At 62.0% G+C, this 45,277-nt stretch carries 47 protein-coding genes; 23 read left to right on the top strand and 24 right to left on the bottom strand.

Features of this window, described 5'->3' with window-relative positions; translation table 11 throughout:
* Positions 1 to 138: 138 nt before the first annotated feature.
* The 14 genes from GPS82_RS02065 (at position 139) to hisD (ending at position 15,530) form a co-directional block, all read left to right on the top strand.
* Positions 139 to 4,878, top strand: coding sequence for a glutamate synthase-related protein (locus GPS82_RS02065; RefSeq protein ID WP_296490534.1), 4,740 nt, complete (start codon positions 139 to 141; stop codon positions 4,876 to 4,878).
* Between the two features lie 33 nt (positions 4,879 to 4,911).
* Positions 4,912 to 6,378 carry a glutamate synthase subunit beta gene (locus GPS82_RS02070; protein ID WP_296490536.1) on the top strand — a complete coding sequence of 489 codons (1,467 nt, stop codon included), beginning with the start codon at positions 4,912 to 4,914 and terminating at the stop codon, positions 6,376 to 6,378.
* 88 nt (positions 6,379 to 6,466) lie between these two features.
* Entirely contained in the window at positions 6,467 to 7,285 is an 819-nt protein-coding gene (locus GPS82_RS02075) for an ABC transporter ATP-binding protein (protein WP_296490537.1), read from the top strand.
* Positions 7,282 to 8,064, top strand: coding sequence for a lipid asymmetry maintenance ABC transporter permease subunit MlaE (gene mlaE / locus GPS82_RS02080; RefSeq protein WP_296490539.1), 783 nt, complete (start codon positions 7,282 to 7,284; stop codon positions 8,062 to 8,064). Before GPS82_RS02075 ends, mlaE begins: the two co-directional genes overlap by 4 nt.
* Positions 8,065 to 8,079: 15 nt before the next feature.
* Positions 8,080 to 8,568, top strand: a complete 489-nt coding sequence (gene mlaD / locus GPS82_RS02085; RefSeq protein ID WP_296490540.1) for an outer membrane lipid asymmetry maintenance protein MlaD — start codon at positions 8,080 to 8,082, stop codon at positions 8,566 to 8,568.
* Positions 8,565 to 9,338 (top strand): VacJ family lipoprotein, encoded by a 774-nt coding sequence (locus tag GPS82_RS02090; protein WP_296490542.1) that lies wholly within the window; start codon positions 8,565 to 8,567, stop codon positions 9,336 to 9,338. Before mlaD ends, GPS82_RS02090 begins: the two co-directional genes overlap by 4 nt.
* A gap of 81 nt (positions 9,339 to 9,419) precedes the next feature.
* On the top strand, positions 9,420 to 10,025 hold the full coding sequence (locus GPS82_RS02095; RefSeq protein ID WP_296490586.1) for an ABC transporter substrate-binding protein: 606 nt from the start codon (positions 9,420 to 9,422) through the stop codon (positions 10,023 to 10,025).
* Positions 10,026 to 10,027: 2 nt separating this feature from the next.
* Complete coding sequence (locus tag GPS82_RS02100; RefSeq protein WP_296490543.1) at positions 10,028 to 10,300, top strand: STAS domain-containing protein; 273 nt, start codon at positions 10,028 to 10,030, stop codon at positions 10,298 to 10,300.
* Positions 10,301 to 10,323: 23 nt separating this feature from the next.
* Positions 10,324 to 11,265 (top strand): ABC transporter ATP-binding protein, encoded by a 942-nt coding sequence (locus GPS82_RS02105; protein WP_296490544.1) that lies wholly within the window; start codon positions 10,324 to 10,326, stop codon positions 11,263 to 11,265.
* A complete protein-coding gene (locus GPS82_RS02110) occupies positions 11,262 to 12,017 on the top strand; it encodes an ABC transporter permease (protein ID WP_296490545.1) in 756 nt (251 codons plus the stop codon). The genes GPS82_RS02105 and GPS82_RS02110 overlap by 4 nt, the downstream gene beginning before the upstream one ends.
* A gap of 19 nt (positions 12,018 to 12,036) precedes the next feature.
* Positions 12,037 to 12,279 (top strand): BolA family protein, encoded by a 243-nt coding sequence (locus GPS82_RS02115; RefSeq protein WP_296490546.1) that lies wholly within the window; start codon positions 12,037 to 12,039, stop codon positions 12,277 to 12,279.
* A 3-nt stretch (positions 12,280 to 12,282) separates the two neighbouring features.
* Complete coding sequence (murA, locus tag GPS82_RS02120; RefSeq protein ID WP_296490547.1) at positions 12,283 to 13,560, top strand: UDP-N-acetylglucosamine 1-carboxyvinyltransferase; 1,278 nt, start codon at positions 12,283 to 12,285, stop codon at positions 13,558 to 13,560.
* On the top strand, positions 13,557 to 14,195 hold the full coding sequence (gene hisG / locus GPS82_RS02125; RefSeq protein ID WP_296490549.1) for an ATP phosphoribosyltransferase: 639 nt from the start codon (positions 13,557 to 13,559) through the stop codon (positions 14,193 to 14,195). The genes murA and hisG overlap by 4 nt, the downstream gene beginning before the upstream one ends.
* A 15-nt stretch (positions 14,196 to 14,210) precedes the next feature.
* A complete protein-coding gene (gene hisD / locus GPS82_RS02130; protein ID WP_296490551.1) occupies positions 14,211 to 15,530 on the top strand; it encodes a histidinol dehydrogenase in 1,320 nt (439 codons plus the stop codon).
* A 75-nt stretch (positions 15,531 to 15,605) separates the two neighbouring features.
* On the opposite strand, the gene GPS82_RS02135 is transcribed toward hisD, so the two are convergent.
* From GPS82_RS02135 to GPS82_RS02150, 4 genes are read right to left on the bottom strand one after another with little or no spacing between them, the layout of a single operon-like run.
* The gene (locus tag GPS82_RS02135; protein ID WP_296490552.1) at positions 15,606 to 16,535 is read right to left on the bottom strand and encodes a DUF2950 domain-containing protein; all 930 of its coding nucleotides are present in this window, start codon (positions 16,533 to 16,535) and stop codon (positions 15,606 to 15,608) included.
* Positions 16,536 to 16,583: 48 nt separating this feature from the next.
* A complete protein-coding gene (locus tag GPS82_RS02140; protein WP_296490553.1) occupies positions 16,584 to 17,726 on the bottom strand; it encodes a DUF3300 domain-containing protein in 1,143 nt (380 codons plus the stop codon).
* Between the two features lie 47 nt (positions 17,727 to 17,773).
* Complete coding sequence (locus GPS82_RS02145; RefSeq protein WP_296490554.1) at positions 17,774 to 18,301, bottom strand: META domain-containing protein; 528 nt, start codon at positions 18,299 to 18,301, stop codon at positions 17,774 to 17,776.
* Positions 18,302 to 18,335: 34 nt separating this feature from the next.
* The gene (locus GPS82_RS02150) at positions 18,336 to 18,965 is read right to left on the bottom strand and encodes a YSC84-related protein (RefSeq protein WP_296490555.1); all 630 of its coding nucleotides are present in this window, start codon (positions 18,963 to 18,965) and stop codon (positions 18,336 to 18,338) included.
* 218 nt (positions 18,966 to 19,183) lie between these two features.
* Here GPS82_RS02150 and GPS82_RS02155 point away from each other — a divergent pair, with 218 nt between their 5' ends.
* The 4 genes from GPS82_RS02155 (at position 19,184) to GPS82_RS02170 (ending at position 21,171) form a co-directional block, all read left to right on the top strand.
* Positions 19,184 to 19,744, top strand: a complete 561-nt coding sequence (locus tag GPS82_RS02155) for a DUF4136 domain-containing protein (RefSeq protein WP_296490557.1) — start codon at positions 19,184 to 19,186, stop codon at positions 19,742 to 19,744.
* 80 nt (positions 19,745 to 19,824) lie between these two features.
* On the top strand, positions 19,825 to 20,202 hold the full coding sequence (locus GPS82_RS02160) for a DUF1622 domain-containing protein (RefSeq protein ID WP_296490558.1): 378 nt from the start codon (positions 19,825 to 19,827) through the stop codon (positions 20,200 to 20,202).
* Between the two features lie 77 nt (positions 20,203 to 20,279).
* Positions 20,280 to 20,660: a hypothetical protein gene (locus tag GPS82_RS02165; protein ID WP_296490559.1), complete on the top strand. Its 381-nt coding sequence runs from the start codon at positions 20,280 to 20,282 to the stop codon at positions 20,658 to 20,660.
* 16 nt (positions 20,661 to 20,676) lie between these two features.
* Positions 20,677 to 21,171 carry a DUF202 domain-containing protein gene (locus tag GPS82_RS02170; protein WP_296490560.1) on the top strand — a complete coding sequence of 165 codons (495 nt, stop codon included), beginning with the start codon at positions 20,677 to 20,679 and terminating at the stop codon, positions 21,169 to 21,171.
* Between the two features lie 67 nt (positions 21,172 to 21,238).
* On the opposite strand, the gene GPS82_RS02175 is transcribed toward GPS82_RS02170, so the two are convergent.
* From GPS82_RS02175 to puuE, 4 genes are all read right to left on the bottom strand, one after another.
* Positions 21,239 to 23,542 carry an NADP-dependent malic enzyme gene (locus GPS82_RS02175; RefSeq protein WP_296490561.1) on the bottom strand — a complete coding sequence of 768 codons (2,304 nt, stop codon included), beginning with the start codon at positions 23,540 to 23,542 and terminating at the stop codon, positions 21,239 to 21,241.
* A gap of 118 nt (positions 23,543 to 23,660) precedes the next feature.
* A complete protein-coding gene (locus tag GPS82_RS02180) occupies positions 23,661 to 24,887 on the bottom strand; it encodes a M20/M25/M40 family metallo-hydrolase (protein ID WP_296490562.1) in 1,227 nt (408 codons plus the stop codon).
* Positions 24,888 to 24,889: 2 nt separating this feature from the next.
* Positions 24,890 to 26,665 carry a 2-oxo-4-hydroxy-4-carboxy-5-ureidoimidazoline decarboxylase gene (uraD, locus tag GPS82_RS02185; protein ID WP_296490564.1) on the bottom strand — a complete coding sequence of 592 codons (1,776 nt, stop codon included), beginning with the start codon at positions 26,663 to 26,665 and terminating at the stop codon, positions 24,890 to 24,892.
* A 4-nt stretch (positions 26,666 to 26,669) separates the two neighbouring features.
* Positions 26,670 to 27,626: an allantoinase PuuE gene (gene puuE, locus GPS82_RS02190; protein WP_296490587.1), complete on the bottom strand. Its 957-nt coding sequence runs from the start codon at positions 27,624 to 27,626 to the stop codon at positions 26,670 to 26,672.
* A 72-nt stretch (positions 27,627 to 27,698) separates the two neighbouring features.
* On the opposite strand from puuE, the gene uraH reads away from it, so the two are divergent.
* Complete coding sequence (uraH, locus tag GPS82_RS02195; RefSeq protein ID WP_296490565.1) at positions 27,699 to 28,052, top strand: hydroxyisourate hydrolase; 354 nt, start codon at positions 27,699 to 27,701, stop codon at positions 28,050 to 28,052.
* 23 nt (positions 28,053 to 28,075) lie between these two features.
* Here the strand turns inward: uraH and GPS82_RS02200 are convergent, their stop codons facing one another.
* Positions 28,076 to 28,603 (bottom strand): hypothetical protein, encoded by a 528-nt coding sequence (locus tag GPS82_RS02200; RefSeq protein WP_296490567.1) that lies wholly within the window; start codon positions 28,601 to 28,603, stop codon positions 28,076 to 28,078.
* A 122-nt stretch (positions 28,604 to 28,725) separates the two neighbouring features.
* Here GPS82_RS02200 and xdhC point away from each other — a divergent pair, with 122 nt between their 5' ends.
* Complete coding sequence (gene xdhC, locus GPS82_RS02205; protein ID WP_296490589.1) at positions 28,726 to 29,571, top strand: xanthine dehydrogenase accessory protein XdhC; 846 nt, start codon at positions 28,726 to 28,728, stop codon at positions 29,569 to 29,571.
* Positions 29,572 to 29,651: 80 nt separating this feature from the next.
* Entirely contained in the window at positions 29,652 to 30,893 is a 1,242-nt protein-coding gene (locus tag GPS82_RS02210) for a urate hydroxylase PuuD (RefSeq protein ID WP_296490568.1), read from the top strand.
* A 140-nt stretch (positions 30,894 to 31,033) separates the two neighbouring features.
* On the opposite strand, the gene GPS82_RS02215 is transcribed toward GPS82_RS02210, so the two are convergent.
* On the bottom strand, positions 31,034 to 31,681 hold the full coding sequence (locus tag GPS82_RS02215) for an OmpA family protein (RefSeq protein WP_296490569.1): 648 nt from the start codon (positions 31,679 to 31,681) through the stop codon (positions 31,034 to 31,036).
* Positions 31,682 to 31,822: 141 nt separating this feature from the next.
* Positions 31,823 to 32,890: a CDP-6-deoxy-delta-3,4-glucoseen reductase gene (locus GPS82_RS02220; RefSeq protein WP_296490570.1), complete on the bottom strand. Its 1,068-nt coding sequence runs from the start codon at positions 32,888 to 32,890 to the stop codon at positions 31,823 to 31,825.
* A gap of 43 nt (positions 32,891 to 32,933) precedes the next feature.
* On the opposite strand from GPS82_RS02220, the gene GPS82_RS02225 reads away from it, so the two are divergent.
* The gene (locus GPS82_RS02225; protein WP_296490571.1) at positions 32,934 to 33,896 is read left to right on the top strand and encodes an SDR family oxidoreductase; all 963 of its coding nucleotides are present in this window, start codon (positions 32,934 to 32,936) and stop codon (positions 33,894 to 33,896) included.
* Here GPS82_RS02225 and GPS82_RS02230 read toward each other — a convergent pair.
* Positions 33,874 to 34,914: a hypothetical protein gene (locus GPS82_RS02230; RefSeq protein ID WP_296490572.1), complete on the bottom strand. Its 1,041-nt coding sequence runs from the start codon at positions 34,912 to 34,914 to the stop codon at positions 33,874 to 33,876. The genes GPS82_RS02225 and GPS82_RS02230 overlap by 23 nt on opposite strands.
* Before the next feature lie 87 nt (positions 34,915 to 35,001).
* Between GPS82_RS02230 and GPS82_RS02235 the strand changes: the two genes are divergently transcribed.
* Positions 35,002 to 35,811 carry a UPF0149 family protein gene (locus tag GPS82_RS02235; RefSeq protein ID WP_296490574.1) on the top strand — a complete coding sequence of 270 codons (810 nt, stop codon included), beginning with the start codon at positions 35,002 to 35,004 and terminating at the stop codon, positions 35,809 to 35,811.
* A 13-nt stretch (positions 35,812 to 35,824) separates the two neighbouring features.
* Here the strand turns inward: GPS82_RS02235 and GPS82_RS02240 are convergent, their stop codons facing one another.
* From GPS82_RS02240 to GPS82_RS02295, 12 genes are all read right to left on the bottom strand, one after another.
* Complete coding sequence (locus GPS82_RS02240; protein ID WP_296490575.1) at positions 35,825 to 36,313, bottom strand: nuclear transport factor 2 family protein; 489 nt, start codon at positions 36,311 to 36,313, stop codon at positions 35,825 to 35,827.
* Positions 36,314 to 36,323: 10 nt separating this feature from the next.
* On the bottom strand, positions 36,324 to 36,926 hold the full coding sequence (locus GPS82_RS02245) for a LysE/ArgO family amino acid transporter (protein ID WP_296490576.1): 603 nt from the start codon (positions 36,924 to 36,926) through the stop codon (positions 36,324 to 36,326).
* A gap of 2 nt (positions 36,927 to 36,928) precedes the next feature.
* Entirely contained in the window at positions 36,929 to 38,416 is a 1,488-nt protein-coding gene (locus GPS82_RS02250; protein ID WP_296490577.1) for an ATP-binding protein, read from the bottom strand.
* Positions 38,413 to 39,066, bottom strand: coding sequence for a response regulator transcription factor (locus GPS82_RS02255; RefSeq protein ID WP_296490579.1), 654 nt, complete (start codon positions 39,064 to 39,066; stop codon positions 38,413 to 38,415). Before GPS82_RS02255 ends, GPS82_RS02250 begins: the two co-directional genes overlap by 4 nt.
* Positions 39,063 to 39,548 (bottom strand): CinA family protein, encoded by a 486-nt coding sequence (locus GPS82_RS02260; RefSeq protein ID WP_296490580.1) that lies wholly within the window; start codon positions 39,546 to 39,548, stop codon positions 39,063 to 39,065. Before GPS82_RS02260 ends, GPS82_RS02255 begins: the two co-directional genes overlap by 4 nt.
* Before the next feature lie 7 nt (positions 39,549 to 39,555).
* On the bottom strand, positions 39,556 to 40,269 hold the full coding sequence (locus tag GPS82_RS02265) for an OB-fold nucleic acid binding domain-containing protein (protein ID WP_296490581.1): 714 nt from the start codon (positions 40,267 to 40,269) through the stop codon (positions 39,556 to 39,558).
* Positions 40,270 to 40,334: 65 nt separating this feature from the next.
* Positions 40,335 to 40,829 carry a phosphatidylglycerophosphatase A gene (locus GPS82_RS02270; protein WP_296490590.1) on the bottom strand — a complete coding sequence of 165 codons (495 nt, stop codon included), beginning with the start codon at positions 40,827 to 40,829 and terminating at the stop codon, positions 40,335 to 40,337.
* A gap of 131 nt (positions 40,830 to 40,960) precedes the next feature.
* A complete protein-coding gene (gene thiL, locus GPS82_RS02275) occupies positions 40,961 to 41,959 on the bottom strand; it encodes a thiamine-phosphate kinase (protein ID WP_296490582.1) in 999 nt (332 codons plus the stop codon).
* Positions 41,952 to 44,000 carry a site-specific recombinase gene (locus GPS82_RS02280; RefSeq protein WP_296490583.1) on the bottom strand — a complete coding sequence of 683 codons (2,049 nt, stop codon included), beginning with the start codon at positions 43,998 to 44,000 and terminating at the stop codon, positions 41,952 to 41,954. The genes thiL and GPS82_RS02280 overlap by 8 nt, the downstream gene beginning before the upstream one ends.
* A gap of 4 nt (positions 44,001 to 44,004) precedes the next feature.
* Positions 44,005 to 44,406, bottom strand: coding sequence for a Co2+/Mg2+ efflux protein ApaG (apaG, locus tag GPS82_RS02285; protein WP_296490584.1), 402 nt, complete (start codon positions 44,404 to 44,406; stop codon positions 44,005 to 44,007).
* A 1-nt stretch (position 44,407) separates the two neighbouring features.
* Positions 44,408 to 44,881, bottom strand: a complete 474-nt coding sequence (locus GPS82_RS02290) for a general secretion pathway protein C (protein WP_296490585.1) — start codon at positions 44,879 to 44,881, stop codon at positions 44,408 to 44,410.
* Positions 44,868 to 45,005: a hypothetical protein gene (locus tag GPS82_RS02295; RefSeq protein WP_296490591.1), complete on the bottom strand. Its 138-nt coding sequence runs from the start codon at positions 45,003 to 45,005 to the stop codon at positions 44,868 to 44,870. Before GPS82_RS02295 ends, GPS82_RS02290 begins: the two co-directional genes overlap by 14 nt.
* Positions 45,006 to 45,277: the final 272 nt, after the last annotated feature.

The following is a 45,277-nucleotide window of genomic DNA, read 5'->3' on the forward strand; positions in this document are numbered from 1 at the left end:
ATTGAGTTTGATGTGTCCCCAATTAATTCTTGAAATGCAATTACGGAAATTAATTGGAATCTGACCCCAATTATTTGGCTTGGCATAATTGCTGCAATGCGGTAGAGTCTTCTTTTTGAAATTTACAGGAGCGCTCCCATGACGACGGCAGCCGAGATCAAGCATCTCCAGGACAACGGTTTGTATTCAGCAGCGCAAGAGCATGATGCTTGCGGGGTTGGTTTTGTGGCGCATATCAAGGGCGTCAAGTCGCATGACATTGTCAAAAATGCCTTGAAGATTCTTGAAAACCTTGACCACCGGGGCGCCGTGGGTGCCGACAAGCTGATGGGCGACGGCGCCGGCATCTTGATCCAGTTGCCCGATGCGCTTTACCGCGAAGAGATGGCCGCGCAGGGCGTCACCCTGCCGCCACCCGGTGAATACGGTGTGGGCATGGTGTTTTTGCCTAAAGAGCACGCCAGCCGCCAGGCTTGCGAGCAGGAGCTTGAGCGCGCAGTGCAGGCCGAGGGCCAGGTGCTGCTGGGCTGGCGCGATGTGCCGGTGGACCGCGACATGCCGATGTCGCCCAATGTGCGCAAAAAAGAGCCCATCCTGAAGCAGATCTTTATCGGCCGGGGCAGCGATGTGATTGTGCAGGACTCGCTGGAGCGCAAGCTGTATGTGATCCGCAAGATCGCCAGCCGCCACATCATGGCGCTCAGGCTCAAGCACAGCAAAGAGTATTACGTGCCCAGCATGTCCAGCCGCACGGTCATTTACAAGGGTTTGCTGCTGGCCGGCCAGGTCGGCACCTATTACCTTGACCTGAAAGACCCGCGCTGCGTCTCGGCGCTGGGTCTGGTGCACCAGCGCTTTTCCACCAACACCTTCCCCGAGTGGCCGCTGGCCCACCCGTACCGCTATGTGGCGCACAACGGCGAGATCAACACCGTCAAGGGCAACTACAACTGGATGAAGGCGCGCGAAGGCGTGATGAGCTCGCCGGTGCTGGGCACCGACCTGCAAAAGCTCTACCCCATCAGCTTTCCCACCCAGTCCGACACCGCCACCTTTGACAACTGCCTTGAACTGTTGACCATGGCCGGTTACCCGATCAGCCAGGCGGTGATGATGATGATCCCCGAGCCTTGGGAGCAGCACACCAGCATGGACGAGCGCCGCCGCGCCTTCTACGAATACCATGCCGCCATGCTGGAGCCGTGGGACGGCCCGGCCAGCATTGTGTTTACCGACGGCCGCCAGATTGGTGCCACGCTCGACCGCAACGGCCTGCGCCCGTCGCGCTACTGCATCACCGACGACGACCTGGTGGTGATGGCCTCCGAGTCCGGCGTGCTGCCTTTCCCCGAGAGCAAGATTGTGCGCAAGTGGCGCCTGCAGCCCGGCAAGATGTTCATGATCGACCTGGAGCAGGGGCGCATGGTGGACGACGAAGAACTCAAGTCCACGCTGGCCAACAGCAAGCCCTACAAGCAGTGGATCGAAAACCTGCGCATCCGCCTGGATGACGTGCAGGGCGGCGGCGAGCCCGCCAGCGCGGCCGAGTCAGAGGGCAACTTGCTGGACCGCCAGCAGGCGTTTGGCTTCACCCAGGAAGACCTGAAGTTTTTGATTGCCCCGATGGCAGCCAACGGCGAAGAAGCCATTGGCTCCATGGGCAACGACAGCCCGCTGGCGGTGCTGTCCGACAAAAACAAGCCGCTCTACAACTACTTCAAGCAGCTGTTTGCCCAGGTGACCAATCCGCCGATCGACCCGATCCGCGAGGCCATCGTGATGAGCCTGGTGTCGTTTATCGGGCCCAAGCCCAATTTGCTGGACATCAACCAGGTTAACCCGCCGATGCGCCTGGAGGTGAGCCAGCCGGTGCTCAATTTTGCCGACATGGCCAAGCTGCGTGACATTGGCAAGCACACCCACGGCAAGTTCCGCAGCTACACCATCGACATCACCTACCCCTTGAGCTGGGGCCGTGAGGGCGTCGAGGCCAAGCTGGCCTCGCTGTGCGCCGAGGCGGTGGACGCCATCAAGAACGGCAACAACATCCTGATCATCAGCGACCGCGGCATGAACGCCACCCAGGTGGCGATACCTGCCTTGCTGGCGCTCTCTGCCATTCACCAGCACCTGGTGCGCGAGGGTCTGCGCACCACGGCGGGCCTGGTGGTGGAGACCGGCACCGCGCGCGAGGTGCACCATTTTGGTGTGCTGGCGGGTTACGGCGCCGAGGCGATCCACCCCTACCTTGCCATGGAAACCCTGGCCAGCATCTGCAAGGACCTGCCCGGTGAGCTGAGCGCCGACAAGGCCATTTACAACTACGTCAAGGCGGTGGGCAAGGGCCTGTCCAAGATCATGTCCAAAATGGGTGTCAGCACCTACATGAGTTACTGCGGCGCGCAATTGTTTGAGGCCATTGGCCTGTCCACCAGCACCATCAACAAATACTTCACCGGCACGCCCAGCAAGGTGGAAGGCATTGGCGTGTTCCAGATCGCCGAAGAAGCCATCCGCATGCACAAGGCCGCCTACGGCACCGACCCGGTGCTGGCCAACCGCCTCGATGCCGGCGGCGAATACGCCTGGCGCGTCCGCGGTGAAGAGCACATGTGGACGCCCGACGCCATTGCCAAGCTGCAGCACAGCACGCGCGCCAACAACTGGAACACCTACAAGGAATACGCCCAGATCGTCAACGACCAGAGCAAGCGCCACATGACGCTGCGCGGCCTGTTCGAGTTCAAGATTGATCCCGCCCGGGCCATCCCGCTTGACCAGGTCGAGCCCGCCAAAGAGATCGTCAAGCGCTTTGCCACCGGCGCCATGTCGTTGGGTTCGATCTCGACCGAGGCGCACGCCACGCTGGCCATTGCCATGAACCGCATCGGCGGCAAGAGCAACACCGGCGAGGGCGGTGAAGACCCGGCGCGTTACCGCCAGGAGCTCAAGGGCATCCCGATCAAGCAGGGCCAGACCATGGCCGACATCATTGGCCATGACGTGGTCGAGGTTGACATTCCCCTGCTGCCCACCGACTCGTTGCGTTCGCGCATCAAGCAGGTGGCGTCCGGCCGCTTTGGCGTCACGGCCGAATACCTGGGCAGCGCCGACCAGATCCAGATCAAGATGGCGCAAGGCGCCAAGCCGGGCGAGGGCGGCCAGTTGCCCGGCGCCAAGGTGTCGGAATACATTGGCCGGCTGCGCCACTCGGTGCCCGGGGTCGGTTTGATCTCGCCACCGCCGCACCACGACATTTATTCCATTGAAGACCTGGCGCAGCTCATTCACGACCTGAAAAACGTTGCCCCCAAGGCCGGTATCAGCGTCAAGCTGGTGAGCGAAATTGGCGTGGGCACCATTGCCGCCGGCGTGGCCAAGTGCAAGGCCGACCATGTGGTGATTGCCGGCCACGACGGCGGCACCGGCGCCTCGCCCTGGTCGTCCATCAAGCACGCCGGCAGCCCGTGGGAAATCGGTCTGGCCGAAACCCAGCAAACGCTGGTGCTCAACCGCCTGCGCAGCCGCATCCGGGTGCAGGCCGACGGCCAGATGAAAACCGGCCGCGACGTCGCCATTGGCGCGCTGCTGGGCGCCGACGAGTTCGGCTTTGCCACCGCGCCGCTGGTGGTGGAAGGCTGCATCATGATGCGCAAGTGCCACCTCAACACCTGCCCGGTGGGCGTGGCCACGCAAGACCCGCTGTTGCGCGCCAAGTTCTCGGGCAAACCCGAGCACGTGGTGAACTACTTCTTCTTTATTGCCGAAGAAGTGCGCCAGATCATGGCGCAGCTGGGCATCCGCAAATTTGACGACATGATCGGCCGCTCCGACCTGCTCGACACGCGCCCCGGGCTTGAACACTGGAAAGCCAGCGGGCTCGACTTCAGCCGCCTGTTCGCCCAGCCCAATGTGCCCGCCGACGTGCCGCGCTTCCAGTTTGAGGAGCAGGAGCATGGCCTTGAAAAGGCGCTCGACAACGTGCTGATTGCCAAGAGCCGCGCGGCAATAGACAAGGGTGAGCGCGTGCAGTTCATCGAAGTGGCGCGCAATGTGAACCGTTCGGTGGGCGCCATGCTGTCGGGCGCGGTCACGCAGGTGCACCCCGAGGGGCTGCCCGACGACACCATACGCATCCAGCTCGAGGGCACCGGTGGCCAGTCGTTTGGCGCCTTCCTGGCACGCGGCATCACGCTCTACATGATCGGTGATGCCAACGACTACACCGGCAAGGGCCTCAGTGGCGGCCGTGTGGTGGTGCGCCCCAGCATTGATTTCCGCGGCGACGCCGTCAAGAACACCATTGTCGGCAACACGGTGATGTTTGGCGCCACCAGTGGCGAGGCCTTTTTCAGCGGTGTCGCCGGTGAGCGTTTTGCCGTGCGCCTGTCTGGCGCCAGCGCGGTGGTGGAGGGCACCGGCGACCACGGTTGTGAGTACATGACAGGTGGCACCGTGGCGGTGCTGGGCGTGACGGGGCGCAACTTTGCCGCCGGCATGAGTGGTGGCATTGCCTATGTTTATGACGAAGACGGCAAGTTTGCCAAGCGCTGCAACACGGCCATGGTGAAACTTGAAAAAGTTCTGACCACCGCCGAGCAACAGGAAGCGCTTGACGCCAGCCTGTGGCACCGGGGTTTGAGCGACGAAGAGCAGCTCAAGCAAATGCTGGCCGACCACAACCGCTGGACCGGCAGCCGCCGCGCTCGTGAGTTGCTCGACAACTGGGAGACCTCGCGTTTGAAGTTTGTCAAGGTCTTCCCCCTTGAGTACAAGCGCGCATTGGGCGAGCTGCATGCCAAAAAAGGGGCGCAAGCCAAAGTGGATCGCGTGCAAGCCGCGACTAAAAATGAAGTCAAAGCGGTCGCGGCCAAGTAACGCGGCACTGACCATCGAACAAGGAAAAATATCATGGGAAAAGCTACCGGTTTCATGGAATACGAGCGCATTGAGGAGGGCTACAAGCCCGTGCCCGAGCGCCTGAAAAACTACAAAGAGTTCGTGATCGGGCTCGACGACCAGGCTGCCACGAAGCAAGCCGCGCGCTGCATGGACTGCGGCACGCCGTTTTGCAACAGCGGCTGCCCGGTCAACAACATCATTCCCGACTTCAACGACCTGGTGTTTCAGGGCGACTGGAAAGAAGCCATTGAGGTGCTGCACAGCACCAACAACTTCCCCGAGTTCACCGGGCGCATCTGCCCGGCCCCGTGTGAAGCGGCCTGCACCCTGAATGTGAATGACGATGCCGTCGGCATCAAGTCAATCGAGCACGCCATCATCGACCGCGCCTGGGAAAGCGGCTGGGTCAAGCCGCAGCCGGCCAAAATTAAAACCGGCAAAAAAGTGGCCGTGGTGGGTTCCGGCCCGGCGGGCATGGCAGCCGCGCAGCAACTGGCCCGCGTTGGCCATGACGTGACCCTGTTCGAGAAAAATGACCGGGTGGGTGGTTTGCTGCGCTACGGCATTCCCGACTTCAAGATGGAAAAAACCCACATTGACCGCCGGGTCGAGCAGCTCAAGTTGGAGGGCGTGACGATTCGCACCAGTGTGCTGGTGGGTGAGATGCCCAAGGGTTCCAGGGTGACCAACTGGGCCAAGGAAACCGTGACGCCCGCGCAGTTGCAGGCCGATTTCGACGCCGTGCTGCTGACCGGCGGTGCCGAGCAGTCGCGCGACCTGCCGGTGCCCGGGCGCGACCTCGACGGTGTTTATTTTGCGATGGAGTTCCTGCCGCAGCAAAACAAGGTCAACGCCGGCGACAAGCTCAAGAACCAGTTGCGCGCCGACGGCAAACATGTGATCGTGATTGGCGGCGGCGACACCGGCTCCGACTGCGTCGGCACCAGCAACCGCCATGGCGCGCTCAGCGTGACCCAGTTCGAGGTCATGCCGCAGCCGCCGGTCGAAGAAAACCGGCCGCTGACCTGGCCCTACTGGCCCATGAAGCTGCGCACCAGTTCCAGCCACGACGAGGGTTGCGTGCGTGAATTTGCCATTTCCACCAAGGAATTCATGGGTGAAAAGGGCAAGCTGACCGGTCTCAAAACCGTGCATATCGAGCTGAAAGACGGCAAGATGGTCGAGATTCCCGGCACCGAGAAAACCTACCAGGCCGACCTGGTGTTGCTGGCCATGGGCTTTGTCAACCCGGTGGCCACCGTGCTCGACGCCTTTGGCGTGGACAAGGACAACCGGGGCAATGCCCGCGCCAGCACCGAGTTCACCGGCGGCTACGCCACCAACGTGGCCAAGGTGTTTGCCGCCGGCGACATGCGCCGAGGCCAAAGCCTGGTGGTTTGGGCCATCCGTGAAGGACGCCAGGCCGCCCGCGCGGTCGATGAGTTCCTGATGGGGTTCAGTGATTTGCCGCGCTGAGCCAGTGGTTTGGACAACGCGGCAACGCGCCATTAGGTGTAATCCCTTATGATCCACGGCCGGGCAATCCCGGCCTTTCTGTTTATTTATGGCCCAATTTTCATCAGACGCGCTTGTCGAATTACGAAACCTCACCTTCGGGTACGGGGAGCGGGTGATTCTGGACGGCGTTTCGATGGAGATTCCGCGCGGCAAGGTGACGGCGCTGATGGGCGCCTCGGGTGGCGGCAAGACCACCCTGCTGCGGCTGATGGGCGGCCAGAACCGGGCGCAGTCAGGCCAATTGCTGTTTGACGGGCAAGATGTGACGCCCATGAGCCAGGCGCAAATCTATGCGGCGCGCCGCCGCATGGGCATGTTGTTTCAGTTTGGTGCGCTGTTTGCCGATTTGTCGGTTTTTGACAACGTCGCTTTCCCGCTGCGCGAGCACACCGATTTGCCGGAGACGCTGATCCGTCACATTGTGCTGATGAAACTCAACGCCGTCGGCCTGCGCGGTGCGTTTGATCTGATGCCCAGCGACCTCTCGGGTGGCATGGCGCGCCGGGTTGCGCTGGCGCGCGCCATTGCGCTCGACCCCGAACTGGTGATGTACGACGAGCCTTTTTCGGGGCTGGACCCGATTTCGCTCGGCACGGCGGCGCGCCTGATTCGTCAACTCAATGACTCAATGGGACTCACCAGCGTGTTTGTGTCACATGAGCTTGAACAAACGTTTACCATTTCCGACCATGTGATCATCCTGGCCAATGGCAAAATTGCCATGCAGGGCACGCCCGCGCAGGTGCTCAAGAGCACCGACCCGCTGGTGTACCAGTATGTGAACGCCCTGGCAGAAGGCCCGGTGCGCTTTCATTACCCGGGTCCCTCGATTGACGAAGATTTTGGTGTGGAGGCCTGCGCATGAGTTGGTACAAACCGGCCGATATTGGTCTGGCCACGCGCAATCAGCTGGCCGATCTGGGCCTGGGCGCCCGGCTCTTTTTGCGCCTGCTCACCACCTTGCCTGGCAGTCTGAAGCGTTTCGGCCTGATTCGCGACCAGATGCACTTTTTAGGCAATTACTCGCTCGCCATCATTGCGGTGTCGGGTTTGTTTGTCGGCTTTGTCTTTGGTTTGCAGGGTTATTACACCTTGCAGCGTTATGGCTCTTCGGAAGCCCTGGGTCTGCTGGTGGCGCTGAGCCTGGTGCGCGAGCTCGGGCCGGTGGTCACTGCCCTGTTGTTTGCCGGGCGCGCCGGCACCTCGCTCACCGCCGAGATCGGCCTGATGAAGGCGGGCGAGCAGATCAGCGTCATGGAAATGATGGCGGTTGACCCGGTGCAACGTGTCCTGGCGCCGCGCTTCTGGGCCGGGGTGATCGTCATGCCGCTGCTGGCCGCGGTGTTCAGCGCCATGGGCATCATTGGCGGCTGGGTGGTGGGTGTGCTCATGATCGGGGTCGACTCCGGCTCGTTCTGGAGCCAGATTCAGGGCGGTGTGGACGTCTGGCAGGACGTGGGCAACGGCGTGATCAAAAGCATTGTGTTTGGCTTCACCGTCACCTTTATTGCACTGCTGCAGGGGTTCGAGGCGCAGCCGACGCCCGAGGGCGTGGCCAGCGCCACCACACGCACGGTGGTGGTGGCGTCGCTGGCCGTGCTGGGCCTGGATTTCATCCTGACCGCCATGATGTTCACCATCTGATTAGAAAGAAGTTTTATGCAACGTTCAAAAAATGATGTCTGGGTCGGCCTGTTTGTGCTGATCGGCGCTGCGGCAATTTTGTTTCTGGCGCTGCAGTCGGCCAACCTGCTGAGCCTGAGTTTTCAGAAGACCTACATCGTCAAGGCCAAATTTGACAATGTGGGCGGTGTCAAGCCCAAGGCGGCGGTGCGCAGTGCCGGTGTGGTGGTGGGCCGGGTTGACAACATCGTGTTCGATGACAAGTCGTTCCAGGCCGAGGTCACGCTGGCGCTAGAGAGCCAGTATGTGTTTCCCAAGGACAGTTCGCTCAAAATCCTGACCAGCGGGCTGCTTGGCGAGCAGTATCTGGGCATTGAGCCTGGCGCTGACGACAAAAATCTGGCGCCCGGCGACACCATCTCCAGCACCCAGTCGGCGGTGGTGCTCGAAAATCTGATCAGCCAGTTCTTGTTTAGCAAGGCAGCGGAAGGCAGCAATGTGGATGCCAGCAGCATGAACAAATGAAAGACAACCAAGCCATGAAAATTACGCCTCTTGCCGCCTGCCATGCAGTGACGCGCTCGGCCCTGGTGGCCGGCCTGTTGGTGCTGGCTGGCTGTGCCACCGGCCCCAACGCCAATCCGCGCGACCCGCTGGAGCCCCTCAACCGGGGCGTTTACAAGTTCAACGACGTTGTTGATCGGGCGCTGCTCAAGCCAGCGGCCACGGCCTACCGCGATGTGGTGCCGTCGCCGGCGCGCACCGGGGTTGCCAATTTCTTCAACAACGCGCAGGATGGCTGGTCGATTTTCAATAACGCCCTGCAACTCAAGGGGGAGGCGGCAGGCAACAGCCTGATGCGTTTTCTGGTGAACACCTTCATGGGTTTTGGCGGTGTGCTCGACATTGCCTCCGAGATGCAGATCGAGCGCAGCACCGAAGATTTCGGGCAAACCTTGGGTCACTGGGGCGTGGGCGCCGGTCCCTATTTGTTGCTGCCCCTGCTGGGGCCGTCAACGTTGCGCGACACGGCTGCGCTGCCGGTGGATGGGCAGGGTAATCTGGCCACCAGTTTCGGTGACGTGCCGGTGCGCAATTCACTCATCGGCCTGAATTTGCTGAACCAGCGGTCCCGCTTTCTGGAGGCCTCGGCCATGCTGGACCAAGTGGCGCTTGACCCCTACACCTTTACCCGTGATGCTTTCCTGCAGCGGCGCCAAAATGATGTGTATGACGGTTATCCGCCCGATGACATCGAGCCGGTTCCGCCGGATGACGGCCCTTTGGCCAAGTAATTTTTTTGGAGGAAAAAGACGATGAAAAGAAGATTTTTAAACCAATGGCTGCTGGCGCTGGCCGCCAGTTTTTCGCTGTTCATGGCGGCCCCGGTGCATGCGGCAGATGAAGCGCCGGATGTGCTGATTGATCGCCTCACGCGGGAAGCCCTGGACACCATCCAGTCCGACAAGTCGGTGCAGGCCGGCAACGTGTCGCGCATCATTGAATTGGTCGACGAAAAAGTCATGCCCCACGTCAATTTTCAGCGCATGACCGCGTCTGCGGTGGGGCCGGGCTGGCGCCAGGCGACACCCGAGCAGCGCACCCGCCTTGAGGCCGAGTTCAAGATACTGCTGGCGCGCACCTATGCCGGTGCCATGAGCCAGGCCAGAAACCTGAGTTACAGCATCAAGCCATTGCGCGCTGCACCCGATGACAAGGAAGTGATTGTTCGCACCCTGATCAAGGGTCGCGGCGATCCAGCGCAACTGGACTACCGGCTTGAAAAAACACCGGGCGTTGGCGCCGGCTGGAAGATTTACAACATCAACGTGCTCGGCGTCTGGCTGGTGGAAACTTACCGCAGCCAGTTTTCCCAGGAAATCAATGCCAAGGGGATTGACGGCCTGATCACCACATTGACCGAGCGCAACAAATCCAACGCGGCCGACTCGGCCACCGCAGCAAAGCCTGTCAAAGGCTGAGCATGCTGCGTTTGCCCAAAAGCCTGCTGCACGACAGCGCAACAGCGACCCTGGCCGAGATGCTGCGGGCGCTCGGCGACGAGCCTTCGAGCAGCGTTGCGGTGGACGCTTCAGCGCTGGAGCGCTTCGACTCCACCGCGCTGGCCGTGTTGCTGGAACTGCGCCGGGCCGCCTTGCTGGCGGGTAAAACGCTGGCCTTGAAAGGCATGCCGCAGCGCCTGCAGAATTTGGCGGCGCTGTATGGCATTGCCGAACTGCTGCCGTCAACTGCCTGATGCCCCGGTAAAATAGCGGCCCCATGCCCGCCATCTCATTCCAGTCGGTCTCCAAAAGCTACCCCTCCCCACGCGGCCCGCAGGGCGGCACTTTTCTGGCGCTTGACAACGTCAGCCTGGACATTGAAGCCGGTGAATTTTTCGGCCTGCTCGGCCCCAACGGCGCGGGCAAAACCACCCTGATCACCATTCTGGCCGGACTTGCCAAAGCCAGCGCCGGGCGTGTCAGCGTGATGGGCCACGACGTGCAAACCGACTTTGCCGCAGCCCGCCGCGCCCTGGGTGTGGTGCCGCAAGAGCTGGTGTTCGACCCCTTTTTCAAGGTGCGCGAGGCGCTGCTGTTTCAGTCGGGCTACTTTGGCGTGAGGCACAACGAAGCCTGGGTTGACGAACTGCTCGACAACCTGGGGCTCTCCGACAAGGCCGACGCCAACATGCGGGCGCTGTCGGGCGGCATGAAGCGCCGGCTGTTGGTGGCGCTGGCGCTGGTGCACAAGCCGCCGGTGATCGTGCTCGACGAGCCCACGGCCGGCGTTGACGTGGAACTGCGCCAGACGCTCTGGCATTTCATCGACAAGCTCAACAAGCAGGGGCACACCGTCTTGTTGACCACCCATTACCTCGAAGAAGCCGAGGCCCTGTGCGGCCGCATTGCCATGCTGAAAACTGGCAAAGTGGTGGCGCTCGACAGCACCAGCGCCCTGCTGAGCGCGGCGTCTGGCAATGTGTTGCGCTGCACGGTCGATGGCGACTTGCCGCCCGAGCTGGCGAGCCAGGCGCGCGTGACCGGGCGCGTGGTGCAATGGCCCGCCAAAGATGCCGGGGCGGTGGAGCATGCGCTGGCCCAGATTCGCCAGGCCGGCCTGACTGTGGCCGACATCGAGATTCGCCGCCCCGACCTCGAGGACGTCTTTTTAAAGGTGATGCACCAGCACCCCGGGCGCGATGATCGGGTTTCCCCATGACCGGCTGGCAAATGCTGCTTTACAAGGAAGTGTTGCGCTTCTGGCGTGTCGCGGCGCAGACCATCACCGGCCCGATCCTGACCGCCATGCTGTATTTGCTGGTCTTTGGCCAGGCGCTTGAGGCCCACGTCAAGGTCTACGACAACGTGAGTTACACCGCTTTTCTGGTGCCTGGCCTGGCCATGATGAGCCTGCTGCAAAACGCCTTTGCCAACAGCTCATCGTCCCTGGTTGCCAGCAAGGTGATGGGCAACCTGGTGTTTTTGCTGCTCACACCCCTGTCAGCCTGGCACTGGTTTGTTGCCTACGTCGGTGCGGCGGTGGTGCGTGGGCTGGTGGTGGGCGCAGGCGTGCTGGCGGTGTCGCTGATTTTTGCCGTGCCGCCGCTGCAGCAGCCGCTGTGGGCTGTGGTGTTTGCGCTTCTGGGGGCGGCGCTGATGGGCGCCCTGGGTGTGGTGGCGGGTTTGTGGTCGGAAAAATTCGAGCAGATGGCCGCGTTCCAGAACTTTGCCGTGATGCCCATGACGTTTTTGAGCGGTGTCTTTTATTCAATCAATTCGCTGCCGCCGTTCTGGCAGACGGTGAGCCATTTCAATCCGTTTTTCTACATGATTGACGGCTTCCGTTATGGCTTTTTTGGTGTCAGCGATGTCTCGCCCTGGCTTAGTCTGGGCATCGTGGCGACGGCCACGGCTGGCGTGGGCCTGTGGGCGTTGCTGCTGCTGCGAATGGGCTACAAAATCCGTTCCTGATTTCTTGTGAGATTCCAATATGACTGCTGAACAAATCAAACAACTCATTGCCGCCGGCCTGGCCTGCGACTACCTCACCCTTGAAGGTGACGGGCGTCACTGGTATGCCACGGTGGTTTCCAGCGAATTTGAAGGCAAGCGCGCCATTGCGCGCCACCAGCGGGTGTATGCCTGCCTGGGCAACAAAATGAAAACCGATGAAATTCATGCCTTGTCGATGAAAACCTTCACGCCCGCCGAATGGGCGGCACAACCGGTCTGACCCATGGATAAATTACTGATTCGAGGTGGCCGGCCGCTCAATGGCACGGTGATGATTTCTGGTGCCAAAAACGCGGCCCTGCCTGAGCTTTGCGCGACCCTGCTGACCGCCGAACCCGTCACTTTGCGCAATGTGCCGCGCTTGCAGGACGTGGCCACCATGCGCAGGCTGCTCAACCATATGGGGGTGCAGACCCAGACGCACGGCGAGCGCGGTGGCATGAGCTTCTCGGCCGCCGGACCCATCACACCCGAAGCGCCTTACGAACTGGTCAAGACCATGCGTGCGTCGGTGCTGGTGCTGGGGCCGCTGCTGGCGCGCTTCGGCCATGCCAGGGTGTCGCTGCCCGGAGGCTGCGCCATTGGCTCGCGCCCGGTCGACCAGCACATCAAGGGTCTGACGGCCATGGGTGCTGAAATCGTGGTCGAGCATGGTTATATGGTCGCCAAGTTGCCGGCAGGGCGCACCCGACTCAAGGGCGCGCGCATTGCGACCGACATGGTGACTGTCACCGGCACCGAAAACTTCATGATGGCAGCCACCCTGGCCGAGGGTGAAACCATTCTGGAAAACGCCGCGCAGGAGCCCGAGATTCCGGACCTGGCCGAAATGTTGATCCGGATGGGCGCGCGCATCGAGGGGCATGGCACTAGCCGCATCCGCATTCAGGGCGTGGAATCTTTGCACGGCTGCTCCCACCAGGTGGTGGCCGACCGCATTGAAACCGGCACTTTCCTGTGCGCTGTGGCCGCCACCGGCGGTGATGTGGTGGCGCAGCATGGCCGCATCGAGCATTTGGAGGCGGTGGTGGAAAAGCTGCGCGACGCTGGCGTGACCGTCACCAAGGTGGCCGATGGCATCCGGGTGCAGTCAGCCGGTGCCGCCCTGCTCAAGGCGCAGGGCTTTCGCACCACCGAGTACCCGGGTTTTCCGACCGACATGCAGGCCCAGTTCATGGCGCTCAATGCCGTGGCGCGGGGTGCGGCGAAGGTGACCGAGACCATTTTCGAGAACCGCTTCATGCACGTCAACGAGCTGGTGCGGCTGGGCGCCAATATTCAAATTGACGGCAAAGTGGCGGTTGTCGAAGGGGTGCCCGCCTTGTCCGGCGCCACCGTGATGGCCACCGACCTGCGGGCCTCGGCCAGCCTGGTGATTGCCGGCCTGGTGGCACAGGGCGAAACCCTGGTGGACCGCATCTACCACCTTGACCGTGGTTATGACCAGATGGAGACCAAGCTGCGCGGCCTGGGTGCCGACATTGAAAGAGTCAAGGCATGATCACCCTGGCCCTGTCCAAAGGACGCATTTTTGAAGAAACCCTGCCGCTGCTCAAGGCCGCCGGCATCGAGGTGCTGGAAGACCCTGAAAAATCACGCAAACTGATCCTGACCACCAACCAGCCCGACGTGCGGGTGCTGGTGGTGCGCGCCACCGACGTGCCCACCTATGTGCAATATGGTGGCGCAGACCTGGGCATTACTGGCAAGGACACCTTGCTGGAGCACGGCAGCGATGGCCTGTACCAGCCGCTTGATTTGCAGATTGCCAAGTGCCGCATCAGCGTGGCGGTGCGCTCGGACTTTGATTACGCCACAGCCGTCAAAAAAGGCTCGCGCCTGACCGTGGCCACCAAATACGTGGCCATTTCACGCGAATTTTTTGCGGCCAAGGGTGTGCACGTCGATTTGATCAAGCTTTACGGCAGCATGGAGCTGGCGCCGCTGGTGGGCATGGCCGACGCCATTGTCGATCTGGTCTCGACCGGCAACACCCTCAAGGCCAACCATCTGGTCGAGGTCGAGCACATCATGGACATCAGCTCGCGCCTGGTGGTGAACCAGGCCGCGCTCAAGCTCAAGCAGGCCCCGATCCGCAAGATCATCGACGCCTTTGCCGCGGCCATCGGCCAATAAACTGGAGTGAATGCCATGACACTCGTCGCAACGCCCGCCCGCTTGTCAACCACCAGCAGCAACTTTGATGTTGATTTCAAGGCGCGCCTGCACTGGTCTGCCGACACCGATGCCGGCATTGAGCAGCGCGTGGCCGACATTCTGGCCGATGTGCAACTGCGCGGTGATGCCGCCGTGCTCGACTACACCGCGCGTTTTGACGGCCTGCAGGCCACCACGATGGCCGAGCTGGAACTGACCCAGGCCGAACTCAAGGTCGCTTTCGAGGGGTTGCCTGCCGTTCAGCGCGAAGCCCTGCAAGCCGCCGCGGCACGGGTGCGCAGCTACCACGAGGCGCAGCGCAAGGCCAGTGGTGAGAGCTGGAGCTACCGTGATGAAGACGGCACCTTGCTGGGTCAAAAGGTCACGCCGCTGGACCGGGTCGGCATTTACGTGCCTGGCGGCAAGGCCGCCTACCCGAGCAGCGTGCTGATGAACGCCATTCCGGCCCATGTGGCCGGTGTGGCCGAGATCATCATGGTGGTGCCCACGCCCAAAGGCGAGAAAAACATGCTGGTACTGGCTGCCGCCTATGTGGCCGGTGTCAGCCGCGCCTTCACCGTGGGCGGTGCCCAGGCGGTGGCGGCGCTGGCCTATGGCACGGCAACGATCCCCAAGGTGGACAAGATCACCGGCCCCGGCAACGCCTTTGTTGCCGCCGCCAAGCGCCGCGTGTTTGGCACGGTCGGCATCGACATGATTGCCGGCCCCAGCGAGATTTTGGTGCTGGCCGATGGCAGCACGCCGCCGGACTGGGTGGCGATGGATTTATTCAGCCAGGCCGAGCACGACGAGTTGGCGCAAAGCATTTTGCTGTGTCCCGACGCGGGCTACATCGACTTGGTGCAGGCCAGTATCAACCGTTTGTTGCCGGAGATGCCACGGCGCGAGATCATCGCCAAGTCGCTCAACGGTCGTGGCGCGCTGATCCACACGCGCAGCATGGAAGAAGCCTGCGCCATCAGCAACCGGATTGCGCCGGAGCACCTGGAGGTGAGCAGTCGCGACCCGCACCGCTGGGAGCCGTTGCTCAAGCACGCCGGTGCCATTTTCCTGGGCGCCTTCACCAGTGAATCGCTGGGCGACTACTGCGCCGGCCCCAACCATGTGCTGCCCACCAGCGGCACAGCGCGCTTTTCATCGCCGCTGGGGGTTTATGACTTTCAAAAGCGCAGCAGCCTGATCGAGGTCAGCGAGGCCGGCGCCCAAAGCCTGGGCCAGATTGCCTCGGTGCTGGCGCATGGCGAGGGCCTGCAAGCCCACGCCCGGGCAGCCGAAATGCGCATGAAGATTTAGCGATCAAGCCGCATCGCGCACCGCCACCGGGGGCACGCGATTCACCATTTGCCCCGCTCCAAGCGCCGACGGTGGTCAGGGTGCCACGACTTCCTGCCAACCCGGGCCCGGGTTGAAGCTGTTGATTTTTGCCGCGACGCTGGCGCTGTTGGCGCCAAGATCCTTCTGATAGATCTTGCCGTTGTGATTGACGATGAAGCTCATGACACCGCTTTTGTTGTGGCTGTCCGGGTAAGCGAGCATGGCAAAACCGGCAAGCATGCGGCCGTTGATGACGTAGTTGTAGGCCCCGCCAGCCGCCGCCTTGCCCTGGCGCGTCAGGATCTTGAAGTGGTAGCCGCGGTACGGGTCGCCCTGCTTGTGGCCAGCCAGATAGGCAGAACTCTCGGCGATCAGCGGCCCGAACGGGCTCATCTCTTCGCCCTTGGCGGCATCCGCAGGCCAGTACAGGCCGTCCTGCTTGCCAGGTGCGCTTGCGAGTTTTTTGGCGAACTCCCGCACGCCGTCGCCGTTCCGATCGCGCGCCGCAAAGGCGCGCTGGGCGTCAAGATAGGCGCCTAAAACGTAGATGGCGTTGCGTTCATTACCGCCAATGCGCCGATTGATGAGCTCGTTTGCACCTTCCTCGCTGGCAAAACGCCAGCGATCACCCACGCGGACAATCGGAATCGGTACTGGCCAGGCTTCTGCGCCAATCAGCAGCACGCGGCGCTCCTGGCTGGGCTCATGCAACACATGCAGGGTCTGCATGGCCGCAAGGATCTTTGCACGGGTGGCGCTGGTTGCGGCGCGGTCAGGCTGGATGACGAGGTCCTTATGCGCTTCGCCGACGATCGAAAGCATGGCCGCGTCGCTGTCGGTTTTAAGCGCGGCCATCAGTGCCTCCACGGCCGCATCCGGCGTGCCAAAGGTTTGCTGGTCCGCTGCGCCGGAGGCCAATGGCAGGGCCAGCAGCAACACGGCGGCAAGTTGGCGCAATTTGGCAATCAGATTGAATGGGTTCATGGCATTCGTCAAAGTGAGGGTTGAAGGCTTGGGTGTCATGGCTGTGTCCTAGCGTCTGCGGCCACCACCCGCGGGCAGGGGCGGGCGGCTGCCACCAGTCGACCTGGGTGTGGCGCTGGCGCGGCTGGAGGCGCCGCGGGAGCTGTCCATGCTGGTTTGTCGACCAGAACCGTAGCCGTCAAAGGCGCTGCCGCCCGTGCTCGCCCTCGGCTGCGTTGCCGGGCGTGTCGCGTTACCGGCCGCGCCTGAGCCGACGGCAGGTGTGTCGCCTACACGGGCAGGGGGATTGGCGCCAACGCTGCTGCTGACCTGGCCCGGTTGCTTGTTGGGCTTCCACTGGCTCGACCCCCCACCGGCTGCTGGCCGGTTGGCATTGATGTTGCCCGTGTTGATGTTGCCGGTGTTGATATTCGTATTGCGGTTGATGTTGATGTTGGCGTTGCTGCCGTAGTGCGCCACATAGTGATGGCCATGCCATGCCGAACTGATCGCTGCACCCCAGATCAGGCCGGCGGCAAATGCCGCACCGGGCGCATAGGGGTAGTAGTACACAGGGTAGGGTGTCGGGTAGTAGCCCCAGGATGAATAGCCGCCATACACCACCACGGTGGTCGGGTTGTACTGCGGCACGTAGATCACCTGCGGGTCGGCCGGAACGATCTTGATGACTTCCTTTTCGACCACGATCACCTGCTTGCCATCGCTCTTAAGGTTGCCGGTTGAATACACCTTGCGCCGGAACGTCTGGATAGCCTGCAGCACCTCACCCTGATCTGCCACCACGGCCTCACCCAGTGCCGAGGTCCAGTCGAGGTCGTTGCTCATGGTCTTCACCACCTCGGGGTAGTTCAGCAGCGACTTCACCGCATCGTCCCATTGCTCGTTGACCGCAAGCTTGGGGTCGGTCTTGCGCTTGTCGAGATAGCGGTCCGCCTGCACCAGTTGCAACGGGTTCGTCGCTGCCGGCAGGATGATGCCGATGAGGTCGTCCGGGTAGAGCGCAATCGGCCCGACGAGTTTGTCGAGTTGCTCGACCGAGTAACTGGCGGTGGCAGTTGCGGGCGCAGCAGCAGGGGCCTGCGCGAAAAGCTGTGGCGTGAAAAGTGATGCGATCAGCACGGCCACTGTGGTCATGCTGCGCGCCCGCCGCCCGCTGGCTGCAAGTTTGGGTTTGGATTGGAGTGGGGACATGGCAGACTCTTGAGTGTTAAAAATGGACCACATTGACGGTTGAGATATTACTGGGGCTTGACTGGAACACTGGCCTCAAACAGCAGGGTCGCGCCCGGTCCGTTCGCGCCGGGTGTCGAAATGGCGAGCTGGCCCGACTTGAAGCCAAAGCGCCGTGCCGCCTGCAGTCGTTGCAGAAACCGCGTCTCGACTGCGCTCTGTGCATCCGGGCAGGCCATGCGCGTCCCGGCCACCAGTCCCACCTGCAACTCGCCCGGCGTGTTCCCCGGTGTGACGGCGGTCGTGTAGCGGTTGCAGCCCGAACTGCCGGAGAAGCGGCCTGCCGCATAGCTCAGCGTGACGACGGGCTGCGCCGGCGCCGGTTCGGCAACGTCCCAGGCGCGCAGCACCCAGGTGGTGCCCGCGAGCGCGTCCAGCGTGACCAGATCATGCGATGCTGCACCCGGTCCGGCGGGCGCGGGCGCTTTATCAGGCGCAGCAATGTCGGGTGGCGCGGCGCATGCAACGCAGGCAAAGGCCAGCACCACAGCAATCAAGCTGCCCGTAAACCGTCGGCTTGAATCCGGGTGTTTCATGGCCGCTGGTTGAGTGGCTGCTGAGTCCGGGGACTCAATTCAAATCACTGTCCTTGTAGTACTTGGTTCCCTTGGCGGTCAGCTCCAGGGCAAGGCCATCATCGCTCAACTGGTACAGCCAGACACCGGGGGTCACGGACAGGGCGCCAGCAAATACCTCAGTGCCCTTGCCGCCCGATTTGGCGGTGATCGAGCTCTGCGCGCCGATTTCCCAGCCGGAGTTGACGAACTTGTCCAGGTCCGATTTATTCTCGAAGACCCAGACCAGCTTGAACTTTTTCACGCCGAAGCCAAGACCCGCCTGGGCCTCGACCATCTTCATGAAGGTCTCTTTTCTCGACTTGTTGTCAACCACCACGCCCTTGCCGGTGCCGCCGCCGGCGAACAGGATCTTCATGCCGAAATTGCTGAACACCGCATAGCCCGCGGCACGCTCAATGGCTGTCTTGGCGCTGGGTGTGGACTGGTAGAGGCGGGTCAGGGTTTCCTGTGCCATGCTGCGGGTTTCCTGCTGCATCTCTGCCTTGCTGGCGGCCTGCGCCACGCCGCCCAGGGCAATGAGCGTGAACGACATGAGCAAAGCCAGAATATGTCGAATCTTGAAGCGAAGAATGCTGATCAGCGGCAAGCGAGTCAGCCGCGTCGGGGTGGATAAACTTTGCATTTTGGATTCCTTCCGGATATTTCTTAGGTTGATTACTGTATCATTTTCAGCCTTGATTTTTGACTCTGGATGCCCGAATGCATTGCATGTGGCCTAACGTTGATGAATTTGGTGTTCGGTTGGCCCAAAGTCTCATTGGCAGCAACTGGTCGGTGCCCCTAGAATCAATGAGACTGTACAGGGCTCAAATGAATGGCAAAGAATCTGGAGGTGTTCACATGAAACTTGGCGCTATGTCAAAGCGGGCCGCCATTTTGATTGCAGTTGCGCTGATGTGTGCTTGTGCCACCGGCCCTGACATCCACCGCGACATCAACCCGGCGGCTGAGTTTGCCAACTACAAGACCTTTGGCTACTTCTCGCCGCTGGCCACCGACCGGGCCGGCTACGAGTCGGTATTGACCACGCGGCTGAAGGACGCCACGCGCCGCGCGATGGAGGCCAAGGGCTATGTTTACAGCGAATCCAACCCTGACCTGCTGCTCAACTTCTTTGCCAACGTGCAGGAAAAGCAGGAGCTCCGCGCCACGCCCGCCATGGGTTACTACGGCTATCGCCGTGGCTTTTATGGCGGCTATGGCGCCACCATGGTGGAAACCGTGACCTACCGGGAGGGCACGCTCAGCCTCGACCTGATCGAGGCCAGGCGCAAGCTGCTGGTGTGGCAGGCCACGGCCGAGGGCAGCGTCTCGAGCGAGGCACGCAATAATCCGGGTGCGGCCATCGACGCGGTGGTTGCCGGGTTGATGGCGCCCCTGCCGAGCGCAGGGCGACCCTGAACCACTGCTGCCGCATGCGTTGCGGGCACCGCTGATCACGGCTCCGGTCAACTGATGTGACACCTCGAAAGGGCAAGACAATGGCGATGGTAAACGAATGGATCGAGGCAGCGACGCAGGGCGTCGAACTGCTGGCGGTGATGGTGATGGTCGGTTTCATCGCTGTGGGCACAGTGCGCTGGCTGCTTGAGATGCCAAGCGGCGCGGTGCGGGCCTACGAGCGCTACCGCCTGATGCTGGCGCGCAGCCTGCTGCTTGGTCTGGAGTTGCTGGTGGCCGCCGACATCATCCGCACCTTGACCATCGAGCTGACGCTGGTCAACCTGGCCACGCTGGGCCTGCTGGTGGTGTTGCGCACGGTGCTCGGCTGGACCCTGACCGTGGAGGTGGAAGGGCGCTGGCCGTGGCAGGCCGGAAAGTCGGCCGAAGTCGGTGAGAGGTCGCACGAGAAGGCTTGATCAGACCAAGGTCTCATTGCTTGCGTGGCGACCGCGGCGCTAGCATATGGCTCATTTTAAAAAGGGGTTGATCCATCATGGACAGTATTTGGTCAAATTTCATCACAGAACTGATCGGGCGCGTTGACGGTCCGATGCATTTCCGGATCTATCTGCAACCGTTGGTAGCCATATTTTTTGCTTTTCGTGATGGCCGCAAGGATGCCCGCGAGGGCCGGCCAGCTTATGGCTGGGCCTTGCTGACCAATAGCGAGCACAGGCGCTACCTGCTGCAGGACGGCTGGAAGGGTTTTCGCAATGTGTTCCTGATCGCTTTGCTGCTTGACCTGGTGTACCAGTACGTTGCCATTGGGGGATTCAGGCCGCTGCAGACCCTGCTCACCGCGCTGTTGCTGGCCGTGGTGCCCTATTTGCTGTTGCGCGGCCCCGTCAACCGGTTGTCCGGTGGCGGCAAGTAACAAAGGGGTGCGAGCGATGATTGAACCAACCAAGGGTTCGGCCCAACCGGCATCCGGGGCGAAGCATGAGTCGCTCAAGGCCAAGATAGGCAGGCTCGAAGATGCCCTGGCAGCCAAGTTCGGCTTGGGTGGCAGCGACATTTCATTTGACAAGGTCGATGCAACGACACTCGCGCTGGAGCGCACCTTGCTGGCGGCCGAGCGCACGCTGCAGGCCTGGATCCGCACGGCACTGTCGCTGATCAGCTTTGGCTTCACCATTGGCAAGCTCGGGCAGGTGGTGGTCACCTTGCCCGGCATGCCACGACACATTGGTACCGACAGTTTGAGCTACCTGCTGGTGATACTGGGCACCTTGTCGCTTGCCGTGGCGGCGGTACAGCATTGGTTCACCATGCGGAAATTGCGGGCACGCGGTTTGCCCAGAGAACTCAGCCTGGCCTTCGGTGTGGCCATTCTTTTGGTCTTGCTGGGCGCCTTTGCATTCAGCGCCCTGGTGATGAAGCTCTGAACCTTCAGATTGCTCAGGCACCAAAAGGGGCCTGCCTGATGCAGGCCCCTTTTTTCTGGATCGCCAATCAGCGCGCCGCGCTCACATCGGCCACCGCCAGCGCGGTCATGTTGACCACGCGTCGCACGGTGCTCGACGGGTTGAGCACATGCGCGGTGGCGGCGGAGCCCAGCAGGATGGGGCCGACGGTGAGGCCATTGCTGCCCGTCATCTTGAGCACGTTGAACAGGATATTGGCCGAGTCCAGATTCGGGCAGATCAGGATGTTGGCAGCGCCGCTCAGGGTGTTGTCGATCAGGGTGGCATTGCGGATGTCTTCTGACAGGGCCGTGTCGCCCTGCATCTCGCCGTCGCACTCGATGTCGGGGCAGCTGGCCTTGAACAGGTCGCGCGCCAGGCGCATCTTGCGCGCCGAGCCCCGGTTGGACGAGCCGTAGTTGGAGTGCGACAAGAAAGCCACCTTGGGCGCGATGCCGAAGCGGCGCACCTCGTCGGCAGCCATGCGGGCAATGTCGGCCAGTTGCTCGGCGCTGGGGTCTTCGTTGACATAGGTGTCGGCCACAAAGATGGAGTATTGCTCCAGCATCAGCGCGTTCAGCGTGGCAAAGCCGGAGGCGCCCACCTTGACGCCCAGAATGTCGCGCACATGGTCCAGGTGCACGTCAAAGCGGCCATGCAGGCCGCACAGCATGGCGTCGGCGTCACCGAGCTTGACCATCAGCGCGGCAATGGTGGTGGTGGAGCGGCGCACCGCCGCCTTGGCGGCTTCGGGGCTGACACCATGGCGACCCATGACCTGGTGGTAGGTTTCCCAGTACTGGCGAAAACGCGGGTCATCGTTGGGGTCGCAGCAGTCAAAGTCGCGGCCCAGTTGCAGGCGCAGGCCGGCCTTGAGAATGCGGGCCTCGATAACGGCCGGGCGGCCAATCAGAATGGGCCGTGCCAGACCGCCTTCGACCACGAGTTGCGCGGCGCGCAGCACGCGGTCGTCTTCACCCTCGGCATAGGCCACCCGCTTGGCGTTGTCGGGTGCGTTGCGGGCGGCGTTGAACACCGGCTCCATCAGCAGGCCGGTGGAGTAAATGAAGCGCGACAGTTGACGGCGGTAAGCGTCCATGTCCTTGATGGGCCGCTTGGCCACGCCCGAGGCCTCGGCCGCAGCCGCCACCGCGGGCGCAATGCGCAGGATCAGGCGCGAGTCAAACGGTTTGGGAATGATGAAGTCGACGCCAAATGCCAGGTCCTGGCCGGCATAGGCATGGGCCACTTCCTCGCTGATGTCGGCCTTGGCCAGTTCGGCAATTTCACGCACGCAGGCCAGCTTCATGGCTTCGGTGATCTGCGTCGCGCCGCAGTCCAGCGCGCCACGGAAGATGTAGGGAAAACACAGCACGTTGTTGACCTGGTTCGGGTAGTCCGAGCGGCCGGTTGCAATGATGCAGTCGGGCCGAACCTCCTTGGCCAGTTCGGGCCGAATCTCTGGTTCGGGGTTGGCCAGCGCCAGAATGATGGGCTGGCTAGCCATGGTCTTGACCATGTCTTGGGTCAGCACACCGGCGGCCGAGCAGCCCAGAAACACATCGGCCTCATTCACCGCATCGGCCAGCGTGCGGGCGCTGGTGTCTTGCTCAAAGCGGGCCTTGGACTCGTCGTAACCACCCGGGCGGCCTTTGTAAACCACGCCCTTGGAGTCACAAATGAACACGTTTTTCACCTGCACACCCAGGCCGATCATCACGTTCAGGCAGGCAATGGCGGCCGCGCCGGCGCCCGACACCGCCACTTTCACGTCGCCAATCTTCTTGCCCACCAGCTCCAGCGCATTGATCAGTGCGGCACTGCTGATGATGGCGGTGCCGTGCTGGTCATCGTGGAACACCGGAATGCCCATGCGCGCCTTGAGCTTTTCCTCGATGTAGAAACACTCGGGCGCCTTGATGTCTTCAAGGTTGATGCCGCCCAGCGTGGGCTCCAGCGCGGCAATGATCTCGATCAGCTTGTCGGGGTCGCGTTCGGCCAGTTCGATGTCAAACACATCAATGCCGGCGAACTTCTTGAACAGGCAGCCTTTGCCCTCCATCACCGGTTTGCCCGCCAGCGGGCCAATGTCGCCCAGGCCCAGCACCGCCGTGCCGTTGGTGACCACGCCCACCAGGTTGCCGCGGCTGGTGTAGTCGTAGGCCAGGTCGGGGTTGGCCTGGATGTCGAGGCAGGGGTAGGCCACACCGGGCGAGTAGGCCAGCGCCAGGTCGCGCTGGTTCACCAGCGGTTTGGTGGCGTTGACCGAGATCTTGCCGCGGGTGGGAAAGCGGTGGTAGTCGCGCGAGGCGTCGCCCAGGGCCCGTTCAGCATCGGATAGTTCACTGCTCATCGTTGTCTCCTTGTAATTGGTGTGGCCTGCACTTTACACCCGCACAAAGTACTTTCCTGACAAAGCAGAGACAAAAGTCGCCGTGCGCCGGCCCGGCTTCCCGAAGACTTGATCCAGCTCAACTCAGCAGATCATGCAAGGCGCGGGCAATGACTTTGGTGGCGCGGCGCAGGTCTTCCAACTCCAGTCGCTCGTCGGCGCGCTTGGCGTTCGACTCAAGCACTGTGCGCGGACCGGCGCCGTAGATCACGCCGGGAATGCCGGCTTCGCTGAAGATCCGGACATCGGTGTAGAGCGGTGTGCCCAACGCAGGAATGTCCTCGCCAAAAATGGCTTTGCCGTGCTGCTGAATGGCGTCAACCAGCGGCTGGTTGCCGGGCAGTGGCCGCATGCTTTTGGCCAGCAGCATGCGCCTGACGTCAACGGTGATGCCGGGCAGCCCTGCTGCGGTGCGGGCAATGAGTTCACGCAAACCGGCTTCAACCTCTTCGGCGTTTTCTTCGGGGATCATGCGTCTATCCAGCTTGAAGCTGACTCGCCCGGGGATGACGTTGGTGTTGGTGCCGCCCTCGATCAGCCCGACGTTGAGATACGGGTGGTTGATGCCCTCCACCTGTGAGCTGATGGACTTGTAGAGCGCGTTTTGGGCATACAGCACGTTCAAGATTTGCACCGCGGCCTGCAAGGCGTCGACACCCGATTCGGGAATGGCGGCGTGCGCCATCTGGCCGTGCACGGTCACTTCGAGCTGCAGGCAGCCGTTGTGCGCGGTGATGACCTGGTAGCTGAAGCCCGCGGCAATCATCAGGTCGGGCCGGGTGAGTTGGTGTTTGAGCAGCCAGCCCGGGCCCACTTCGCCGCCAAATTCCTCGTCGTAGGTGAACAGCAGCTCAACGCTGCCCTTGGCGGGTTTGCACACCGCCTCGAGCGCGCGCATGGCATAGGTGAAGGTGGAAAAATCGCACTTGCTGACCGCGCTGGCGCGGCCGTAAATTTTGCCGTCTTCGATTTCGCCGCCGTAGGGGTCGCGCGTCCAGCCCTCGCCGGGAGGAACCACGTCGCCATGGGCATTGAGCGCGATGGTTTTGCCGCCTGCGCCGTAGCGGTGGCGCACGATCAGGTTGGTGATGCTTTGCAGCCCGGCAGCCCGCACCTCGGTATCAGGCACCGGGTGTTTTTCGGCTTCGATGCCCATGGCCTGCAACAACTCAAAAGTGCGCTCGGCATGGGGCGTGTTGTTGCCGGGTGGTGTGTCGGTGGGGACGCGGATGAGTTCTTGCAAGAACTTGACCTGTTCGTCAAAGTGGGTGTCGATCCAGGTGTCGAGCTGGGTGTAGGGCGTCATGGTCATGGGTTGGTGATATTGGACATGTCAGTGGCTAATTGCATCAGCAAGTGGTTGAAAGCCTCCACTGCCAGTTGCATGTCGTCGCTGGTGGTGGATTCAAGCGGGTTGTGGCTGATGCCGGCGTTTTGGCCGCGCACAAACAACATGGCTTGCGGCATGATTTCATGCAGCTTCATGGCGTCGTGGCCGGCGCCGCTGGGCATGCGGTGCACCGGCAGTCCCAGGCTGGCCACAGCATTCTCCCAGCGCTGCTGCCAATCTGGCGCGCTCGGTGCGGCGCTGGCGCGCATGGCCTCGGTGATTTGCAAATGCACTTTGCGGCGCGCGCAGATGTCGGCCAAGGCGCTCAGCAGATCAGCTTGCAGCGCGTCACGTTGGGCATCAAGAGGCGCGCGCAGGTCGAGTGAAAACTGGCAGCGCCCCGGCACCACGTTGATTGAACCGTTGGGCACGCTGAGCTGGCCCACGGTGGCCACCGAGTCGCCGTCGCGCGCGGCACGGCGCTCGCAGGCCAGCATGAATTCGGCAACAGTGCAGGCGGCATCAGAGCGCTGGTCCATCGGCGTGGTGCCGGCGTGGCAGGCGGTGCCCACTGTCTCGCCGGTGTAACGCGCGCTGGCGTTGATGGACGTGACCACGCCCAGCGGCAGGTTCAGCGCGTTAAGCACCGGGCCTTGTTCGATGTGCACCTCCACAAATCCGAGGTACTGCGCCGCATCGCGCTTGAGGCTGGCGATGTCGTCCGGGCGCAGTCCCGCCTGTTGCATGGCGGCGCGCATCGACACCCCGTCGGCGTCCAACTGGTCAAGCCAGGCCGGATTGAAATCGCCGGTGAGCGCGCCCGAGCCCAGAAAAGTGGCCTTGAACCGCTGGCCCTCTTCTTCGGCAAAGGCCACCACCTCGATCGCAAAGGGCAGGCGTTGGCCCGCGCGGTGCAGTGCGCGCACGCAGGCCATGGGCACAAAAATGCCGAGGCGGCCGTCGTATTTGCCGCCGTTGCGCACCGTGTCAAAGTGGCTGCCGGTGAGCAGGGTTTTGCCAGGGGCCGTGGCCTCATAGCGCCCCACCACATTGCCCACGGCGTCAATGGCCACGCTGTCAAAGCCGCAGGCCTGCATTTGCTCGCGGATGAAAGCGGCGCAGGCACGGTGCGCGTCGGTCAAATAGGTCACGGTCAGTTGATCGGGTGCTTCGGAGTACTGGCCCAATTGCTCCTGCCAGTCCCACACCAAGTCGCCCAGCGCTGGTGTGACGCCAAACTTGTCGTTCAGGCGAATCTCGGCAATGCGGTGGATGTTGCGCAGGCATTCTTGCCGCTCAAAGTCGGGGTGGCCGTGCAGGCGCCGCTCAAAGGTGGCAATGATCTCGGCCCGACCCAGGCCCAGGCCGCGCGGGCCGCGCACCGCCAGGATGAAGGGCCAGCCAAATTTGGCGTTGTAGGCGGCATTAAGCTGCTGCAGCCGGTCAAATTCTTCGGCGCTGCAGTGGGTCAAGCCGGCCTTGCTTTGCTCATGGGTCGACTCGGCCGTCAGGCTCTGGCTCACCATCGCCTTGCCCGCCAGCTCCGGGTGCGCGCGGATCAGCCCAAGCTGGGCCTCGCGCGCGGCGCCGCTGACCACCTGGGTCAGGATAAATTTGAGCCGGTGCAGCGACGCAAACGGCCGTTGCGCCAGCGCGGCCTGCGCAATCCAGGGCGAATGCTCGTACAGGCCGTCGAGCAGTTGCAGTGCGTCATTGGCGCTGGCGGCATTGAGTTGTTCAAGGGTCAGGGGCATGGTGTCAGGCCTGGGTGGTGTAGGGGTGGATGGCCTGCCAGTGGCGGGCGATGTCGATGCGCCGGCACACCCACACCCGGTCATGCTGGCCGATGTAATCCAGAAAGCGTTGCAACGCCACAATGCGCCCGGGCCGCCCGAGCAGGCGGCAGTGCATGCCCACACTCATCATCTTGGGGGCGTCCAGTCCGGCCGGGTCGCCCTCTGCATAGAGCGCGTCGAACGTGTCCTTGAGGTACTGAAAAAACGGGTCAGCGTAGGCGTAGCCCTGCGGCAAGGCAAAACGCATGTCGTTGCAGTCCAGGGTGTAGGGCACGATCAGTTGCGGCACCACCTCGCCGCTGGTTTTGGCCACCTCCATCCAGAACGGCAGGTCGTCGCCGTAGTAGTCGCTGTCGTAGTCAAAGCCGCCATAGTCGGCCACCAGCCGGCGGGTGTTGGGGCTGTCGCGCCCGGTGTACCAGCCCAGCGGCCGGGTGCCCATCAGGCGGGTCAAGCTTTCCATGCCCCGCGCCATGTGTTCGCGCTCCACGGCTTCGGGCAGGTTCTGGTAGTGGATCCAGCGCCAGCCATGGCAGGCGATCTCGTGGCCCAATTGTTGGCAGGCTTGCACCAGTTCAGGGTAACGCTCCAGCGCCATGCTGACGCCAAACACCGTGAGTGGCAGGCCGCGCTGCTCGAACTCGCGCAAGATGCGCCACACGCCGGCCCGTGCGCCGTATTCGTAAATGCCTTCCATGCTGATGTGGCGATCGGGGTAGCTGGCCGGGTTAAACATCTCGGACAAAAATTGCTCAGAACCTGCGTCGCCATGCAGCACGCAGTTTTCGCCACCTTCTTCGTAGTTCAAAACAAACTGCACCGCAATGCGGGCCTGACCGGGCCAGCGGGCGTGGGGTGGCGTGGGGCCGTAACCCTTGAGGTCACGCGGGTAGGGCAGGGTGCTGTTGTAGTGGCGCATGAATTTGGGCGAAGAAGATGGCAGGCTGTGCAGCAGTGTATACACTTTGATCAAATTTTTGAGGGCTTCACCATGGGACTGAGCACGCACGTTTTAGACACCATGCACGGCACGCCAGCAGCCGGCATGCAGGTGACTTTGTACGCCACGGACGGCGACGCCTTGAAACTGCTCAAGCAGTTTGCGCTGAATCAGGACGGCCGCAATCCGGATGGGTTGCTGCTGGACGCGACTGAATTACAGCGCGGCACCTATCGGCTGGTGTTTGACGTGGCGGCGTATTTCAAGGCCAGGGGGGTGGTCCTGCCGGAGCCCAATTTTTTAAACCAGGTGAGTCTGGACTTTGGTGTTGCCACGCCCGGGCAGCATTACCATGTGCCGTTGCTGGTGAGCCCGTGGAGCTACTCAACCTACCGGGGCTCTTGATGTGGGGGATGTCCCGCAAGGTCTCACAATTGCCCTTCTGTCAGCGTATCCAACTGGAACAGGCCGCTTTTGTGCCAGAGCCAGGTGTCGGTGTAGGTGACGCGTCCCATGCGGATCGGGGCGGGGTAGGGTTCGGCAAGGCGCACGGTGCGCTCGATTTCGGCCATCACCTCGGGTGCGTGCAAGGGAGGACGCATCCAGCTGGTGCTGGTGACCCGGCCCCGGTTGTCCACCTCCACCTGCAGCACGCCGATGGCGTAAAGCAGCGGTGGCATCTTGCCTTGGTAAACCCGCTTCATATTTCGCTCATACAGGTGGCTGGCGGCATCGCGCCGGTAGTCCCGGGGCGTCACGGCTTCCGAAATGTAAGTGGGAAGCGCCACGGGCGGGGCCACCACAACGGGTGCTGGCGCGGGAGCCGGAACGGGTTTGGGGGGAGGGGGCGGCGGCGGGGGGGGCGTGCTGCATCCGGCCAGAAACAAGGCCATGATGGCAGCCAGGCGCAGACCTAGCGGGGACAATTTGAATCTGGGTAGGGCAAAAATATTCATGCTTTGTCTCGAAAATAGCGATGATCTGCGCAAACTAATTTTGCACTGTCATTGCCAAAACCGTAATGTGCCTCAAAAAACGCCAGCTCGCCACTTCTATGGATTACTTAAAAAGGTAAGTGATTGTGACAGCCGTTGAGCAGTTTATAAAGCTATTGGGCTCACAGCACGCAGTCTGGGTGACGGTGCAAGCGCATCGTGGCTCGGTGCCGCGCGAAGCGGGTGCCTGGATGGCGGTGTTTGCCAGCACCACGATCGGCAGCGTTGGCGGCGGCCATCTGGAGTGGCAAGCCACCGGCCAGGCCCGAGAAATGCTTGCCGGCCAACCTGCGGAGCGCGTGCTGCGCTATGCCCTGGGGCCGTCGCTGGGGCAGTGCTGTGGCGGCGAGGTCACGTTGCAGTTTGAGCCAGTCAGCGCACAGGACATTCCCCGCTTGCAGCGCCATTTTCTGGTTCAGCAAGCCCAATGGCCGCCAGTGGCCTTGTTTGGCGGCGGTCATGTGGCCCATGCGCTGGTGCAGTTGCTGGGCCACCTGCCGTTTCAAGTGCACTGGATCGACAGCCGCGATGGTGTTTTTCCTGAAACGTTGCCCGCCAACGTAAGCGCCGAGTATTCGGATCCGGTGCAGGGCGCGGTCGCCGCGCTGGCATCCCGGTCTCGGGTGCTGATCATGAGTTTCAGCCATGCCGAAGACCTGGCCGTGGTGGCCGCCTGTTTGCTGCGCCAGCGCGCTCGCGGCGACTTGCCTTTTGTCGGCCTGATTGGCAGTCGCAGCAAATGGGCCACCTTTGGCCATCGTCTGGCTGAGCGCGGGTTTTCCGCGTCAGAGCTGGCGCTGGTGACCTGCCCGATCGGACTGCCGGGTATTGCCGGCAAAGCGCCAGAAGTGATCGCGGTCGCAGTGGCGGCACAACTCTTGCAACTGAACTCAACAATCGACGCAGCTCCGTCATTGCGCACCGAATGAGGCAATCCATGACTTCTGAACGCATGGATTGCCACCCTTGGCTCGCAGTAGCGGGAACATGATCAAACCAAGGACGCATGATGGAAAGTTATATTTTGGATTGGCTCAACCTGCTGCTGCGCTGGACGCATGTGATCACCGCCATTGCCTGGATCGGTTCCTCGTTCTACTTTGTGTTTCTGGACAGCAGCCTGACCCCGCCCGAAGACGAAGAGCTCAAAAAACAGGGTGTCAGCGGCGAGCTGTGGGCGGTGCATGGCGGCGGGTTTTATCACCCGGTCAAATTTGCCGTCAAGCCGCCGCAATTGCCCAAACACCTGCACTGGTTTTACTGGGAGAGCTACAGCACCTGGCTCACCGGCTTTGCGCTGTTTACCGTGTCCTACCTGTGGAGCGCGAGCACCTACCTGATCGACAAGTCAAAAATGGACTGGGCACCGTGGCAGGCCATCGCCATCGCCCTGCTGTTTCTGGCGGTGTTCTGGTTGTTGTACGACCTGATCTGCCGAATTTTCGGTCAGCGTAGAAACGGCGACGCGATCGTCGGGGCACTGGTGTTTGTGCTGGTGTGCGTGGCAAGCTGGCTGGCCTGCCACTGGTTTGCCGGGCGCGCCGCCTTTTTACTGGTGGGCGCCATGCTGGCCACCAGCATGAGCGCCAACGTGGCGCACTGGATCATTCCGGGACAGCGCAAGGTGGTCGCCGCCATCAAGGCTGGCGAGCCGGTGGATCCGATCCACGGCATCCGCGGCAAGCAGCGCAGCGTGCACAACACCTATTTCACCCTGCCGGTGCTGTTTGCCATGCTCAGCGGCCACTACAGCTTTACCTACACACACCCGCAAAACTGGCTGGTGCTGATTGCGATGATGTTTGCGGGTGCCGCCATTCGCCAGTTTTTTGTCATGCGCCACGGCTACAAGCTGGGCCGCAACGGCAACCCGCTGCCTTATGCGCTGGTGGGCGTGGCGGTGATTGGCGTTGTGATGGTCTGGCTGGCTCCGCTGCCATCAGCAGAGTCGACACAGGCGCAAGCAGGGCCAAATACCCAGACGGTTGCTGATACCGGCATGGGCGGCCCCATCGGCTATGCCACGCTGCAGCCCATTCTTGCGCAGCGCTGCTACCTGTGCCACGGCGAACAAGTGCAAATGAAAAACGTGCGGCTCGACTCTGCTGCCAACGTCAAGCTGCATGCGCAAAACATTTACCAGCAGGTGGTGGTCAGCAAGCTCATGCCCATGACCAACAGCACCGGCATCTCGGAGGCCGAGCGCATGGTGTTCAAGCAGTGGTTTGAGACGGGGGCCAGCACTGATTGATCCTCAACGATCAAAGGTCGTCATCGCGAATCTCCCGTGTCCGCCCCAATCACGCACGCGGACGTTCGACATGAATTTTCATGCCGGGCTCGACCCGGCATCCAGGGAGTCCGGAATTCATGGATGGCCGCAGCGCACTTTTAACGTGCCCGCTCAGCCAAAAAGATCTCGATACGGCGGTTTCTGGCGCGACCATCGACGGTGTTGTTGTCGGCAATAGGCTCGTAGGATCCACGGCCATCAATCTGGATGCGCTGGCCGCTTACGCCGCGTGACACCAGGTAGTTGCGCGCGCTAGAAGCCCGGTTGACCGACAGCGGGTTGTTGATGGCGTCCGAGCCGGTGCTGTCAGTGTGGCCAATGATGCGAACCTCGGTGTTGGGCTGGCTGCTCAAACCTTGTGCAAACTGGTCCAGAATGGGGCGCAGATTGGACTTGATTTCGGCGCTGTTGGTGTCAAACGAGATGTCGCTCGGAATGCTGAGCTTGAGCTGGTTGTCAGGGGTTTGCGTCACAGCCACGCCGGTGCCCGCCGTTGCCCGCTCCATTTCGACCTTTTTCTTTTGCATCTGGGTGGACCAGATGTAGCCACCGAGCGCGCCCACGCCAGCACCAATGGCGGCCGACTTGCCGCTGTCGCCAATGGCAACACCAGCCAAAGCGCCCACGCCAGCACCGATGGCCGCGCTGCGCTGCGCGTCCGACATGTCGGCACATCCGGTGAGCAGCACAATGGCTGCGCTCAGGCTGGCGATCACGGGGCGGCTGCTTGATATCAAGGTTTTCATGGTGGTTCCTTCAGAATTGTTGGTAAACGCAATTTATACCAGCAAGTACGCTGTGTGTGACGTGCGGTGGCGCACATACGCGTCAAAATGTAACAACACGTTGAGAATCCGCACGGTTTCAAGGTGCGGTGCCAGGGGCTGTCAGGATGTCGCAGCGCTTGCTTCGTCCACCTTGTCGGCCTCGGAGGTGAACGCATCGGCATAAAACTCGTCTTCTGGCAAACCTGCGCGCAAATAATCAGCACGCGCCGAGTCCACCACAATGGGTGCGCCGCAAGCATAGACCTGGTGGCCGGACAGGTCTGGCAGATCTTGGAGCACCGCGCGGTGCACAAAGCCCGTGCGCCCGCGCCAGTTGTCCCCGGGCAGGGCGTCTGACACCACCGGCACATAAAGCAAATTGGGCATTTCGGTCATCCTGGTCGTGACCCACTCGTTCATGTAAAGATCAGCAGGACGGCGACCGCCCCAGTAAAGCCTCACCTGGCGTTTGATGCCTTTGAAGTGCATGTGTTCGATGATCGCCTTGATCGGCGCAAAACCCGTGCCCGAAGCCAGCAGCACGATCGGCTTGGCGCTGTCCTCGCGCAGGTAAAAGCTGCCGTAAGGGCCCTCAATGCGCAAAATGTCGCGCTCTTTCATGGCCCCAAACACATGGTCGGTAAATTTGCCGCCGGGCATGTGGCGAATGTGCAGCTCCAGCCCCTGGCCAATCAGGTGCGGCGCGCTGGCCATGGAGTAACTGCGGCGCACACCATCACGCAGCAAGAACTCAATGTACTGGCCGGCATGGTAGGCAAACACATCGTTGGCGGGCATTTGCAGCTTCAAGATGATGACGTCGCTGGAGGCTTTTTCAAGCGTGGTCGCGCGCACCGGCATTTTCTTGATCGCAAAAGCCCCTTCCAGCGTGACCTGGCGCGATTCCAGCACCACGTCGCTCTGTGGGCTGGCGCAGCAGGTCAGCACAAACCCCTGGGCTTCTTCGGCATCACTGAGCGCTTTGCTCTGGTGCGCGCCCTGCGCCACTGAGCCGCCGGATATCTTGCATTTGCAAGAGCCGCAAGCGCCGTCCTTGCAGCCATAGGGCAGGTTGATGCCCTGCGCAATCCCGGCTGCCAGAATGGTCTCGCCGGCGGCCACGGTAAATGTGCGGCCGCTGGGTTCGATGGTGATGTGAAAAACATTTGGGCTGGCGCTGCCGGTCATATTCTGGTTATCCTCAAAGCTTCAAATTCAAAAGGAGTCGATTTTGCCTGCATTGCGAAGCCCACATGCGCTCCTGTACGCCACCCGCCCCGGCGCCTTGCCCGCCCGCTTTCGGCGCGAACGCGTGCTGCTGGTCGGTTGTGGCGATGTCGGCGTGCGCGTGGCCCGCGACTTGGGCCAACGCGTGCGGCTGCTGGCGCTCACCACCGACGCCTCGCGCGTGGCCGGGTTACGTGCTTTAGGCATCACGCCGCTGGTGGGTAATCTGGACAAACCCGACAGCCTCAAGCGCTTGAGTGGTCTGGCCACAAGACTGGTCCATCTGGCGCCGCCCCCCGGCAGCGGCGGCCAGGACCCGCGCACCCGAGCGCTGCTGCAGGTGCTGCGAAGGCGCTCCCATTTGCAGAGCTTGGTGTATGGTTCCACCAGCGGTGTTTATGGCGATTGCCAGGGTGAGGTGGTCACTGAAAACCGAATGCTCAACGCCGCCACCGCCCGGGCGCAGCGGCGCATCGATGCCGAGCAGCGCATACGCCATTTTGGCCGCGTCAGCGCGGTGCGGGTCAACACCCTGCGCATTCCGGGCATCTACGCGCCTGACCGCGAGGGTGGCACCCCGCGCGAGCGGCTGCTCAAAGGCACGCCGGTGCTGCAGGCCAGTGACGATGTGTTCACCAACCACATCCATGCCGACGATCTGGCGCGCGCCTGCATTGCCGCCCTGTGGCGCGGCCTGCCCGGACGGGTTTACAACGTCAACGACGATACCTGTCTGAAGATGGGCGACTATTTTGACCTGGCCGCTGATTTGTATGGCCTTCAGCGCCCGCCGCGGGTGCCGCGTGACACCGCCACGGCGCAATTGCCGCTGATGCTGCTGAGTTTCATGAGCGAGTCACGACGCCTGGACAACACCCGGCTCAAGTCCGAGTTGCGCGTGGCGCTGCGTTACGCCACCGTGGCGCAGGGTTTGCAGGCAGGTGTTACTGCCCCGTCCTCATCGTGAATGTAATTTGGGGAAAAGCTGTCAAGCCAACTTTGCCGTTCAGGGTGACCTCGTAGTCTGTGTCGGGGTTCAAGGCAACGGTGGGAATCACGAAGATTTCGTTGGGGGTGATGTAGGGTTGGCCATCAACGGGGTCCTTGTTGGGGTCATTGCTGCTGGATAAAACCACGAAGGGGACGGTTGCGCCACCGCGGGAGATTCTGCTGCTGAGGGCGTTGACAGTGATGGTTTGTGGCGCATCCACCTTGAGGTAAATGGGCGGACCCACGAGCGCATTGGCATAGGCCGTTCCAATGAAAGGGTTTGGACTTTCGTTGGCTGGGTCAAAGGCAGGCGGAATGTCGCTGCTGTTCTGGCACGGGTAGGTGGCCACTTTGCCGGTGCCCAGCGTGATGCGTCTGCCGGCGTCTTCGAAACCGTTGAGCGAGCCAAAGCGGTATTCCTCGCGCCAGGTTGTGGCATTGATCATGGTCGTTTTCAAATAAGCGCCAAAACCCACATCTGCGCCTTCATACATGGCGCCCGACAAGTGGTACACCGTGTTGAGCAGGCTTCGCATGGAGTCAGCGCCGCGCACCTGCATGGTCGGAAAAGTTGGCGCGCTGGTGTAGTCCCATACGGTTGCCTCCAGTATTTCAGCCAGTGCCGCATAGTTATAGCCCTGATAAACCGCGCGATCCCAAGGGTAGACGCCGGTGAAGCCGGCAACGCCGCGCGTTTCCAGATGGCTAAGCACCGAGTCGCCAGTTGCGAATGAAAGATCAACAAGGTACTTTGAGTGGCTCAAGGCGGCTGCATCAAGCTTGGCGTTTCGGGTCAATCTTACGAGGGGGTCCGACCCGTCAAAGCCGCACAGCGTGCGGGCTTTGCTCAACACTTCCCAGGCGCCCAGTTCAGCCGAGCCTGGCGCATAGCTCGCGGGCACCACCGGCGCGGAGTCTCCGCCCCCGCCCCCGCCGCAAGCCACCAGGCTCAGGGAGAGGATCAGGGACAAGGAAAAAATACCTGGTTTTGTCATTGCGTTTGCACCTCTGGTGGTCGTTGGCAAAGGATAAACCATTCAAGCAGAGCAAAATAGCGCTATTCACACTTTTTACGCCTGTACATGACAATTATCACGACGCCAGCACCTTCCGATTCCGAAGCCATTGCTGAAACCCTTCAGTCTGCCGACTTCGACGAACTCGACACCATTCTGGATGACCTGCGCACGCGTTTTGACGAAACCCCGCAGTGGGAGTTTTGCGAGGGCTTCATGGCCGCGCTGGTGTGCTGCCGCCGGGTGATCGGCCCGAGCGAGTATTTTTCGGTGCTGCTGGACCTGGAGGACGACAGCGAAACCCCGTTGTTTGCCGACGGAGCCCAGTTCAAGCGCTTTTTTGACCTGTGGATGCGACGCTGGAACGAGGTGGCCATGGCCCTCAGCGCCGATGTGGAATCGCTCGACGATGAGCGCGCCTACCAGCCCGAGGTGATGGACCTGCGCGGCGCCATTGCCGCCCTGCCCGAGGAGCAGCGCGCTGAAATGGGCGATGCGCCGATCCCCTCGTTCGGCCAGATCTGGGCCATTGGTTTCATGTATGCGGTGGAAAGCTGGCCCGATGAATGGGCGCCGCCACGCGACAAGGACGCCGCCAAAGTGCTCGATGCCGCGTTGGAATGTATGGTCGCCGTGACCGAGGACGACACCGACCCGCCCACGGTGGCCGCGTTCGACGAAGACGGTGTGCCCACCATCAGCGAGCAGCGTCTGAATGACTTTGCCGATGCCCTGTGGGCGGTGTATGACCTGCGGGAGCTGTGGCGCAACATCGGCCCGCGCGTGGAAACCGTGCACGCCGATCCCAAAGTGGGACGCAACGACCCCTGCCCCTGCGGCAGTGGCAAAAAATACAAAAAGTGCTGCGGCGCCTGAGCGCACCGCCACGTCAAGGATGTTTGGCCAGGTACTTGGCCAGCGCGGCGTGGGTTTGCACACGCATCTGTTTGCGGAAATGCGGCGCCCAGCCCAGCACCCATCCGCCCATGCCCAGTGCCTGGCGCGACCAGCGCCAGAAGTCAAAGCGGTCGGTGTGGCTGGCAATCAGGCCTTGCGGGGTAAACGTGAAGTCAGACTCGATGATGTTGTGAACCAGCCGGTTTGACACGCTGAAGCGGTAATGAGCTTCCCAGTGAACGTGGCCGGCATGCTCGTCAGCGCGCACGTCCCTGTATTCAAGCCGCCAGTCGGCGCGGTTTTTGGCCAGCGTGGCGGCGCACAGCATGTGCCACATGCCGCTGATCTCGCGCTTCCCTTTGAGCGAAAACGCCGGATCGTCAAAAGTGGCATCTTCTGCATAGCAGGCAGCCATGGTGTCGGCGTCGAGCGCGGCAAAGGCGTTGTAAAAGCGGGTCAGGGTGTTTTCGTTTGAATTCATGGGGGTGACTTTAGCGCCAACTCGGTAACAGCATCGCCGCCAGCGTCCACATGGTCAGCGCAATCAGAGTGTCGAGCACGCGCCAGGCCCGCACGGTGGCAAAAAGCGGCGCCAAAAATCGTGCGCCAAAACCCAGCGTGGCAAACCAGCACAGGCTGGCGCTGGCGGCGCCAAAGCCAAAGATCCAGCGCTCAGGGTCGGGTCGCTGGTTGGCAATGGCGCCGAGCAGCACCACGGTATCAAGGTACACATGCGGGTTCAAAAAGGTAAAGGCAAAGCAGGCGGCCAGTGCTGCCGCCAGTGTCGTTCCGCCACTTTTGCCAAGTGGCATCGACTTGCCCTGCCAGGCGCGCCGCGCTGCCAGCACACCATAAGCCGTCAAAAACAGGGCACCACCATAGCGTGTGAGGCTCATCAGGGTGGTGTTGTCGCGAATCAGCAGGCCCGCCCCGCCTATGCCCGCCAGAATCAGCAACGCGTCGGACAGCGCACAAAACAGCACCAGGGGCAGCACATGCTGGCGCAAAATGCCTTGGCGCAGCACGTAGGCGTTTTGCGAGCCGATGGCCACAATCAGTGCCAGTCCGGTGGCAAAGCCTTGGGCAAAATCCATGCTCAGGCGGCAAAGTGCAGGCGCACGGTGAGGCCGCGGCCCTGCAGGCCCTCGGACAATGTCAGGGTGGCCTGGTGCAGGTCTGCCACACGCTTGCAAATGGCCAGCCCCAGCCCGGTGCCGGGCTGACCTTGCTCGGCGATGCGGAAAAAGCGCTCCAGCACCCGGTGCCGCTGGTCGGGTGCGATGCCCGGGCCGTCGTCGCTGACCGCCAGTTGCACCCCGGTGCCTTCGGCCTCAAGTGAGATCACGATGTTGCCACCGCGCTGCGTGTAATGGATGGCGTTGTCGACCAGGTTGGAAAGCAGCATGGCCAGCATGTCGGCGTTGCCGGTGATCGGTGGCAGATTGGGCGCCGCATTCAATTCCAGGCTTTGCTCGCGCTGCAGGGCCAATGGGGCCAACTCGGCGCAAATGGCTTCAGCAATTTTGTCGATGTGGAGTCTGTGAAATTCTGGGCTGGCCTGCTTGGGGTCGAGCCGCGCCAGGGTCAGCAGCTGATTGACCAGGCGAATGCCGCGCTCCACGCTGTGCTGCATTTGCTCAAGCGCCTGCTGGTGCGGTGTCTCGGCCTGGGTATGACGCGCGGTGTACAACTGGACCTGAATCGCCGCCAGCGGAGTGCGAAGCTGGTGGGCTGCATCTTCCGTGAAGCGGCGCTCGTTGTCCAGGGTTTCCCCCATGCGGGTGAGCAGGTCGTTCAAGGCCGTGACGATGGGTTGCACCTCGTCAGGCACACTTTGGGGATCGATCGGTGTCAGGTTATCAGGCCGTCTTTTGGTGATTTCCCGGCTCAGGATGGCCAGCGGATGGAGCCCTTTGCGAATGGAAAACCACAGCAAAAAAAACAGCACCGGCAGCCCGAAAGCAAGCGGTGTGGCAGCGTCGATGACCAGGCCTCGCACCAACTGTGCCCGGAAATCATGCGGCTCTGCGACGATGATGCGCACACTGTGGGTGGTGTCGTGAACATGGTAGTTGCGCCAGCCTTTGCCCTGCTCGTCCACACTGTCCGAAAACCCCATTTTTGTGGTCATGATGTCCAGCGGTGCGTTGTCCGAGCGAAACAGCAGCATGCCGTTGTCGCGCCACAACTGGTAACGCAGACTGCTGCCGTACAGCGTTTTCCTGGAGCCGGGCGGTCGCGCAGTGGGCTGGGTTGCCGGATTTTGTGGCGCGCTGCCCTGCAATGTCCGGTTCTGGAAAATCGTCGCACGGCTGGGCAATTCAGGCCAACTGTTAAAGAGCTGGTCAATCTCGGCCGATGACATGGTGGTCGGGAAGAAGGTGTTGTCTTCATCCGGGTCCATCATCTGCAAAAATGCCTTTGCCGTGTGTGCCAGGTGAACATCGTAAAGTTCGTTGACCTGAGCGATGTGGTCCCGGGTGGAAAGGATGCTCATCACCGCCCAGAACAGAAAGCTGACCACCCCCAGCGCCACCAGCAGGCGGTGGCTGAGGGTGATCTGTGAGCGACCGATGACGGTCATGGCTTGGTTAAGGTGTAGCCCACCCCGCGAACCGTTTTGAGGTTGGTTTCGCCTATTTTTTGGCGCAGGTTGTGGATGTGGACTTCAAGCACATTGCTGTCGCTGCTGCGGCTTGAGCCGAATACGGACTCTTCAAGCCGGCTGCGTGAAATGACTTGCCCGGCGCCCTCCATCAGCACCCGCAACAAGTCGAACTCGCGGTTCGACAGGTTGAGCAGCTTGCCGTCTTTGGTGACCACCAAGGTGTCCGAGTCCAGCGTCAGGTTGCCGACACAGATACGCCCCACGTAACCCGCCCGGCGCACCAGCGCGCGCAGGCGTGCAATCAGCTCGTCCATGTCGGTGGTCTTGACCAGGAAGTCGTCGGCACCAGCCTCAAAACACATCACCTTGTCGCGGGTGGTGTCACGGGCCGTCAGCATCAGCACCGGCACGGAACTGCCGTTGGCCCGAAGTTGTTTCAGCAGGGACAAGCCGTCCAGGCCCGGCAGGCTGATGTCCAGCACCGCGATCCGGAAAAAAGACTCGGTCAACAACTCAAGCGCGGCCCGGCCATCGGTCACCCAGTGGGCATCGAAACCGGCGTTCTTGAGGGCGGCCTGCAAACCCGCCCCCATCATCAGGTCATCTTCAACAATCAACAGCTTCACGATTGAGCTTTCCTCTGGATGAGTTCTGTCAGGCGGGCCAGGGCATGCTGCACCGTGGCCTGGCGCACCGCCGCGCGGTTGCCGGGAAAGTGCTGCAACTCGCTGGTCACGCCCAGGGGAGTCGCCCAGGCGAGCCACACGGTGCCCACCGGCTTTTCGGCGCTGCCGCCGGTTGGGCCGGCCACACCCGTGACGGCAATGGCCACCTGGGCACGCGAGTGCGCCAGCGCGCCACTGGCCATGGCGCGTGCCACGGCCTCACTGACCGCGCCATGGCGGTCGATCAGCGCGGCATCAACGCCCAGCAACTCGGATTTGGCTGCGTTGGAATAGCTGACAAAACCACGCTCGAACCAACTGCTTGAACCCGCCAGGTCGGTGCAGGTGGCGGCAATCAGGCCACCGGTGCAGCTTTCAGCCGTGGCCAGAAACCAGCCCTTTTGCAAAAGCAGCCGCGCCAGAAGGGCGCACTTGTCAAGCATCAACAGCCTATTGTTTAACAGGGGTCAGGGTGGCATCTTCAATCAGTACTTTGTAGCTGTAGCCAGCACCAAAATCCTTGTCATTGCGCACCACACCTGAAACCGCCACCAGGTCGCCCACCTTGGCGGGCGCCGCGGTGGTGACCAGGATGTCGTTGTCGCCCTTGGCTGATGTGCCTGACCCGTCACGCAGATGGACCCAGTTTTTGCCCATGATGCTGGCGTTGTACTTGACGACCTGACCGTTGACCCTGACCGGCTTGTCCTTGAGCTGCGTGGCTTTGCTCACGACATCGGCCACGGTATAGGCGTTGGCGCCGCTGGCCTTGGCGACCTTGACCGCGGCGCTGTCTGCGGCGTTGGCCATGGCCATTTTCGGGGCCGCTACGCCCTGACCGGCGCCAGCGCCGGCGAGTGTGCCAAAAATGATGGTCGGGAACGTTTTCTTGAGCGATTTGCTCTCGAAGTCGCTCATCACCATGGGATTCTCGATCGTCACCATGGCGCCCTTTTTGACCGCCGCAGTGCTGACTGCCGCCCAGGTTTCGCCGTCCTTGGTCTTCAGTCGCATGTAGGTGTAGATTTCAACGTCCTTGACCTCCAGCACCTCGCCGCTGACCGTGCCTTTGGCGAGTGGCTTGGTGGACATCGGGCCGGCTGCCCAGGCAGAGGCGGTGAGCAAGGCGGAAAGGATAAGACTGCCAGTAAATAGCTGTTTCATGGGGTCGGTTCGGTTGAGTATAAAAAGCAAAGCATAGCAGCCGGCTGAAAAGCGCGCAGCAAGCCCTACCAGGATCGCCACATGGCAATCACCAGCAGGGTGCAAAAAGCGGCCACCAGGTCGTCGAGCATGATGCCCCAACCGGCCTTGCGCCAGGCAGCCGGGTCAGTGCTGGGGTCGACATGGTGGTAAAGCTGGTCGGCCCAGGCCACCGGGCCGGGCTTGACGGCATCAAAAAAGCGAAACAGCGCAAAGGCTGCCAACTGGCCCCAGAATCCGGTCGGACCCACCAGCCAGAGCACCAGCCAAAAGGCGGCAATTTCGTCCCACACGATGCTGCCAGGGTCAAGCGTGCGCATGTGTCTGGCGGTGACCGTGCACACCCACCAGCCCGCCAGGATGCTGACGGCAATGAGACCGCCCCATTGCAATTCAGTCAATCGGTGTTGCAGCAGCACAAACAGCGCCCAGGCCCACAGCGTTCCCATGGTGCCGGGAGCTTTTCGGCTGAGGCCGGAGCCAAAACCCAGCGCCATCACATGGGCCGGGTGCGCCATCATGAAATGGCCGCTCGGGGCAACAGGTCCCGGCGGCCTCTCGGCCTGGGCTGCGGCGGGTGTGGCTGAATGAAAGGCAGACTCTTGATCAAGCATGACCAGATTATCAAGCTGATCCCGGGGAGCACCCCGCTTCAGGCAAAGTGGTCAAACGAGGCGTAATGGTCGGGCAGCGCCAGACCCTGATCATCGACCAGACGCAAACCTGCGCCAGCCTCGATGTGGCCGATGCAGTGCACTGGCGTCTGGCTGGCCAGCGCGGCGGCCGCCACGGCGGCGCGGTGCCGGGGCGGCGCGGTGAAGAGCAACTCGTAGTCGTCGCCGCCGCACAAGGCCAGTGCGCGCCAGTCCTCCAGCACCAAATCGGCGCCCGCCTGGTTTTTGGGTTTTGTAGTTTGAGCGCAACAGGCGATGGTTTTGACAACCTGATCGACCCGCACGCGGGCACCCACCCCAGAGCTTTCCAGAATATGGCCCAGGTCGCCTATCAGGCCGTCGCTGATATCGATGGCGGCTGTGGCGATGCCACGCAGGGCCAGGCCCAGCGCCACGCGCGGCGCGGGCCAGTCAAGCCTGGCCCGCGCTGCGGTCAATACATCAACGGGCACGGTCAATTTGCCTTGCCGCACGCTCAGCGCCAGCCGGGCATCGCCCAAACTGCCGCTCACATAAAGGTCATCACCGGCTTTGGCGCCACTGCGCAGCAGGGCCAGGGATCGGCCATTGACAACCGGCACTTCGCCAAACACCGTGATGCAGATGTTGAGTGGCCCGCAAGTGGTGTCACCGCCAATGAGTTCGCAGTCAAACGCGTCGGCCAGTTCAAACAGGCCCCGGGCAAAGTCCGCCAGCCATGGTTCGTTGACCTCGGGCAGCGCCAGTGCCAGGGTGAACGCCAGCGGTTTTGCGCCACAGGCGGCCAGGTCGCTCAGGTTGACCGCCAGCGCCTTGTGGCCCAGGCTGTGCGGATTCACGTCGGCAAAAAAATGGCGTCCCTGCACCAGCATGTCGCATGAGATGGCCAACTGGCTGCCGGGGGTGGGCTGCCATAGCGCGCAGTCGTCGCCAACCCCCACAGCCGCGTGGCGCGGCGGGCGTTTGAAGTAACGCGCGATCAGATCAAACTCACCCATGTGTCACGTCTTTCGCTTGCTCAGCCGCGCGCGGAGGCCAGAAAAAGCTGGCCAGGCGGGTGCGAATCCGGTGGCGAATGGTCTGGTAGATGCGGCTGCGATCGACACCGCTGACGTTATGCGCCCTGAGTGCCAGCATGAAGGCGAAATAAAAACTCACGCCCACGTTGAGCGCGCCGGTGATGGCAATCCCGGCCACGCACCACCAGAACGGACTGCTGTAAAAGATGTCGGGCCCCAGGCTGGCTGCGGCTGCAGCGAGTTGCCCGGTGGACAGCGTGACGTGGCGCACCTCCAGCCCAAGGCCAAAAAACGCCGCAAAAGCGGGCACCAGCCCCAGCATCATGCCAAGCGAGACATTGGCCGCCAGTCCCGAGATGTTGTGGCGCATGAAGCTGGCCCAGCGGTCGGCCCTGGCGTGGCCCAGCGCGCCGGTGAACCTGGGGTTGTAGCGAATGGCCGAGTCCAGCCGGTGCAGCACAAACCAGTTCTCGGTCCAGCCGGCCATGATGCTTGAGGCAAACAACAGCACACCGGTCAGGGCGGCAAACAGGGCGGTGGGCCCGAGCAGGGTGAGGTCTTGCAAAACGTGCTCGGCCACCTTGGCGTCGATCATGGGGGTACCGAAGGCCAGCCACAGCCCGGTGCTGATCAACAACACCGCGGGGGCCACCAGCGCCAGGTTGCCAAAAATGGCGGCCACCTGTGAGCGCACCAGGTGCGCCACCTCATCGACAAAACCTTCAACGGCGCCCGGTGCCCCCAGTTCCTTGAGCTTGGCGGCCATGGCGGGGGCGGTCATGGCGGGTTGTTTGGTGGCCACGGTCCAGTGCAGCAACTGGATCAGCACGAAGCTCAGAGCATAGTTGAGGCCGGCGTAAAAGCCGCCCCAAAAGGCCGACAGGCTCATCGAAAGAATCAAAAATTTGATCAACGTGGTGACGGACATGACGGCTCCGCCGCCTGCGGCATCACGCAGCATCCGCATGTATTCGGCCCGGGTGCGGGTGATGTAGTGCTCACCGGTCTCGGAACTGCGCTCAGCCACCTTGGCGGCCAGCATCGACGAATTGGCGGCAATCAGCGCGCGCACGCTGCGCCGCTCGTGCCCCACCTGCACCAGATGGGCGAACAACTCTGTCGTGTGACGATGGGGGTGTTCCGACATCAGGCAATCGAGCAGGGTGCGCACGCGCAGTACCCGGCTTCGCAACTGGCGCAACTGAAACACCAGATTGACCGATATGCCGTTGCTGTCGAGGTGGGTGTAGACCGATGCCGCAGCGTGGCGGCAAGCCTCCAGGCGGTTCAGAACCTGCTGCATGGCAGCCTGACGGGCGGGCGAGGGGAGCGTCGGATCGATCAAAAAAGCCGCTTGCAGCGCAATCACGTCGCTGTCGAGCGCATGGAAGGGCGCGGTCTCGCGCGCGGGAGTGCTCATGCGCAGGCGCAACTCGGGAGAAAAACCGGTGGAACGGATTTGACCTGTGCAAAGTGTCAGCGCTTCGAGCAGCGTGGCTTGCCATGGTGTCACCTGGCTTGGCCCGATCTGTGGCACCCAGGCGCAGATGCCGTCGGTCATGTGCGCGCAGTCTGCCTGCAGCAACTCTGCCAGACGCGCCAGCGTGGCATCATCCAGCGCAGTGAGCCAACGCGCATCGAATGGCTGGCACAGCACCAGCGAAAACAGGCTGGCGGCATCGGCCGTTTCAGGCGTGCCGGGCAGCCATTTGAGGTGCAGGCGTTCGCCCAGTTCACTGGCAAAGGCGCTGCGAGAAGAAAAGCCATAGTCGGCCAGCAACGAGGTTGCGTCCACTGTGACCAGCAGCTTTTGCCACCAGGCTTGCAGCTTGGCACGCGTCTCGGGGCGTTGTTGCAGGGTATCGAGCAACAGGCAGACGCGCGCCACCGCGCCGGGTACCGAATCGCGGTTGCCGCGCACCCAGCCAAGCAGATCAATCAGCCAGAGGTGGCGGTGCGCCAGGTCGGCGCGCGGGTCAAGGGCATCAAGCAGTTCGGAAAGGTCGGGTCTGGTCGCCATGGGCTTAATGCAGGGTGCGCGTGCCACCGCTTTCACTCAGGGCATCGAGCACGAACATGGGCACATCCACATCGAACTTCTCACCGTCTTCTGCGACGCAAAAAAAGCTGCCGTGCATGGTGCCTGTGGGCGTTCGCAGGCGTGTGCCGCTGGTGTACTCAAAGGTTTCTCCGGGTTGCAGCAAGGGCTGCTGCCCCACCACACCCAGGCCCTTGATCTTTTCATGATGACCCAGGGAGTCGTTGACATTCCAGGTGCGGGAGATCAGCTGTGCTGCCACCCGGCCGGTGTTGCGAATGGTGATGGTGTAGGCAAAAAAATACTGGCCTTGCTCCGGAGCTGACTGATCAGCCAGGTATCGCGGGTTGACCAGAACCTGGAATTGGTGGCGGGGGGTGGTGGTCATGTTACTGGGGTTTGATGGTGGCAAGCGGGGGAAGCTCCAGGGAGATGGCAGCCGGGGCCTGCATGCTGGAGGCGAGCACCGCCCCACGCTTTGACACGGATTGCAACAGCAGGTCATCAGACAACCTGTCGCCCACTCTGTAGGGTTTTGCGGGTGCGTCATCCATGGCGATCAATGCGCTGCCGAGCCCGTTGCCTCTGCCTTGGGCGATGACGCCCATGAGTTTGTACTTTCCAGCGGGATTGACTTCAGGTTCTGACTCGCTGTCGCCGACTGGGGTGGCGCTGGCACCCAGCAGTTGGGCCACCCGGCCGGTGTCAATGGCCTGCGGGCCGAATCCCCGATCGCTGGCGGGCGGCATGCTGACCGGCTCGGACCAGCGCAGGCCCCAATAAACGGCGCTGGCCGCCGCCAAAGCCGCCAATAGAAGCGTGCTCAGACGCGCAGGCCAAACGGACCGGTCAATGGTTGCCATGGGAATCTGTTGTGGAGTTGATGAAGCTGCCCGATTTGCCGCCGTGCTTCTCCAGCAGCCTGATGTCGGCCATGACCATGCCACGATCCACGGCTTTGCACATGGCGTTGGTGACGGGAAGCATAATAAAAAATACTTATAAATCAACAGATTGCAAGAATTAAAACAATGCAAGTAGCATCAATTTTGTCGAGTTTCTACAATTGAGTGGGCCAAAATTGGGACAAAACGCAAGGCAATAATACATTAACGAACCGCGCCAAATATCGGGGATGGAGTTCAAGGTTTTCGCAGCCAAAGCATCCCGCAATAGAGCCGATCAGCTGCTGACAGCACTCACTTGCGCTGTATTGCCGTGGACGCAGCCTTGGCTGTTTTGGTGGCTTCTGGCGGGGT

Source organism: Rhodoferax sp. (assembly GCF_011391645.1).
Taxonomy (GTDB): domain Bacteria; phylum Pseudomonadota; class Gammaproteobacteria; order Burkholderiales; family Burkholderiaceae_C; genus Rhodoferax.

Excerpts from the sequence above, each read along its gene's own strand:
- GPS82_RS02065 (WP_296490534.1), top strand. The coding sequence starts at position 139 with ATGACGACGGCAGCCGAGATCAAGCATCTCCAGGACAACGGTTTGTAT.
- GPS82_RS02070 (WP_296490536.1), top strand. The coding sequence starts at position 4,912 with ATGGGAAAAGCTACCGGTTTCATGGAATACGAGCGCATTGAGGAGGGC.
- GPS82_RS02075 (WP_296490537.1), top strand. The coding sequence starts at position 6,467 with ATGGCCCAATTTTCATCAGACGCGCTTGTCGAATTACGAAACCTCACC.
- mlaE (WP_296490539.1), top strand. The coding sequence starts at position 7,282 with ATGAGTTGGTACAAACCGGCCGATATTGGTCTGGCCACGCGCAATCAG.
- mlaD (WP_296490540.1), top strand. The coding sequence starts at position 8,080 with ATGCAACGTTCAAAAAATGATGTCTGGGTCGGCCTGTTTGTGCTGATC.
- GPS82_RS02090 (WP_296490542.1), top strand. The coding sequence starts at position 8,565 with ATGAAAGACAACCAAGCCATGAAAATTACGCCTCTTGCCGCCTGCCAT.
- GPS82_RS02095 (WP_296490586.1), top strand. The coding sequence starts at position 9,420 with ATGGCGGCCCCGGTGCATGCGGCAGATGAAGCGCCGGATGTGCTGATT.
- GPS82_RS02100 (WP_296490543.1), top strand. The coding sequence starts at position 10,028 with ATGCTGCGTTTGCCCAAAAGCCTGCTGCACGACAGCGCAACAGCGACC.
- GPS82_RS02105 (WP_296490544.1), top strand. The coding sequence starts at position 10,324 with ATGCCCGCCATCTCATTCCAGTCGGTCTCCAAAAGCTACCCCTCCCCA.
- GPS82_RS02110 (WP_296490545.1), top strand. The coding sequence starts at position 11,262 with ATGACCGGCTGGCAAATGCTGCTTTACAAGGAAGTGTTGCGCTTCTGG.
- GPS82_RS02115 (WP_296490546.1), top strand. The coding sequence starts at position 12,037 with ATGACTGCTGAACAAATCAAACAACTCATTGCCGCCGGCCTGGCCTGC.
- murA (WP_296490547.1), top strand. The coding sequence starts at position 12,283 with ATGGATAAATTACTGATTCGAGGTGGCCGGCCGCTCAATGGCACGGTG.
- hisG (WP_296490549.1), top strand. The coding sequence starts at position 13,557 with ATGATCACCCTGGCCCTGTCCAAAGGACGCATTTTTGAAGAAACCCTG.
- hisD (WP_296490551.1), top strand. The coding sequence starts at position 14,211 with ATGACACTCGTCGCAACGCCCGCCCGCTTGTCAACCACCAGCAGCAAC.
- GPS82_RS02135 (WP_296490552.1), bottom strand. The coding sequence starts at position 16,535 with ATGAACCCATTCAATCTGATTGCCAAATTGCGCCAACTTGCCGCCGTG.
- GPS82_RS02140 (WP_296490553.1), bottom strand. The coding sequence starts at position 17,726 with ATGTCCCCACTCCAATCCAAACCCAAACTTGCAGCCAGCGGGCGGCGG.
- GPS82_RS02145 (WP_296490554.1), bottom strand. The coding sequence starts at position 18,301 with ATGAAACACCCGGATTCAAGCCGACGGTTTACGGGCAGCTTGATTGCT.
- GPS82_RS02150 (WP_296490555.1), bottom strand. The coding sequence starts at position 18,965 with ATGCAAAGTTTATCCACCCCGACGCGGCTGACTCGCTTGCCGCTGATC.
- GPS82_RS02155 (WP_296490557.1), top strand. The coding sequence starts at position 19,184 with ATGAAACTTGGCGCTATGTCAAAGCGGGCCGCCATTTTGATTGCAGTT.
- GPS82_RS02160 (WP_296490558.1), top strand. The coding sequence starts at position 19,825 with ATGGCGATGGTAAACGAATGGATCGAGGCAGCGACGCAGGGCGTCGAA.
- GPS82_RS02165 (WP_296490559.1), top strand. The coding sequence starts at position 20,280 with ATGGACAGTATTTGGTCAAATTTCATCACAGAACTGATCGGGCGCGTT.
- GPS82_RS02170 (WP_296490560.1), top strand. The coding sequence starts at position 20,677 with ATGATTGAACCAACCAAGGGTTCGGCCCAACCGGCATCCGGGGCGAAG.
- GPS82_RS02175 (WP_296490561.1), bottom strand. The coding sequence starts at position 23,542 with ATGAGCAGTGAACTATCCGATGCTGAACGGGCCCTGGGCGACGCCTCG.
- GPS82_RS02180 (WP_296490562.1), bottom strand. The coding sequence starts at position 24,887 with ATGACGCCCTACACCCAGCTCGACACCTGGATCGACACCCACTTTGAC.
- uraD (WP_296490564.1), bottom strand. The coding sequence starts at position 26,665 with ATGCCCCTGACCCTTGAACAACTCAATGCCGCCAGCGCCAATGACGCA.
- puuE (WP_296490587.1), bottom strand. The coding sequence starts at position 27,626 with ATGCGCCACTACAACAGCACCCTGCCCTACCCGCGTGACCTCAAGGGT.
- uraH (WP_296490565.1), top strand. The coding sequence starts at position 27,699 with ATGGGACTGAGCACGCACGTTTTAGACACCATGCACGGCACGCCAGCA.
- GPS82_RS02200 (WP_296490567.1), bottom strand. The coding sequence starts at position 28,603 with ATGAATATTTTTGCCCTACCCAGATTCAAATTGTCCCCGCTAGGTCTG.
- GPS82_RS02210 (WP_296490568.1), top strand. The coding sequence starts at position 29,652 with ATGGAAAGTTATATTTTGGATTGGCTCAACCTGCTGCTGCGCTGGACG.
- GPS82_RS02215 (WP_296490569.1), bottom strand. The coding sequence starts at position 31,681 with ATGAAAACCTTGATATCAAGCAGCCGCCCCGTGATCGCCAGCCTGAGC.
- GPS82_RS02220 (WP_296490570.1), bottom strand. The coding sequence starts at position 32,890 with ATGACCGGCAGCGCCAGCCCAAATGTTTTTCACATCACCATCGAACCC.
- GPS82_RS02230 (WP_296490572.1), bottom strand. The coding sequence starts at position 34,914 with ATGACAAAACCAGGTATTTTTTCCTTGTCCCTGATCCTCTCCCTGAGC.
- GPS82_RS02235 (WP_296490574.1), top strand. The coding sequence starts at position 35,002 with ATGACAATTATCACGACGCCAGCACCTTCCGATTCCGAAGCCATTGCT.
- GPS82_RS02240 (WP_296490575.1), bottom strand. The coding sequence starts at position 36,313 with ATGAATTCAAACGAAAACACCCTGACCCGCTTTTACAACGCCTTTGCC.
- GPS82_RS02245 (WP_296490576.1), bottom strand. The coding sequence starts at position 36,926 with ATGGATTTTGCCCAAGGCTTTGCCACCGGACTGGCACTGATTGTGGCC.
- GPS82_RS02250 (WP_296490577.1), bottom strand. The coding sequence starts at position 38,416 with ATGACCGTCATCGGTCGCTCACAGATCACCCTCAGCCACCGCCTGCTG.
- GPS82_RS02260 (WP_296490580.1), bottom strand. The coding sequence starts at position 39,548 with ATGCTTGACAAGTGCGCCCTTCTGGCGCGGCTGCTTTTGCAAAAGGGC.
- GPS82_RS02265 (WP_296490581.1), bottom strand. The coding sequence starts at position 40,269 with ATGAAACAGCTATTTACTGGCAGTCTTATCCTTTCCGCCTTGCTCACC.
- GPS82_RS02270 (WP_296490590.1), bottom strand. The coding sequence starts at position 40,829 with ATGATGGCGCACCCGGCCCATGTGATGGCGCTGGGTTTTGGCTCCGGC.
- thiL (WP_296490582.1), bottom strand. The coding sequence starts at position 41,959 with ATGGGTGAGTTTGATCTGATCGCGCGTTACTTCAAACGCCCGCCGCGC.
- GPS82_RS02280 (WP_296490583.1), bottom strand. The coding sequence starts at position 44,000 with ATGGCGACCAGACCCGACCTTTCCGAACTGCTTGATGCCCTTGACCCG.
- apaG (WP_296490584.1), bottom strand. The coding sequence starts at position 44,406 with ATGACCACCACCCCCCGCCACCAATTCCAGGTTCTGGTCAACCCGCGA.
- GPS82_RS02290 (WP_296490585.1), bottom strand. The coding sequence starts at position 44,881 with ATGGCAACCATTGACCGGTCCGTTTGGCCTGCGCGTCTGAGCACGCTT.
- GPS82_RS02295 (WP_296490591.1), bottom strand. The coding sequence starts at position 45,005 with ATGCTTCCCGTCACCAACGCCATGTGCAAAGCCGTGGATCGTGGCATG.